Source organism: Aminobacterium thunnarium, from assembly GCF_055390565.1.
In genome coordinates this window covers 690,915-748,585 of sequence record NZ_AP042412.1, presented here as the reverse complement: position 1 = coordinate 748,585, position 57,671 = coordinate 690,915, and the positions used below count along the sequence as shown (strand labels likewise).

Annotated in this window: 49 protein-coding genes and 1 tRNA gene (2 of these 50 cut by a window edge); 3 read left to right on the top strand and 47 right to left on the bottom strand. The window is 41.3% G+C overall.

Annotated features, from left to right (window positions below; genetic code table 11):
• The 21 genes from ppsA to ACZ5GY_RS03555 all read right to left on the bottom strand — a co-directional run.
• Positions 1–1,572 carry the 5' portion of a phosphoenolpyruvate synthase gene (gene ppsA, locus ACZ5GY_RS03655; protein WP_213695637.1) on the bottom strand. The gene continues 816 nt to the left of window position 1, outside the view, so the window shows 1,572 of its 2,388 coding nt (coding positions 1–1,572); the start codon lies at positions 1,570–1,572; the stop codon falls past the left edge of the window.
• A gap of 15 nt (positions 1,573–1,587) precedes the next feature.
• Positions 1,588–4,251, bottom strand: coding sequence for a pyruvate, phosphate dikinase (gene ppdK, locus ACZ5GY_RS03650; protein ID WP_464112006.1), 2,664 nt, complete (start codon positions 4,249–4,251; stop codon positions 1,588–1,590).
• A gap of 33 nt (positions 4,252–4,284) precedes the next feature.
• Positions 4,285–5,100, bottom strand: coding sequence for a pyruvate, water dikinase regulatory protein (locus ACZ5GY_RS03645; RefSeq protein WP_464112005.1), 816 nt, complete (start codon positions 5,098–5,100; stop codon positions 4,285–4,287).
• A gap of 5 nt (positions 5,101–5,105) precedes the next feature.
• A complete protein-coding gene (locus ACZ5GY_RS03640) occupies positions 5,106–5,909 on the bottom strand; it encodes a pyruvate, water dikinase regulatory protein (RefSeq protein ID WP_213690697.1) in 804 nt (267 codons plus the stop codon).
• Positions 5,910–5,919: 10 nt separating this feature from the next.
• Positions 5,920–7,983 (bottom strand): glycine--tRNA ligase subunit beta, encoded by a 2,064-nt coding sequence (gene glyS / locus ACZ5GY_RS03635; protein WP_464112004.1) that lies wholly within the window; start codon positions 7,981–7,983, stop codon positions 5,920–5,922.
• Between the two features lie 22 nt (positions 7,984–8,005).
• The gene (glyQ, locus tag ACZ5GY_RS03630; RefSeq protein ID WP_213690695.1) at positions 8,006–8,884 is read right to left on the bottom strand and encodes a glycine--tRNA ligase subunit alpha; all 879 of its coding nucleotides are present in this window, start codon (positions 8,882–8,884) and stop codon (positions 8,006–8,008) included.
• 54 nt (positions 8,885–8,938) lie between these two features.
• A complete protein-coding gene (gene recO / locus ACZ5GY_RS03625; RefSeq protein ID WP_213690694.1) occupies positions 8,939–9,691 on the bottom strand; it encodes a DNA repair protein RecO in 753 nt (250 codons plus the stop codon).
• Complete coding sequence (gene era / locus ACZ5GY_RS03620; protein ID WP_464112003.1) at positions 9,657–10,568, bottom strand: GTPase Era; 912 nt, start codon at positions 10,566–10,568, stop codon at positions 9,657–9,659. The genes recO and era overlap by 35 nt, the downstream gene beginning before the upstream one ends.
• An 8-nt stretch (positions 10,569–10,576) precedes the next feature.
• Positions 10,577–11,026: a cytidine deaminase gene (locus ACZ5GY_RS03615; protein WP_213690692.1), complete on the bottom strand. Its 450-nt coding sequence runs from the start codon at positions 11,024–11,026 to the stop codon at positions 10,577–10,579.
• Positions 11,001–12,287 carry a hemolysin family protein gene (locus tag ACZ5GY_RS03610; protein ID WP_307879461.1) on the bottom strand — a complete coding sequence of 429 codons (1,287 nt, stop codon included), beginning with the start codon at positions 12,285–12,287 and terminating at the stop codon, positions 11,001–11,003. Before ACZ5GY_RS03610 ends, ACZ5GY_RS03615 begins: the two co-directional genes overlap by 26 nt.
• Positions 12,287–12,820 carry an rRNA maturation RNase YbeY gene (ybeY, locus tag ACZ5GY_RS03605; RefSeq protein ID WP_213690691.1) on the bottom strand — a complete coding sequence of 178 codons (534 nt, stop codon included), beginning with the start codon at positions 12,818–12,820 and terminating at the stop codon, positions 12,287–12,289. The genes ACZ5GY_RS03610 and ybeY overlap by 1 nt, the downstream gene beginning before the upstream one ends.
• A 15-nt stretch (positions 12,821–12,835) precedes the next feature.
• A complete protein-coding gene (locus tag ACZ5GY_RS03600) occupies positions 12,836–14,935 on the bottom strand; it encodes an HD family phosphohydrolase (RefSeq protein ID WP_464112002.1) in 2,100 nt (699 codons plus the stop codon).
• On the bottom strand, positions 14,916–15,914 hold the full coding sequence (locus tag ACZ5GY_RS03595; RefSeq protein ID WP_213690689.1) for a PhoH family protein: 999 nt from the start codon (positions 15,912–15,914) through the stop codon (positions 14,916–14,918). Before ACZ5GY_RS03595 ends, ACZ5GY_RS03600 begins: the two co-directional genes overlap by 20 nt.
• Positions 15,915–15,938: 24 nt before the next feature.
• Positions 15,939–17,420 (bottom strand): pyruvate carboxylase subunit B, encoded by a 1,482-nt coding sequence (locus ACZ5GY_RS03590; protein WP_464112001.1) that lies wholly within the window; start codon positions 17,418–17,420, stop codon positions 15,939–15,941.
• A 12-nt stretch (positions 17,421–17,432) separates the two neighbouring features.
• Positions 17,433–18,278 (bottom strand): nucleoside triphosphate pyrophosphohydrolase, encoded by an 846-nt coding sequence (mazG, locus tag ACZ5GY_RS03585; protein ID WP_213690688.1) that lies wholly within the window; start codon positions 18,276–18,278, stop codon positions 17,433–17,435.
• On the bottom strand, positions 18,275–21,403 hold the full coding sequence (locus tag ACZ5GY_RS03580) for a DEAD/DEAH box helicase (RefSeq protein ID WP_213699419.1): 3,129 nt from the start codon (positions 21,401–21,403) through the stop codon (positions 18,275–18,277). The genes mazG and ACZ5GY_RS03580 overlap by 4 nt, the downstream gene beginning before the upstream one ends.
• Before the next feature lie 68 nt (positions 21,404–21,471).
• On the bottom strand, positions 21,472–22,065 hold the full coding sequence (gene pth, locus ACZ5GY_RS03575; RefSeq protein WP_213690686.1) for an aminoacyl-tRNA hydrolase: 594 nt from the start codon (positions 22,063–22,065) through the stop codon (positions 21,472–21,474).
• Positions 22,066–22,071: 6 nt separating this feature from the next.
• Entirely contained in the window at positions 22,072–22,734 is a 663-nt protein-coding gene (locus ACZ5GY_RS03570) for a 50S ribosomal protein L25 (RefSeq protein WP_213690685.1), read from the bottom strand.
• 49 nt (positions 22,735–22,783) lie between these two features.
• The gene (locus ACZ5GY_RS03565) at positions 22,784–23,752 is read right to left on the bottom strand and encodes a ribose-phosphate diphosphokinase (protein WP_213690702.1); all 969 of its coding nucleotides are present in this window, start codon (positions 23,750–23,752) and stop codon (positions 22,784–22,786) included.
• Complete coding sequence (gene glmU, locus ACZ5GY_RS03560) at positions 23,752–25,188, bottom strand: bifunctional UDP-N-acetylglucosamine diphosphorylase/glucosamine-1-phosphate N-acetyltransferase GlmU (protein ID WP_464112000.1); 1,437 nt, start codon at positions 25,186–25,188, stop codon at positions 23,752–23,754. Before glmU ends, ACZ5GY_RS03565 begins: the two co-directional genes overlap by 1 nt.
• Positions 25,189–25,234: 46 nt before the next feature.
• Positions 25,235–25,309, bottom strand: a tRNA-Gln gene (locus ACZ5GY_RS03555).
• A gap of 162 nt (positions 25,310–25,471) precedes the next feature.
• On the opposite strand from ACZ5GY_RS03555, the gene ACZ5GY_RS03550 reads away from it, so the two are divergent.
• Entirely contained in the window at positions 25,472–25,732 is a 261-nt protein-coding gene (locus ACZ5GY_RS03550; protein WP_213690683.1) for a hypothetical protein, read from the top strand.
• Here the strand turns inward: ACZ5GY_RS03550 and ade are convergent.
• On the bottom strand, positions 25,700–27,436 hold the full coding sequence (ade, locus tag ACZ5GY_RS03545) for an adenine deaminase (protein WP_464111999.1): 1,737 nt from the start codon (positions 27,434–27,436) through the stop codon (positions 25,700–25,702). The genes ACZ5GY_RS03550 and ade overlap by 33 nt on opposite strands.
• A 74-nt stretch (positions 27,437–27,510) precedes the next feature.
• Here ade and ACZ5GY_RS03540 point away from each other — a divergent pair, with 74 nt between their 5' ends.
• The gene (locus tag ACZ5GY_RS03540; protein ID WP_213690681.1) at positions 27,511–28,572 is read left to right on the top strand and encodes a hypothetical protein; all 1,062 of its coding nucleotides are present in this window, start codon (positions 27,511–27,513) and stop codon (positions 28,570–28,572) included.
• A gap of 52 nt (positions 28,573–28,624) precedes the next feature.
• On the opposite strand, the gene glmS is transcribed toward ACZ5GY_RS03540, so the two are convergent.
• From glmS to ACZ5GY_RS03425, 23 genes are all read right to left on the bottom strand, one after another.
• On the bottom strand, positions 28,625–30,457 hold the full coding sequence (gene glmS, locus ACZ5GY_RS03535; protein WP_213695645.1) for a glutamine--fructose-6-phosphate transaminase (isomerizing): 1,833 nt from the start codon (positions 30,455–30,457) through the stop codon (positions 28,625–28,627).
• Between the two features lie 229 nt (positions 30,458–30,686).
• Entirely contained in the window at positions 30,687–31,568 is an 882-nt protein-coding gene (gene galU / locus ACZ5GY_RS03530; RefSeq protein WP_213690679.1) for a UTP--glucose-1-phosphate uridylyltransferase GalU, read from the bottom strand.
• A gap of 36 nt (positions 31,569–31,604) precedes the next feature.
• Positions 31,605–32,981, bottom strand: a complete 1,377-nt coding sequence (glmM, locus tag ACZ5GY_RS03525; protein WP_213690678.1) for a phosphoglucosamine mutase — start codon at positions 32,979–32,981, stop codon at positions 31,605–31,607.
• A 16-nt stretch (positions 32,982–32,997) separates the two neighbouring features.
• Positions 32,998–34,224, bottom strand: a complete 1,227-nt coding sequence (locus ACZ5GY_RS03520) for a CdaR family protein (protein WP_213690677.1) — start codon at positions 34,222–34,224, stop codon at positions 32,998–33,000.
• Between the two features lie 27 nt (positions 34,225–34,251).
• Positions 34,252–35,061 (bottom strand): diadenylate cyclase CdaA, encoded by an 810-nt coding sequence (cdaA, locus tag ACZ5GY_RS03515; RefSeq protein ID WP_213690676.1) that lies wholly within the window; start codon positions 35,059–35,061, stop codon positions 34,252–34,254.
• Positions 35,062–35,076: 15 nt separating this feature from the next.
• Positions 35,077–36,153 (bottom strand): alanine racemase, encoded by a 1,077-nt coding sequence (locus ACZ5GY_RS03510; protein WP_213690675.1) that lies wholly within the window; start codon positions 36,151–36,153, stop codon positions 35,077–35,079.
• A gap of 6 nt (positions 36,154–36,159) precedes the next feature.
• Entirely contained in the window at positions 36,160–37,002 is an 843-nt protein-coding gene (locus ACZ5GY_RS03505) for a deoxyribonuclease IV (protein WP_213690674.1), read from the bottom strand.
• Positions 36,993–37,598, bottom strand: coding sequence for an NUDIX hydrolase (locus ACZ5GY_RS03500; RefSeq protein ID WP_213690673.1), 606 nt, complete (start codon positions 37,596–37,598; stop codon positions 36,993–36,995). Before ACZ5GY_RS03500 ends, ACZ5GY_RS03505 begins: the two co-directional genes overlap by 10 nt.
• A gap of 16 nt (positions 37,599–37,614) precedes the next feature.
• On the bottom strand, positions 37,615–39,366 hold the full coding sequence (gene pyk / locus ACZ5GY_RS03495) for a pyruvate kinase (RefSeq protein ID WP_213690672.1): 1,752 nt from the start codon (positions 39,364–39,366) through the stop codon (positions 37,615–37,617).
• Positions 39,367–39,417: 51 nt separating this feature from the next.
• Positions 39,418–42,849 (bottom strand): DNA polymerase III subunit alpha, encoded by a 3,432-nt coding sequence (gene dnaE, locus ACZ5GY_RS03490; RefSeq protein ID WP_213690671.1) that lies wholly within the window; start codon positions 42,847–42,849, stop codon positions 39,418–39,420.
• A complete protein-coding gene (dnaX, locus tag ACZ5GY_RS03485; protein ID WP_464111998.1) occupies positions 42,846–44,651 on the bottom strand; it encodes a DNA polymerase III subunit gamma/tau in 1,806 nt (601 codons plus the stop codon). The genes dnaE and dnaX overlap by 4 nt, the downstream gene beginning before the upstream one ends.
• A gap of 89 nt (positions 44,652–44,740) precedes the next feature.
• Positions 44,741–45,817 carry a M48 family metalloprotease gene (locus tag ACZ5GY_RS03480; RefSeq protein ID WP_213690669.1) on the bottom strand — a complete coding sequence of 359 codons (1,077 nt, stop codon included), beginning with the start codon at positions 45,815–45,817 and terminating at the stop codon, positions 44,741–44,743.
• An 11-nt stretch (positions 45,818–45,828) separates the two neighbouring features.
• Positions 45,829–46,293: a flagellar export chaperone FlgN gene (flgN, locus tag ACZ5GY_RS03475; RefSeq protein ID WP_213690668.1), complete on the bottom strand. Its 465-nt coding sequence runs from the start codon at positions 46,291–46,293 to the stop codon at positions 45,829–45,831.
• A complete protein-coding gene (gene fliS, locus ACZ5GY_RS03470) occupies positions 46,280–46,750 on the bottom strand; it encodes a flagellar export chaperone FliS (RefSeq protein ID WP_213695652.1) in 471 nt (156 codons plus the stop codon). The genes flgN and fliS overlap by 14 nt, the downstream gene beginning before the upstream one ends.
• A 57-nt stretch (positions 46,751–46,807) precedes the next feature.
• A complete protein-coding gene (locus ACZ5GY_RS03465) occupies positions 46,808–47,260 on the bottom strand; it encodes a CBS domain-containing protein (protein WP_213695653.1) in 453 nt (150 codons plus the stop codon).
• A gap of 15 nt (positions 47,261–47,275) precedes the next feature.
• Entirely contained in the window at positions 47,276–48,208 is a 933-nt protein-coding gene (locus ACZ5GY_RS03460) for a 1-phosphofructokinase family hexose kinase (protein WP_213692183.1), read from the bottom strand.
• 69 nt (positions 48,209–48,277) lie between these two features.
• On the bottom strand, positions 48,278–49,465 hold the full coding sequence (trxB, locus tag ACZ5GY_RS03455; protein ID WP_213692182.1) for a thioredoxin-disulfide reductase: 1,188 nt from the start codon (positions 49,463–49,465) through the stop codon (positions 48,278–48,280).
• A gap of 82 nt (positions 49,466–49,547) precedes the next feature.
• On the bottom strand, positions 49,548–50,366 hold the full coding sequence (prmC, locus tag ACZ5GY_RS03450; RefSeq protein ID WP_213692181.1) for a peptide chain release factor N(5)-glutamine methyltransferase: 819 nt from the start codon (positions 50,364–50,366) through the stop codon (positions 49,548–49,550).
• 42 nt (positions 50,367–50,408) lie between these two features.
• Positions 50,409–51,485, bottom strand: a complete 1,077-nt coding sequence (gene prfA, locus ACZ5GY_RS03445) for a peptide chain release factor 1 (protein WP_213692180.1) — start codon at positions 51,483–51,485, stop codon at positions 50,409–50,411.
• Positions 51,469–52,380 carry a DUF1385 domain-containing protein gene (locus ACZ5GY_RS03440; protein ID WP_307879469.1) on the bottom strand — a complete coding sequence of 304 codons (912 nt, stop codon included), beginning with the start codon at positions 52,378–52,380 and terminating at the stop codon, positions 51,469–51,471. The genes prfA and ACZ5GY_RS03440 overlap by 17 nt, the downstream gene beginning before the upstream one ends.
• A 2-nt stretch (positions 52,381–52,382) precedes the next feature.
• A complete protein-coding gene (thyX, locus tag ACZ5GY_RS03435) occupies positions 52,383–53,078 on the bottom strand; it encodes an FAD-dependent thymidylate synthase (protein WP_213696112.1) in 696 nt (231 codons plus the stop codon).
• A gap of 63 nt (positions 53,079–53,141) precedes the next feature.
• Positions 53,142–53,381 carry a 50S ribosomal protein L31 gene (rpmE, locus tag ACZ5GY_RS03430; RefSeq protein WP_213692178.1) on the bottom strand — a complete coding sequence of 80 codons (240 nt, stop codon included), beginning with the start codon at positions 53,379–53,381 and terminating at the stop codon, positions 53,142–53,144.
• 82 nt (positions 53,382–53,463) lie between these two features.
• Entirely contained in the window at positions 53,464–53,973 is a 510-nt protein-coding gene (locus ACZ5GY_RS03425; protein ID WP_307879470.1) for a HutP family protein, read from the bottom strand.
• Between the two features lie 301 nt (positions 53,974–54,274).
• Here ACZ5GY_RS03425 and ACZ5GY_RS03420 point away from each other — a divergent pair, with 301 nt between their 5' ends.
• Positions 54,275–55,240 (top strand): TAXI family TRAP transporter solute-binding subunit, encoded by a 966-nt coding sequence (locus tag ACZ5GY_RS03420; RefSeq protein WP_213692176.1) that lies wholly within the window; start codon positions 54,275–54,277, stop codon positions 55,238–55,240.
• A gap of 63 nt (positions 55,241–55,303) precedes the next feature.
• Here ACZ5GY_RS03420 and ACZ5GY_RS03415 read toward each other — a convergent pair whose 3' ends face one another.
• Together ACZ5GY_RS03415 and ACZ5GY_RS03410 are read right to left on the bottom strand one after the other, a co-directional pair.
• The gene (locus tag ACZ5GY_RS03415) at positions 55,304–56,476 is read right to left on the bottom strand and encodes an alanine--tRNA ligase-related protein (protein WP_213692175.1); all 1,173 of its coding nucleotides are present in this window, start codon (positions 56,474–56,476) and stop codon (positions 55,304–55,306) included.
• Between the two features lie 6 nt (positions 56,477–56,482).
• Positions 56,483–57,671, bottom strand: partial view of a sodium:solute symporter family protein gene (locus ACZ5GY_RS03410; RefSeq protein WP_213692174.1) — the 3' portion only. It continues 179 nt past the right edge of the window; only the last 1,189 of its 1,368 coding nucleotides appear in the window; its start codon lies off the right edge, out of view; the stop codon is at positions 56,483–56,485.

Genomic DNA, 57,671 nt, shown 5'->3' with positions numbered 1-57,671 from the left:
AAATTCCGTACGCATCAAACCGATGCCATCAAATGGAAGCTGCTTATAGCGATCAATGATAGAGGGTTCGCCGAGGTTCATATAAATCTTCGTCCCAGTAATAGGGGCAAGCTGATATGCCAAATCTTCGATTGGGAATGCAGCCGTATCGGAATGTGATGCTGTTTCTTTTGCGGAATCTTTCTTCTCTGGTATAACGTTGCCGTTAAAGACAACTCCCCGTGTCGCATCAACAGTAACAAGCATTCCCTCACTGAGAACGGCCGTACCATTTTTAGTGCCCACTATACAAGGAATTCCCAACTCTCTTGAAACTATTGCTGCGTGACACGTACGTCCACCTTCATCTGTAACGACAGCAGCAGCCTTTCTCATCGCGGGAACCATATCAGGATTTGTCATTCCAGTTACTAAGATATCACCATCTTTAACGCGAGCAATTTCATTAAGATCATGAATGATAAGTACTTTCCCTACCGCGATGCCAGGTGAAGCTGCCAAGCCTCTCGCTAAAACATCTAATTTAACTTCTTTCTGTGCTGGAGCCGCAGTATTCTGATCCACGGACTCTTCTCCCCCTTTAAGTGTCGTTATAGGACGAGCTTGAAGTATATATAATTCTTTTGTTTCTTTATCCAGAGCCCATTCTATATCCTGCGGGCTTTTATATATGGCTTCTATAGCTTTTCCAGCCTTTCCAAGAATGATAATTTCCATATCAGAAAGACACTGCATTTTAACCTTATCCGGTCCAAGAAAATCTTTTACAGCAACTTTGACCGTTCCAATGCCACCATTTTTTTCCACAATCATTGTGTTCTTTTCAGCAATATTTTTCTCTACAACATCAAGATGATCTTTTTCTAAAATAAATTCATCAGGAGTAACAACACCAGAAACAACTGCTTCTCCCAATCCCCAGCTGGCATTGATCATAATCTGGTTAATATCGCTCGTTACGGGATTAGCAGTAAACATAACTCCCGATTTCTCGCTCCTCACCATTTTTTGCACTACAGCACTCAATGCAACTTCAAAATGGTTAAAATCCTGTTTTTCTCGATAGTATGTAGCTCTTGCCGTCCAAAGAGAAGCCCAACACTTTTGGACATGCTTTAAGACCTCTTCTGTTCCAGAAATATGAAGATACGTATCCTGTTGTCCTGCAAAAGATGCATCTGGTAAATCTTCTGCCGTTGCCGAACTCCTTACCGCAACTTGCAAATTATCAATCTTTGTTTGTGCACAAAGGCTATTGTAAGCCTCTTTTACCTCTTTAGCCATTTCTTGTGGAAAAGAAGCTCCCATAATAAGGTTTCTTATCTCTTCGCACTTTTGGGAAAGGTCATCAGTGTTTTCAAAATCGATGCTCTGAATGATATTTTCTATAGATGCCCCCAACCCAGAAACTCTGATAAAGTCTCTGTATGCTAAAGCTGTCACACAAAACCCTGGAGGCACAACCACTCCATTTTGAGTTAGCTCTCCAAGATTAGCACCTTTCCCTCCAACAAGTGGTATATCATTGCGATTTATTTCTGGAAACCACCTGATGTACGTATATGTTCCCATCTCACTGCCTCCTCGTTAATTAATGAAGCCCAGTGCAGCTTGAGCAGCGGCTAGCCTGGCTACTGGTATTCTAAAGGGCGAACAGCTAACGTAATGAAGACCAATGCTGTGACAGAATGCAATACTTTCAGGATTGCCACCATGTTCGCCACAAATGCCCAAAGATATATTTGCCTTAACTTCTCTTGCTTTCCTGACACAAAGCCGCATCATCTCACCTACTCCTTCTCGATCAAGAATATGGAAAGGATTCTCCTGAAGCAACCCTTTTTGCAGGTAGGTTCGTAAAAATTTAGATTCAGCATCGTCTCTGGAATAGGCAAAAACCGTTTGCGTTAAGTCATTAGTTCCAAAGCTAAAAAAATCTGCATATAAAGCAATTTTATCAGCTAGAAAAACCGCATGTGGAACTTCTATCATACTTCCAATTTTGTAGTCAAGTATCGTACCTGTACTCTTATAGTACTCTTCAGCTATTCTGTCTACCATTTTACGAAATATTTGCATCTCTTCAGAAATTCCCACTAATGGAATCATTATTTCAGGAGATACTTGTATTCCTTTGCTCTGAGAATTAATAGCTGCTTCGAAAATCGCCCTGATTTGCGTTTCATAAATTTCCGGATATAACACCCCCAAACGACAGCCACGAAATCCCATCATAGGATTCGTTTCTTTTAACATTTCAATTTTTTTCAAAACTTCCTCCAGATCCGCTCTTTTTTCAGAATCTGAATCTTCATCATGTCTGAGTATAGCAAGTTGTTGACGAATATGATCTTCTTTTGGGAGAAATTCATGAAGGGGCGGATCTAACAAACGTATAATAACAGGAAAACCATCCATTTCTTTAAAAATATTTTCAAAATCATTCTGTTGCATCTCTTGTAATAATTGCAAATCATGGAGCCGCACCTTCTCATCAGAAGTTATAATCATATGCTCCATTATGGGAAGACGATTTTGAGCCATGAACATATGCTCAGTGCGGCATAGACCAATTCCTTTAGCTCCAAATTCTCTAGCTCTTTTTGCGTCTTCAGGAGTATCGGCATTTGCCCAGACTTCCAAAGAAGCAACATCATCAGCCCAGTGTAAAAAAGTTGAAAATTCTTTTGTGATTTTAGCATCGAGAAGAGGTGCTTCTCCTTCATAAACACGCCCATTACTACCGTCAACTGTTATGACATCGCCTTCACGTAAAAAAACATCTTTATTATAAAATAGGCGCTTTTTCTCAATATCTATAACAATATCTTCACACCCACTTACACAAGGTTTTCCCATGCCTCGAGCAACAACAGCAGCATGACTTGTCATTCCACCGCGACTCGTAACAACACCTTCTGCTACAGCAAGCCCATGAATATCATCAGGGCTAGTCTCAGGGCGAACAAGAACAACTGTTTTTCCCGCCATATGCCATTGGACTGCATCATCTGGAGAAAAAACTATCATGCCTGTACAAGCCCCTGGGGACGCCGGTAACCCCTCTGTAATAAGAGGGACACTTGTCTCTGGATCAATTTGTTTATGTAAAAGCAGCTCAGCTTCGCGAGTTGAAACGCGAGTCAATGCTTCATTTTTCTCTATGAGTTTCTCCAATGCCATATCATGAGCTACTTTAACAGCAGCTTCAGCAGATCGTTTGCCTGTTCTCGTCTGTAAAATGTAAAGCTTACGGTTTTCGATAGTAAATTCTATATCTTGCATATCTCTATAAAAAGTCTCTAGAGATTTCGTAATATCTAAGAGCTGACCATACATATCGGACATCATATAACGAAGCTCTGAGATGGGAAGAGGTGTTCGTACACCCGCAACAACATCTTCCCCTTGTGCATTAATAAGAAACTCACCATATAACTCTGCAACTCCATTTGAAGGGTTGCGAGTAAAACAAACGCCCGTACCACATTGTTCATTGAGGTTACCAAAAACCATAGAAACTATATTTACCGCAGTTCCTAAATCATGAGGGATAGAGTGAAGATTTCTATACGTTTCAGCTCTTGGGTTATTCCAGCTTTTAAAAACAGCAACTAAAGCATTTTTCAATTGTATCCATGGATTGGAAGGGAACTTCTCATGGACGTGGGTTTCAAAAATTGATAGATACTGAGAAACCAAATCTTCAAGAAGAGAGGCAGGGATTTCATAGTCGAAAGAAAAACCATGTTCCTCTTTTATTTTTATAAGTATGTCTTCGAAGAGATTGGGATGTAATCCTTCTACCACTTCTCCATACATTTGGATAAAACGCCTATAACTATCGAGAGCAAACCTTCTATTTTGAGAGGCATGGGCTAAGAAGTCCAAAGTATTTTCATTGAGTCCAAGATTAAGGATGGTATCCATCATGCCAGGCATAGAAACTGGAGCCCCGGAACGTACAGACACGAGAAGGGGGTACGGTCCTCCATCCCATTTTTTACCAGCTTTCCGTTCCAAACGCTCGACAGCCTTCTCTACATGCGGCCAAATTGTATCTATGAAAGAATTATCTTCTGTCAGAAACTTGAGACACGCCTCTGTCGAGACGATAAAACCAGGAGGTACAGGCAGACCATTCTGTACCATTTGAGCAAGATTTGCCCCCTTACCTCCCAGTACATTTTTCATAGACGCATTGCCTTCCTCAAAATCATACACATACTTTTTGAGGTTCTCTTTTTTCATGGCGCTACCCACCTCCTAATAGATACGGAGGACTTAATGCCTGATGTACGCCAATATTTCTTGTGAAGTTTCTTCTAAAGCACGACCTGTGACATTAAAAATGCTAGCGCCAAGGGCAGTCATAATTGAATTCGCGTAGTCGAGTTCTTCATAAACCTTTTCTCGTCTAGTATAGTCCGATTCCTCAGGATCAAGTCCTAATATAGCTAAACGTTTCACTCGAATATCAATTAGATACTCTGGATCTATAGTCAAACCTATAATACGGGATGAATCGATTTTAAAAAGCTCCTCAGGAGGAGCGAGTCCTGGAACAAGAGGCACATTAGCTGTTTTTATCCCCTTATGAGCAAGATACATTGAAAGAGGGGTTTTACATGTTCTAGAAACGCCGAGAATAACAAGTTCTGCCTCTGGTAAAAGATACGTATTGCTTCCATCATCACAACTAATAGTAAATTCTACTGCTTTGACACGTTTGAAGTATTCTTCGTCCATAACATGGGAAAGCCCTGGTTTTTCTAGAGGATCCTTACCTAAAATATCAGAAAGAGTATTAAGTAAGGGACCAAATACATCTATAACATCAACATTCATAACGTTGCCATTTTCAATAACCCAATGACGTACAGCTTTATCCACAAGGGTACAGATCAGAACTGCATTCTTTGAAGCCGCCATCTCCAAAACATTTTGCGCCTTTTCAATGCTATTTACATAGCGGAAACGATGGAGTTTAACTCTAGATGGTTGAAATTGGCTCGTTGCCGCCCGGGTAACTCCCTCAACTGTTTCCCCTGTAAAATCTGATACGACAAATACTTCAAGTGGTTCTTTTACTTCTAACATACACCTTACCCCCGAAGAAGATCCATGATCTCTTGAGCATTCTCTTCAACTGCTCTCCCCGTTACATCATATATTCTGCAATTTAATTGCGACATGATGTTATGGGCATATTCAAGCTCTCGCTTAACACGTTCCCTATTAGCATAGGCTGAAGCTGCGGGATCAAGTCCCAGCAGCTTCAGCCTTTCTTCTCGAATTTGTGTCAACTTGCGAGGATCTATTATCAGACCTACCAACCGATCCTTAGACACAGAAAAAACTTCCTGAGGAGGATCTACTTCAGGTATTAAAGGAACATTTGCCACTTTAAATCCACGATTAGCAATATACATTGAAAGAGGGGTCTTTCCCGTTCTTGAAACGCCTAGTATAACAAGATCGGCCATCGGCAATGCAGACGGATTTCGACCGTCATCACACTGAATTGCAAACTCAACTGCCTTTACTCGCCTAAAATATTCTTCATCCATGCGACGATTCAGCCCAGGAGATTCCAAAGCAGCTTCTCCCAATCGCATTTCAAGAAGATCAAGAATAGGACCAAGGAGATCAACAAAGGGTACTCCCAATTTTTGAGCTCTCATAGCCATAGATCGTCTTATGCTTTTATTGACCAAAGTACAGACAAGCACAGGACGAGCTAAAGCTGCTTTCTGAAGAATATCTTTTACCTTATCCTCAGAATCAACGTACCTGAAACGAGTAACCTGGCTAAAAGATGATTCAAACTGACTCATCGCAGCATGTGCAACATGTTCTGCGGTTTCCCCAGTAGAATCTGAAACAATAAATAACGACAGAGAGCTCACGTTTTCCCTCCTAATTTTTCAAAACACCTAAATCCCCAACTTCTCGGAAAATACCATTACAACGAGAAAGCAAAGCTAATCTGTTTTGTCTGACATCAAGATCTTTATCCATAATCATAACATCATCAAAGAAAACAGTAATACGAGGAGAAAGTCTCGTGAGAAGTGACATTAACTCATCCCAATCATACTTTTGCAATGCTTCCTCTACGAGTGGCTGCATTTCGTTCATTTCATCAAAGAGAGCCTTTTCCACGTCTTTCTGGAAAAGAGACGTGTTAACATCAGAAGAAACATCCTCAGCCTTTGACAATATATTTCTCACGCGAACAGCTGCTGTTACAAGATCCACGAACCATTCTTCGCTTTTTACTTTGTTTACAACGTTCAAGAAACGTAGAACCTGTAAAGGTCTTCTTCCAGTCACTGAAATAGCAAGAGACACAAGATCGTGTTCGAATCCCTTTTCTTTCAGCTGTACATGCAAACGTTGCTCAAAGAAAGTCCAAACCTGCTCCATAATTTCAGAAGATACGTCAGCATCTTTTCCAGCCTGCTCCATAATATTCAAAAGATCAATATCAAGATTAAGTCCCCATATAATTTCATTGATGCATCTAGCAGCACGCCTGAGGGCGTAAGGATCTTGAGATCCTGTAGGCTGTAATCCAACCTTATGGCAGTTTACTATCACGTAAACACGTTCGGCTATTCCAAGGAGAGCACCTACAGTATCAGAAGGGACAACATCGCCTGCAAATTTAGGTAAATACTGTTCATAAATAGCTTTGGCAACCCTTTCCGGTTCCCCATTACGTAAAGCATATTCTCTTCCCATAACCCCCTGAAGTTCAGGGAACTCATAGACCATATTCGTCAACAAATCACACTTAGAAAGCCATGCAGCACGATCTACCAATTTTGCAACGTCAGAATATCCCTGAGTTTCACAAATATATTTTGCCAATTTTTGAGTTGCCATCATCTTATCGTAAAGAGTTCCTAATTTTTCCTGATAGAGAATATCCTTCAATTCTTCTACTCGGCTTGCCAAAGATTTCTTCTGATCTTCGGTCCAGAAGAACGAAGCATCCTCTAATCTAGCTCTAAGAACCCGTTCATTCCCTTCACGCACAACACCCATATTGGTGGCTCTATTGTTACTTACTCCTACAAAATATGGCATCAATTTTCCCGATTCGTTTCTGACTGGGAAATATTTCTGATGTTTTTTCATACTTGTAGTAAGAACCTCTTCTGGAATTTCAAGGAATTTTTTGTCAAAAGACCCATAAAAAGGAACCGGAAACTCCACAAGATACAGGTTTTCTTCCACTAATTCAGGATCTAATTCGACCTTTCCACCTATCTCTTTTTCAAGAGCATTGATACCAGAGATCATTTTCTGTTTTCTCTTCTCTTGGTCTACGATAACGTAATTATCGTAAAGTTTTTCCATAAATTCAGCTGCATCATTGATCTCTATATTTCTAGCACCCATAAAGCGATGGCCCCGAGTAACATTACCGTTCTGTATACCACCATAATTAAATGGAATGACTGTACTATCAAGCAAAGAAACAATCCATCTGATAGGTCGTGCAAACTTAACAGTCGAATCAGACCAATACATATTTTTGGGAAAGACAAGCTGATTTATAACTGAAGGCAATATTTCAGGAAGTAACTCCTGAACAGGATTCCCTTGCTCGGAAATAACAGCAAAAGCATATCGCACTCCATCAACTTCTTTGGGGAGCAGATTTTCATACTCGACTCCCTTGCTTTTTGCAAAGCCCAAAGCTGCTTTTGTCGGATTCCCATTTGCATCAAAAGCAGAATCCCATGTAGGACCTTTATAGTTCATAACCTTATCGTCCTGCTTTTCTTCTATATCACGCACAACTAAAGCCATACGACGAGGTGTTCCATAAGCAGCTACCCGCCCATATTTGATACGTGCAGCATCAAACTCTTTTTCTACGTTGTTCACAAGTGTATCTAACGCATTGGGAAGAAAGCGAGAAGGGATTTCTTCTGTTCCTATTTCCAATAAAAGATTTTTATATGCCATGAGTCTTCACCTCTTCCTAAACCTAACGAGAGAATTTATTCATAAAGGGATAGTTCATTTCTTCCCGTTTTGCTGCGTACTCTTCACAGCAACGACTTGCCAATGTCCGTATACGAGAAATATAGCCGGTACGCTCTGTTACACTGATGGCATTTCGCGCATCAAGAAGGTTGAAGGTATGAGAACATTTCAAGACATAGTCATAAGCAGGGAGAATGTATCCTTTAGCAAGAATATGATTCGCTTCAGCCTCATACATAGCGAAAAGTTTAAAAAGCATATCTGTATCAGCTATTTCGAAATTATAATGGGAAAATTCCACTTCATCCCAGTGGTGGATATCTCCATACGTTACATCGTTGACCCAGGCAAGGTCATATACATTCTCAACTTTTTGAACAAACATGGCGATCCGCTCAATTCCATAAGTCAATTCTGCCGGAACAAGAGCCATGTCTACGCCACCAACTTGCTGGAAATAGGTGAACTGAGTAACTTCCATTCCATCAAGCCATACTTCCCATCCTAGTCCCCATGCACCAACTGTCGGGGATTCCCAGTCATCTTCAACAAAGCGTATATCATGTTCCTCAGGCTCTATACCTAAAGCACCAAGACTGGCAAGATATATCTCCTGTATATTATCTGGCGCCGGCTGAACAATAACCTGATACTGATAATAATGTTGTAACCTGTTCGGATTTTCTCCATAACGTCCATCTGTCGGTCTTCTTGAAGGCTCGACATATGCTACTTTCCACGGTTCTGGGCCAAGCACCCGTAAAGCAGTTGCAGGGTTCATAGTACCTGCACCTACCTCTATATCATACGGTTGCTGAATGACACATCCCTGTTCAGCCCAAAAACGCTCAAGGCGAAAAATAATTTCTTGAAAGTTCACACCAAAGACCTCCCTTTCAACGAACCCTGCATTTCTTCCTGTATATTTAATTTTCTAATTATTTTTTTCTAAAAGAAATTTCAACCGCTCTATTTGAGCCTTTAAAAAAACGCCCTCCATTGAAAATTCCTGAGCAGGCAGACTTTTACGAGAAATCAACGCCGCCACCTGGAGAGCTTTCAAATCATTATAAGGAACAACTCCACCCACTTTATTGGAACAACGAGAACAAAGTAACCCTGTTTCTGACCAAAAAGCTTCGGATGTAAGTTCTTTACCACATTGCTCACAAGAAAACAAATCTGGAGCTTCCCCACGAATATGCAGCCATCTCCATAAAAGACGCCACGAAAGCAAAAGGGGATCTACTCCATCACTCAAAGAACGCATCGTCCAATATAGTAAGGCAAGCAAACTATCTTCTGCAATTCCAGAACATGTATAACGAGCAATCAGCCTATTCCATTGCAATCCAACAGAAAGTTTTTGCGCATCAAGACGCAATTTCCACATATCGTCTTTAATATCAATAGATTTGACATAAAAACGCTTAGGCCCCTTATAAAGGTTAAAAGAACCCCATGTGAGAGGTTCTGTGGCGCCGCCAAATCGAACTCGTCCTCGAGCCGAACCTGGTGCTTGAGCCCAAACTGGCCCTATCTTTTTTAAAAAAAGTTGTAAAGACATATCGCCTTCAGCACTTATTGTGCGACGCAAAACTATTCCAGAACTAGAAAAAAGGCCTTGCGTTAAAAAATCCACAGCGATAGTATCACCTTCCTGTATATCCCATCCTCCGAAGTTCACTTTCTGACTGCCGCCATCCTGGGCGAACTTTAACCCAGAGATCAAGAAAAACCTTATGGCCTGTCATTTTCTCCAGATCAGCACGGGCATAGCTTCCTATTTCTTTTATTTTACGTCCCTTTTTTCCTATAATGATCGTCTTTTGACCATCTCTCTCTACAACAAGATTCGCACGTATATAAAGGACATCTCTCTCCGGGTATTCATCAGGACTCTTATACTCTTCTATCTCTACAGCCAAACTATGTGGAACCTCTTCATGAGTCAGGCGTAAAACCTTTTCTCTGATTATCTCTCCAGCTAAAAAACGCTCAGGACTATCAGTAAGAACCTCTTCGTCATACCACGGGAAGCCTTCAGGTAGCCTTTTTTTAATAGTTTGTACAAGACGTTCTATATTATACCCTTTTTTTGCTGAGACTCCCAAGACCTCTGCAAAAGGCAACATTTCTTGAAAGATAGATATCACCTTGTTAAGCCTTTTTTTACTTTCTTGTACCCTGTCAGCTTTGTTGATGACAAGTAAAATAGGCGTAGTAACTTCTTTAAGAATATCTACAATTCGTTCGTCTTCTGGGGAAAGTTTGCTATCCTCTGCCTCTACTACATAGAGGATCAAATCAGCATTTTCGAGAGAACGTATAGCTGCGGTTACTAAGGCTTCGCCTAATTTATGCCTTGGCTTATGAATCCCAGGAGTATCTGTAAAAACAATTTGAAGTCCAGGTTCATTATAAATTCCATGTATGGCATTTCTCGTTGTTTGAGGTTTCTCTGAAACAATAGATACCTTATACGTAAGAATAGCATTTAATAGAGAAGATTTTCCTACGTTAGGACGCCCTACAATAGGTACTATCCCAAATTTAAAATCCATTTCTTCCATTAGTCTTGTAAGTCCTCTCTGCCAAAAGGATAAGGGAAAAGTTCGCGTAACGAAACTATCTGCAGCTTGTTTTCTCCATTTTCAAACACCAGAATCATTTCAGGATTAAACTCCCACAACACTTGACGGCACGCTCCACATGGATAACAAGGTTTTCCCTTTGTCCCTACAACGGCAAGCGCAAGGGGGGATTTTTCTCCGCGAGCAACCATCTGTACAATTGTGCTTCTTTCTGCGCAAAGAGTAAGGCTGTAAGAAGAATTTTCTACATTACATCCAGTGATTATGTTATCGTCACTTAAAAGCAAAGCTGCTCCCACAGCAAAATGTGAGTAGGGAGAATATGAAAAAAACTGGACCTCCCTCGCCGCCCCCATAAGAAGCTCAGGAGTAACGGCAAGAGAAGGCCAGGGAGAATTTATATTATTCGTCATCTTCTTGGATGTCATCTTTTAATACCTCATGAAACCTCAAAAGTTTTATGCGGTGATCTTCCACATCAAGAACCTCTATCTCCCATTTCCCATATTGAAGAATGGCACCTTTTTCAGGGAAGCCTCCGGTTAAAGCGAGAATAAGACCACCGACACTTTCTGCATCTTCTGATTCAAACGAGTAATTCAATATTTCACTAAGATCTTCTAAACTTACATTTGCCTGGACAAGATAGTTGCCACCCGTCTCTTTTAATACGGGCGCAGTTTCTGAATCGTATTCGTCTTGTATTTCACCAACTATCTCTTCAAGAAGATCTTCCAGCGTAACGAGACCTGCTGTTCCCCCATATTCATCGACAACTATGGCCATATGGACATGTCTATTTTTCATAATATTAAACACATCTACAATTTTCATTGTTTCAGGCACGAAGAGAGCATCTCTCTTAAGTTTGGAAACAGGCTCTTCACTCATTCCTGAATAAAGATACGGGATGGTATCTTTCACATAGAGAATTCCTTCAATATCATCGAGGCTTTCTCCGTATACGGGAACTCTGGAATGTCCGAACTCCTGAAAAATGCTAACTGATTCTCCTATTGTTGCGTTACTGGCAATAGCGTTCATGTCTGTCCTTGGAATCATAATCTCATAGACACGAGTCTCTTCGAAAGAGATAATACCATGAATCATCTTGCGCTCCACTGCTTCGAGAGCACCAGATGCTTCTCCAATATTAACCATTTGTTCTATTTCTTCTCTTGTCACAAAGGGATGTTGCGTCTTTAAATCCACTCCAAAAAGAAGGCCTATCATCCGCACAAAATGATTCATGATCCATATGAAAGGTGCGAAGATCAGACCAAGGAAACGCAATATAGGAAGAGTGACAAGCAGAATTGATTCTGATTTTATAATAGCTATACTTTTTGGCAAAATTTCACCAAAAATGACAATGACCACAGTCATAATGATAACTGCACCAAAAACACCTTTATGACCGAACAAGATAATTGCCAATGAAGTTGCTACAGCACTCGCTGCTATATTAACAAGGTTGTTTGAAACAAGAGTAATAGTAAGAGCACGTTGTGTATCTCCCACTAACCATTGGAAAAAACGACGTTGAAATGGATGGCGTTCTTGCAACGCAAGCAACTTTCCCCTTCCCGCTGCTGTTATCGCTGTTTCTGCACTACTAAAAAACGCAGAAAGGAGTAGCAAAAACAGAAGAAAGAAACCATATCTCATGGCAGACAGAGGAATATCCACTAGAGAATCAGTCCTCCTTCTATAGGGGAAACACCCTGTCTCTGTTCAGAACACCAATTTTCGCGAATTCTAAATTGAAGGTTCCACATTGCTTCTTTTTTTTCTTCCGTGTCATGATCCAATCCTAAAAGGTGAAGGAATCCATGTGCCACCATTAAATAAAGTTCTTCAATAAACGACACATTGTTTTGGCTGGCATTTTCCCTAACAATTTCTTCACAAATGAGGATATCCCCTAATGGCAGAATATCCCATCCTTGAGGAGGGAGAAACTCTCCATTTTCTTCCCACATAGGGAAAGAAAGGACATCTGTTGGTTCGTCTATTTCGCGATATTCCCTGTTCTTTTCTTGCATTTCTGATGGGGAAACAATAGAAATAGAAACTTCAGCCTCTTGGTCATCATACTTTTCCGGGAAGAGATGGTTGACAACCCTCTCCAATATTTCCTCGCGGCCCTCTAATTTTCTAAGGGCCTTACTACTTTCAGATTCTCCTTCATCAATATTGTCAAGACATAAATGAACCTTCACGTGTTACGCCTCCTGTTAATTTTCATTTTTTAGATTCTCCTGAGTCAGCTCAGAAGTGGTATCCTTTTTATCCTCTTCTTCTGAGGATTGAATTTCTTTTACTTTACGACCATGATAAACTGATTGCAATGCATAAATCAAGGCTTCCTTAATCTCCGATAAATCTTTTAAAGTAAAATCTACGTTATCAAGCTGGCCTTCCGCAACCTTGGAATCAATAACTCCTGATATCACTTTTTCCAAGTCTTGTATTCCAGATATATTTTTTCTATCTGCGCGAACAGCAGCTTCAACTGAATCCGCTAGCATTAATAGTGCCGTCTCTCTGCATGAGGGACGAGGGCCTGGATAACAAAACTGCTCTCGTGGTAATTTTTCACCTTGCGAATTTGATTTACGGTAAAAATAAGAAAGACACGTTGTACCATGGTGTTCAGCTATAAATTGACGTAATTTCGCGGGCAAATGATATTCATTGGCTATTTCAAGACCTTCCCTTACGTGTGCAATAATAACTAGCGCAGAAAGGGATGGGGTCAGCTCGTCATGAATATTTTCCCCTTCCATCTGGTTTTCCACAAAGAAATGAGGTCGACGTAATTTCCCTATATCATGGTAATAAGCACCAGCCCTTATAAGATACGCATTCATACCCAACCTATCAGCCGCAGTTTCTGCTAAAGTCCCAACCATAAGCGAGTGATGATATGTTCCAGGGGCCTCTATTTGAAGTTTTTTGAGTAAAGGCTGAGTGGGATACGAAAGCTCCATAAGACGCAAAGGAGACATGATATCAAAGAAATTTTCCCATATAGGAAGAAAGGCAATAACCACCGTTCCCCACAAGGCTTCTGCCAAGCATGAGATCAAAAAGACCTGCCACGTTAATTCCAATGAAATCGCCCATCGTGCAAATATTCCCGCAAAAACAGGAAGAAGGCCTGCAATAAAAAGTTGCCTCCATAAGTGACTTCTCGAATGCACATCTCTAAAGAAGAAGCGTCCTGTCATAGCTGCAGTAAGCCCCATAAAACTGACAAGCACAATTTCAGAGGTAGAAAAAGCTGACATGAGTATTGACGCAATAATAGAGGCACCAAAGATAACCTGAAATCCTAAAGAAAAGGGCAGTACAAGATAGGCCCATCCCGTAAGGGTAACGATAGCAACTCCTCGCGCCCCTAAAAGGCCTGAAATATACTCAGCAAACCAATAAGCACCAACAACACACGCTATATAGATTTCATTGAGGTCATAGTTTTGCCCTCCTGAAGCAAAAGCAGGCAAGCGAATCCAAAAAGGCCAACACAGTATAAGAAGAAAAGAAAGAGTAAAAATTTTCCATGGGAAATGCTGTTGTAAATATCCTTGCGAAAGAAGGATGCGAGCAAGCTGGGGAGTAATAATTTCTCCCTTCTCAACAATAACATCGCCTACTTTTAGATATTGTTCGATAGGCTTCAAACTAGAAGCAAGGTCACTTCGTAGATTCTGCGTTAATTCCTCGTCTACTTTTACGGCAGGTCGAAGCACATCTTCTAGAAGTTGATATATTAAATTATTTAAGTCCATAGGCAAATCGAGGGATTCAATTTCCAACCAAAGAGCTTCAGGCGTCGGATTGCTAAAAGTATCCGCATTGTTTTCTTTTAAAAGGATGTTAAACCCTATTTTCGCAACCGCGTTTAATGCCGTCTCCTTTTTTGTTTTGGGCAACTGATTTAGAAGGGTTATAAGATCTTTGGAAATCATAGCCCCTTCAAGATCACCGGCCTCCAACATTTTAAATTGCGTTGTCATTGAATTAAGCGCGTCAGAATCACGAACAAGAACACCGGATATGGTGTTCTGAACACGATCACGCAACAATTTCGTTTTATCTTCATCAACATATTTCATGGGAGAAATGGTAAGATAAGAACGAGGGGCAGGATGTCCTTCTACAAAACCATATCTTCCTTCATCAAAAAACCATCTAACAGAAAGAAGCATTACAGCAAAAAGGACAAGCAAAATAACAGAATAGAGACGTACAGTTCCTTCTCCTTCCATTAACCGTGATTTCAAACGCTTCAATTTTTTAAGAAATTTAAAACTACTTATTCCGTTGCTCATACTCTTCATATGCTCTGACAACACGCTGAACTATCTCATGACGCACTACATCATGATTAGTAAGTTCTAAAAAGGCTATTCCTTCAACACCTTCTAATATATCTCTCACCTGAATCAATCCTGACTTTTTTCCCGAAGGAAGATCTATCTGAGTAATATCTCCAGTAATAACAGCTTTAGAGCCAAAACCAAGGCGTGTTAAAAACATCTTCATTTGTTCGGGTGTCGTATTTTGTGCTTCGTCGAGAATGATAAAACTATCATTAAGAGTTCGCCCCCGCATATAAGCCAAAGGAGCTATCTCTATAACACTTTTATCAATATAACGTAAAAAACGTTCCGGCGAAAAAAGATCGTAAAAAGCATCATAAAGAGGACGAACATAAGGCGCAACCTTTTCTCTTAAATCTCCTGGCAAATAACCGAGACTTTCTCCTGCTTCTACAGCTGGCCTAACTAAAACGATACGACTTATCGTTCCCGCTTTCAACATGGCAACTGCCTGACAAACAGCAAGATAGGTTTTCCCCGTTCCAGCCGGTCCGATAGAAAAAACTATATCATGGGTACGCATTGCCTCAATATATGCTTTTTGCCCGCCGGTTTTTGGACGAACAGGTTTTCCTCTCGCCGTTGTGCATATAATATCATTATAGAGGGGGGCAAGATTTGCCTTCCCCTCTATTGCGATCATATCCATACCATATCTCACATCAGCTGCGAGAATCTGATGACCATGTTTTGCTACTTTAAAAAGCTCTTCAAGGTACCCATATACGGTCTCTATAACATCTTTATCTGGGCCTTGAATAGTTATTTGTTCTCCTCGTACAACAAGGCGTACAGGAAAGCGTTCTTCAATAGCTTGAAAATTCTCGTCATTATTTCCTGCAAGACGGGCCATTACGTCTTGGTCAGAAATAGTTAGCATTTTAGAAAAAGAATTTTCTTCCGTTGCTCTTAAATGATTCTCACTCATATATTTGTAATACCTCGTATTTCTTTAGACTGGGTATCCAGCTCCATCAACCAACGTTTCAAGACCTATGTCTCTTTTCGTTTTTTTTGCGTATTTTTTCATGAGAAAATCCTTGGCCACTGCCGGGAATAAGACATAAGAAAGGGCATCTTCCGGTTGTAGAGCCCAAGGTTCCACAGCTTTTTTAGCCGCTTCCATTTCAGGAGCTATTTTCTCTCCTGGACGGCAGGTAATGGGCTCTTCATCCCCTACAGCCTTTTTCTTAATGTCTGAATCCACTTCTGCTGGCGGTTTACCATAGAACCCAAGGAAGTAATTACGAACTTCTTTAGGAATAATCTTCCATCGCTCACCAACCAGAACATTTAGAGTAGCCTGTGTTCCTACTATCTGACTTGTCGGAGTAACAAGGGGAGGATATCCCATCTCTTTTCTCACGCGAGGAACTTCCTGCAAAACTTCTTCTAACCTGTTCAATGCATTCTGTTCCCGCAACTGATTGACAAGATTAGAATACATTCCGCCTGGGATCTGATATATAAGTACATTAATATCTACGCCTGCCAATTTTACAAAGATGTCCTTATATTTTTCACGAACTTCTTTAAAGTGGGTGGCAATAGGTACAAGTTTTTCTAATTTAAGGCCAGTGTCATACTCTCCGCCGGCAAGTGCCGCAACAAGAGACTCTGTAGGAGGCTGACTCGTTCCCATCGAAAATGGAGATATAGCACAATCTACAACATCCGCTCCCGCTTCAATAGCAGCAAGATAAGACATGGAAGCCATTCCACTCGTATAGTGTGAGTGAACCTGCACAGGAAGACCTGCTTTTTTCTTAATAGCTTTCACCAATTTAGCCGCATCTACAGGGCTTAAAAGGCCTGCCATATCTTTGATACAAATGGAATCAGCACCCATTCCCTTCATCTTAGCAGCAAGATCTGCAAAGGCAGAAAGCGTGTGGACAGGCGAGAGAGTATAAGAAATTGTAAGCTGCAAATGAGCACCCTCTTTTTTCACCTGATCAGCGGCAACTTCCATGTTACGCAAATCGTTGAGAGCATCAAAAATACGTATAATATCAAGGCCATTACCAACGGCTCTTTTCACAAATTCTCTTACGGTATCGTCAGCATAGTGCCTATACCCTACAACGTTCTGGCCTCGAAGAAGCATTTGAAGTTTCGTCTTTTTAAACATTTTACGAAGTACGCGCAATCTTTCCCAAGGGTCTTCGTCGAGAAACCGCATACAAGAATCAAAGGTCGCCCCACCCCAAACTTCTAGGGAATGGTAGCCAATTTCATCCATCATTTCTGCAACAGGAAGCATATCCTCAATACGCATCCTCGTCGCCATGAGAGATTGGTGAGCATCTCGCAAAGCAGTCTCAGTAATGCCAACTTTTGCCACGTTCAAATTCTCAATTTTGGCAATCCTGGACGTTTTTTCCTTCTTATCACTTTTGACAGCGTTCTTATTATTTCCTTCTTTCATGATCATTCACAGCCTCCATTACTGTAATGATGAGTCGCAAGTTTTTTTCGACTGTCCAAAGGAAGACTCAGATCGTTTTGCTTCATTCCAAAAACAATCAAGGTCTTTTAGTTGATAATCTTCCCACTCTCTTCCCTCTTGATGAACCATTTTTTCTACCTGGCGAAACCTCTCTTCGAATTTTTTATTGGCTCTTTGAAGCGCAATATCAGGATTGACTCCCAAATGTCGAGAAAGGTTTACTACAGCAAAAAATAAATCCCCTAACTCTTCTTCCACTCTCTCTTGTTCCTCTTGGTTCACAGCTGCCTCTACTTCGCTTAGCTCTTCTTTTATTTTATCTGTAACTGGCTTTATATCTCCTTTTTCCCAATCAAAACCTACATGAGAAACTTTTGCCTGAATACGATATGCCTTCAGAAGTGGGGGCAAACTTTCTGGGATGCCAGCGAGAACAGACTTATCTTCTCGCTTCTTTAAGGATTTTTCTTTAACCTTAATCTTTTCCCAATTAGCAAGAACATCAGCACTCCCATTTACTTCCACTTCACCAAAAACATGCGGATGCCTTCGTATGAGCTTATCACAAATTTCGGATATTACATCTTTTATATCAAAAAAACCCTGTTCTCTCGCCAATTGTGCTACAAAAACAATTTGAAGCAAAACGTCTCCCGCTTCTTCCTTCATTTCGTCTATATCTTGCTGAGAAATAGCATCTACAAGTTCGTATGCTTCTTCAATTATGTGACTTCTAAGAGTTTCGAAAGTCTGCTCTCTATCCCACGGACATCCTTCTGGAGCTCGAAGTCGGGCCATTATAGATACAAGCCGTTCAAGGTCGGCATTTACTGTTGTACTCATTTTTTACCCTCCATATCCAGCTTTGTCGATAAAAGCGATTGAATAGCGTTAGCCGCATTACTCATACCTTTATAGCCGCCTGGACCTACTATACGATCAATCGTTTTTATCCATCCCTTTATATTTTTCAGTTTAGAATATAAATCCTCTTTTTTAAACATAATCACAGTTTGATCTAATCCAGAAACTATAGACGTTATTCCAACAAACGATCCACAATTTCGCACAATTGCTGTATTAATAAGATAGGCAAGTGCATCTGGTAATGGGCCAAACCTATCGCGAATTTCCTTCCGCAACTCTTCTAATTCCTGCCAGGTACTATTTTTCAACAATCGTCTATACAATGTAATACGAATATTTTCCTGAGGAATATAACTAGACGGAATCGCTCCTGTAAGTTCACTATCAACTGGAGTCTCAAGGAAAAGTTCGCCTCTTACTCTAGCAATTTCTTCTTCAAGCATTTTGTAATATAAATGGTAGCCCATATGTTCTCCTTGTCCATGCTGAGTCACACCGACAAGATCTCCACTACCTCTTATTTTCAAATCCTGGAGGGCCAAATTATAGCCTGAGCCAATGTCGGAAAAAGCCGAAATCGCTTCAAAACGCTCGGCGGTTTCTTTTTGAAGAGGAACATTTTCCGGATAAAGGAAAAAAGCGTATGCTCCCTCTTCTCGGCGTCCTACTCTGCCTCGAAGTTGATACATTTGTGCCAAACCTAATTCTTGCGCATTATCCACTATCAAAGTATTGGCTCGTGGAATATCAAGTCCACTTTCAACTATTGTCGTACAGACTAAAATATCCAAGTTTCCATTGTAAAAATCCAACATCGTTATTTCAAGATCGCGCTCAGCCAATTGACCGTGTGCGATTCCAATTTTTGCATCGGGAAACATATGTTTTAGTTCTACAAATATATTTTTCAAACGGTTAATTCGATTAGAGACAAAAAACACCTGACCGCCTCTATTTAATTCTCGTAAAACAGCTCTCTCCATAACATCTTTCCGTCTTGGACCCACCATAGTCAATACAGGAAGTCTATTATAAGGCGGGGTCGAGATAACAGAGAAGCTTCTCAAACCACGTAACGACAAAGAGAGGGTTCTTGGGATAGGTGTAGCTGAAAGAGTTAAAACGTCAATTCCTTCTCTTGTCTCTTTTAGCTTTTCTTTATGCATAACTCCAAATCGATGTTCTTCATCAACAATGAGAAGGCCTAGATCAGCAAATTCTATATCTTTTTGAAGAAGCCGCTGTGTTCCGATAAGTATATCTACACGTCCATTTTTCGTATCTTCCAAAATCTTTTTCTGCTTCGAAGAAGATATAAAACGGGATAAAACCTCAATTCGCAAGGGGAAACCAGCCATACGACTTCGAAATGTATGGTAGTGTTGTTGAGCTAATATAGTTGTTGGAACAAGCACAACCACTTGTTTACCAGCTTCAGCTGCTTTAAAAGCAGCACGCATGGCTACTTCTGTTTTACCAAAACCCACATCCCCAACTAACAACCTATCCATAGGATACGGACTTTCCATATCCTCACAAATGTCTTTTTCAGCTTGCAACTGATCAGAAGTCTCAACATATGTGAAAGCCTCCACAAAATGCCTATACATTTCTGTGTTTGGTGGGAAGGCGTATCCTTTTAGCAACTCTCTTCGAGCATAGAGGCGAATAAGAGTCTTAACCTCTTCCTGAATTCGCTCTTTCGTTCTTTCCAGGCTCTTTTTCCATCGCGTTCCGCGTAAGGAATCGAGAACAGCATCTGCCGTTGCTTCTTCGTGCAAAGGAGAAATTTTATGAACCTGCACAAATGGAACAAGTAGTCTTTGCTTATTTGCAAATTCAAGAACAAGAGAATCAAGCTTCTCTTCCCCTGAAATTATCTCCTCAACACCTCTATAAACAGCAACTCCATAATCTTCGTGGATAACTAATTGGTTCTCTATTAATCTCTCTTTCCAATCAAGTGGGAGGGCTCGCCAGGGTTTAGCGCTTCTTGATACTGTAACACCCGCTATCTCATAATCTGATATCCATACCTCTTTACGAGATACATCTATAAAACCTTTAGAGAGAGCTCCTTTATGAAAGATGACATGCGATTGTATTTCTTTATCATTTTGTAGCGATGTCCCAGAAGAAACAAGATGGATAGAATATGACTCTTTACGCCAATATGTACATGTCCACTTAAACTTTTCTATATCCCCTCTAAAGTGAGGACATTCTTGTATATCAAACGACTCTTCAGAACGAGCAATAGTCGTACTAATTCTAACTTTAGATTTTGCAGATAAAGTAGAAATGACAAAATCAGGCCATGATGGCAAAGATGGGATATCCCCTTCATGTCGAAGATCTTCCCACAACCATCGATATGATTCAGCTTTATTTTCTATGAGAGAAGGCTCGAAAAGAATAACTTTGCACGAGGAGGGGAGGATATCTTCCAACACCTTTTTTCTAGCTGTCTTTATACTATGAATTTCAATCTCTTCAAGTTCAGAAACGCTTGTTTGACTCTGAGGGTGGAAAGAGCGAATACTCTCTATTTCCTCATCGAAAAACTCAACCCGGATGGGCAAAGCATATGCCGGATCATAAATATCAACGATAAATCCCCTCACGACATACTGTCCTGGACTCCAGACAAGATCAACTCGCTCATATCCAGCATTTTCCAACCATGAAAGAAGGCGGCTACGAATATAATTCGAATTTCGTTTCAAATGGAATAGTCCGTCTCCTATAAGGAAAGGAGAGAGCAAGCCACCAGGAGTTGTGGCCAGTATTCCGCCCTTTTTCTCCCACGAAGATAAAACCTCTCCCCGTTGAAGATAGAGAGGTTTATTGCGTATCCCCTCTACTGTCAATGGCAATTCATATAAAAGTTCTGCACTTTCGCCTTGCCAAAGGTTTTCGTAATCTGAGATAAAATCTTCAGCCTGTCTTTGATCAGGCAGCACAACAAGAAGAGGTGGCGTATTACGACCAACAACCCATGCACGAGAAGCTCCATCTATAGGAAGATGGATATGTCCACCCTTTTTCCAAAGATATTCTTTAATATTCCAAAGTAATCCTTCTGGTTCTTTTTTCTCCATATTTGATAATTTTATAAGTATCAATCCTTGTTATCATAATAAAAATGGCGAGACATCGGTCTCGCCATTTAATTATCATCTTTCCCTGTCCGTTCCTTCTTAGCATTAATCAGGCTCATAGCTGATTGAATTTCTTCTTTAAGCCACAGCTCTACTGCATTTACAGCCTCATCCAAAACGTCAGGAAGTAAAGATCGCTCTTCTGACGGGAAGGTTCCGATTACCCAGGATATCATGTCTCTCCCCATGGGAACAGCACCGACTCCTACCCTAAGACGCGGAACGTTCAATGTTTGAAGAGCTCCTAAAATCGATGCAAGGCCATTATGTCCACCCGCAGAACCTTTTGTTCTCAATCGCAATTTTCCAAAAGGAAGCGCAACATCATCACTTACCACGAGTACATCTTCAGGCTCAATTTTGTAAAATCTACAAACCTGCCCAACAGATTTACCACTAAGATTCATGTAGGTAAGAGGTTTCAAGAAAATACATTTTTCGCCACAGATGAACTCAGGGCCCCATACCATACCATCAAATTTCAAAGAAGGAGCACCTAGCGAATGAGAATCAATAAAACGATCGAGAATCATCCAGCCTACGTTATGACGAGTTAAAGCGTATTCAACGCCAGGATTACCAAGACCTACAATAAGTCGCAAGAGAAACTACTCCTCTTCTTCCTCCTTGGCCTTTCCTTTCGCCACGACCTCTACTTCTCCAGCTGCGGTTTCCTCTTCTTCTTCCTCAGTCTCAGTTTCAATCTGAGGTAATGCGACAGAAACTACCATCTCTTCCGGATCAATAACAATCTCAGCACTCTCAGGAAGTGAAAGGTCTTTGACTAAGAAACTATCGCCAACTTTCAAGCCAGAAACATTAAGAACCACAGAATCTGGAATCTCTATTGGCAATACGTCCATTTCAATTTCATACAATGTCTGTTCAAGAACAGCTCCCTGTTTAAGAGCAGCGCAAGCCTCTTTACCTTCAAGCAAGACAGGAACATTAACAGCAACCTTACGTCCCTTAACAAGCTGGATAAAATCAATGTGCATTACATCTTGGGTAATAATATTCTTCTGCACTTCTCTCATGAGGCACATTTCTTCCTTACCGTCGGGAAGGGTTGCAAGAATACGAATAGTCTCCCAGTGACCGGAACGAATCAATGGTGCCACTTCTGAAACCTTCACTTTTGCAGTAATAGAATCCTTATATTCGGGACCATAAAATACTGCTGGGACATAGCCGGTGGGTCTCAGCTTCTTGACGGCTTCTTTCCCCTTCTCACTTCTCTCTTCAAGAGCTATCTTTACGAACTCAGCCATCTACAAACATCCTCCTTTTAGAAAAACAAATGCTACCGAAAGCACATTATTAACTGAATAAACTGCTAACGGATCTGTCACTGTGCACTCGAGCTATTGCTTCCGCAAATAACGGAGCAATAGATAGCTGTGTAATTTTATCCAACTTTTTGTTTTCAGGCAATGGAATTGTGTCAGCTAAAATAACACTATCTATATCAGCTTTTTCCAGCCTCTCAATAGCTGGCCCGGAAAGAACTCCATGAGTTGCACAAGCATAAACTTTCTGAGCTCCACGCTCTTTTAAAGCAGCAGCTGCATTACAGATAGTTCCTGCAGTATCTATGATATCGTCAATGAGTATGGCTACTTTACCTTCTACATCTCCTATAATTTCCATTACTTCGCAAAGATTAGCCACGTCATGGGAACGACGTTTATCTACTATAGCAAGATCAGCATTTAAAGTTACAGCAAAACGACGTGCGCGAACAACTCCACCTACATCAGGAGCGACTACGACCACTTCGTCTCTTTTTATCTCACTGGGGAAGTTTTCCTTGAAATAATTCGCCAAAAGAGGAACCCCTGTCAAATGATCAACGGGAATATCGAAAAAGCCCTGAATCTGTCCTGCATGTAAATCTGCAGTTATCAGACGAGAAGCTCCACTATGTTCCATAAGATTTGCTACAAGTTTGGCAGATATTGGATCTCTTGCCTTTGTCTTTCGATCTTGCCGAGCATATCCAAAATACGGAGTTACGACATTGATTCGATAGGCAGATGCACGCTTTAAAGCATCAAGCATAATAAAAAGCTGCATAAGATGCTCATTAACGGGATTACATGTAGGTTGCACCACATAAACATCTGCTCCGCGTACACTTTCTTCAATAGAAAGCCCTAGCTCTCCATCGGAAAAGCGAAAATGTTTAGCACGGGATAATTCCACACCCAGTTCCGCGCAAATTCTTTTGGCGAATTCCGGATGGGCTGTTCCCGAAAAAATCTTCAGTTCCCTGGAACTGGAACCCATCACTCCTTACCCCCTTCTTGATTGCTGCCTTTGCGGCGCAAAACCCAGCCCTCTATATTTTTCTGTCTGGCTCGAGCAATGGCAAGGGCCCCTTCAGGAACGTCATCGGTTATAACAGATCCTGCTGCTGTAAAGGAGTCATCACCAAGAGACACTGGCGCAACAAGCATGGTATCGCTTCCTACAAAGCACCTATCACCAATGTGTGTTGGATTTTTCGCAACACCATCGTAATTACAAGTTATTGTTCCTGCACCTATGTTCACATGGTTGCCAATGGTTGCATCTCCTATATAAGACAGATGCGGAACCTTGCTTCCTGAACCAATTGAGCTTTTTTTAATTTCCACAAATTTACCAACAAAGGCTCCCTCTCCTATATGAGCATTATCTCTTATAAAGGAGAATGGACCAATTGTAGCATGGTCTTCTATTTCACTTGCAATTATAGAAACAAAATTAATAATATCAACACTTTTACCTATTACAGTATTGCGAACAAGAGAATGACTCCCTATGTGAGTACCGTCACCTATTTCAGTATTCCCATAAAGTTGAACGAAAGGATCAAGCCATATATCTCCCTCTAGCCTGACCCGAGGTCCGATGAAAACAGAAGAAGGATCAGCACATTTTACACCCTGGCTCATCCAATGATTTAAAATTCTTTGCTTCAAAATAGAAGTAGCTTCAGCAAGCTGAAGAGGGTTGTTAACCCCTTGAAAATCTGTACCGTTATCAAAACAAAGAGCCTCTACGCTCTTGCCCTGCTCATACATAAGCCCAACAACATCAGGCAAATAATACTCCCCCTGCACATTATCGTTAGCAAGAGAGTCAATATTTGAAAGGAGATCGGGAGTTCTGAAAATATATATGCCGCTATTCACTTCCCGTATTTTTTTCTGTTCTTCTGAGGCATCTTTTTCTTCCACGATAGAAAGTGCGTTTGAATCTCTTACTACTCGACCATACCCTGCAGGAGTCTCTGTAATAAAACTAGCGAAAGTACAAGAAGCTGGGGAATCTATATGCGCTTTGACCAAATCAATAAGAATTTCACTCTTTAGGAGAGGTGCATCACCAGGAATAACAAGAATATCTGAAAAAGAGTTCCACCATTCCTTCGATATTTGCACAGCATGCCCTGTTCCTAACTGGTCATGCTGCCATATCACCCGAACTTCAGGACTCATGGCACTTATATAAGTCTGCACAGCATCTCCGCCATGACCAATAACTACTGCTCTATTCTCCAAACCAGCCGCTAGAGCTGCCTGAAGAGGATAAAAAAGGAGGGGCTCTTCAAGAACAGGCTGAAGAACTTTTGGGAGGTTACTTTTCATTCTCGTTCCCTTACCTGCAGCGAGAATCAAAACGCCTACCGTTCGACGATCAAACACTTTCCCCATCACCTTCATTCTATCTATAATCAAACACAAAAGAGGGGGAACCTAAGGTCCCCCTTCTTGTAATATCAGATGGCTGGGGTGGCTGGATTCGAACCAGCGATCACGGATCCAAAGTCCGCCGCCTTGCCGACTTGGCTACACCCCAGTATGAATGCCGGTAAATATACTAGCAGAGGATTCCGACATGTCAAGAAGAGAGTTGATTATTTTTTAAAATCTTATTCAGGAAACCATCTCTTAAAGAGAATGTCAATAGATAAAAAAAGCTATATACTCAAGAAGAAAACTTTTTAGGGGGTTTTTATTCATGTTCGACTCTTTCAGTTTTGCATTGATTCAAGCCAAAGTTCTTCTCATTATGGTAGTAGCAATGCTTATTCTTACCATCCCCTTTGGAGCCATTGCATTCAGAACAGGGAAAAAAGGTTTCATTATTCTTACATGGGCCTTTTTTGCCGCGGGACTTCTCTGTATGGCTCTATATCTTTTACTCTACGTGGGATGGTGGATTGCATGGGCCCCCTTGCTTCCTATCTTAGTTATAGTGCTCATCTTCCACAAAAAGTGACATACAGCCCCCTCTGTTCAAGTCCACATATCCCTGATCTGTAATTTTAAGTTCTGGGATAACGCTAAGAGAAAGGAAACTCATAGCCATAAAAGGATGTGTAATTGAAGTCCCCAAAGTTTCTGCTGCTTTTTCTACATCTTCAATAGCAAGTATAACATCGGAAGCTGTTGAATCGCTCATAAGTCCCCCTACTGGCAAAGGAAGTGAAGCCAAAATCTGATCCCCTGACGCCACGACTAAACCTCCGCCTAAATTTCGAAGCTCTCTCAAGGCCGTTATTATAGATATATCGTCCATTCCAGCAGCAATAAAATTATGAGCGTCATGAGCAACTGAAGAGGCAAGTGCTCCTTTTTTAAGATCAAATCCCTTCACGAAACCGGTAAAGAAACGTCGACTATCGCTATTTTTATCGACAACAACTATTTTTGCAATATCCCTCTTCTTATCCGCAGTAACTTTTCCATTTGTGATTGTAGGATTTTCAATTAGATGTGTAGTAACAACTTGTCCCCTTCTAAAACCAATAAGCCTGATCTTTTTATTACCGGAAGGTTCTATGGAAATATCTTCCACTGTAGGGATATGGAAGACTTCGCTACTTTGAGGATAATTATGTTCACGTTTAAAGGGCGCTCCAAGTAATTCTCTGTTTTCAACCACTTTTTTCCCCTTTTTCCAAACATTGATAACATTACATGTTTCAAGAGAATCTAATAACACGAGATCGGCAATATAGCCAGGAGCAACTGCCCCTCGGTCAAAAAGTCTAAAATAACGGGCAGGAGAAAGTGTTACCATCCGAAGAGCAACAAGAGGGGAAAGACCCTTTTTTATAGAAAGACGAAGTGTTTCGTCTAAATGTCCTTTTGTCTGAAGATGATTTGCAGTTAAGTCATCGCTCACAAACATAGCGCATGAAGAGCGTGCTTCATTTTCCTTAATAAGAGGTAGTAACTCTTCTAAGTTATGTTCTGTTGCACCTTGGCGGATCATGAGCCACATTCCGCGTCTAAGTTTTTCCAACCCCTCTTCTTTCGTCGAACTTTCATGATCACTGGAGCACCCACTTAACAAATAAGCGCACAACTCCTTCCCTGTTACTCCTGGAGCATGACCACTTCGCACTACATCCCAAGATGCAAATATTTTTCCCCACATTTCTGCATCACCATGTATAACAGCAGGATAGTTCATCACTTCTCCAAGAGTAGTACACCAACCCTCTTCGTAAGTCCTTTTTATAGCCAAAGCGTCAAGTTCCTCGCGAGGAGTTTCAAAGGGTGAGGCGGGAACACACGAAGGTGCCGTCAAAAAAATGTCTAGGGGTAAATGAAGTGACTCCTCATACATAAATGAAAGTCCCTCCATGCCACATGTATTGGCTATTTCATGGGGATCAGCAATAACGGTTGTTGTTCCCCGAGGTAAAACCATTTCAGCAAAGCCTGCGGGAGTAAGCATGGTACTCTCTATATGACAATGACCTTCAATAAAACCGGGAGCAAGCACGGCATTCTTCGCGTCGACTTCCTCTTTTCCATAATATCCTGTACCAATACCAACAATATAACCATCGTAAATGGCTACATCCTTTTTCTCAAATTCAAGAGAAAAGACATTTGCTACTTTCGCATTCTTGATAACTACGTCAGCTGCTAATTCTCCCCTTGCTACTGCTAACATCTTTTTTATATTCACAATATAATCCTCCCAAAGGCCAAGAAAGACCCTTATAATAAGAACCTATAACGATCAAGAAAGAAGGGATACAGATGCAATCTTCCCATAGAATTCAAAATTTAATTATAATTCTTTTATTAGGGATTATGTTTCCTTTTACAGCACAAGCATCTTCCATATACAGCATTTATATTCCATGCGAAATTGGAGCTTCTGCCTATGCATTGCTTCCTGATGGATCTCGCTACGATCTCGGCACAATTTTATCTTTACCTCAAACAAGCCGTTGGCCTAGTTATACTGCAAGCCAATGGGGACAAGCAGGTTCAGTTTGCGCATCCGCAGTTAATGCCGTACATTTACTTTGTTCTGTAGAAAAAGGTAAAGGTCGTACTATCAGTATTTTACCAGAAAAGACTATCGCCCCAGCCGCTGGAAAAAAGACATACTTTTCTATTCAAAAAGATGCAGGAACTGGACTTTTTGGGGGATGGGCACCTCCTGTAGGCACACCTGTTTATATTATTAAAAAAGGTAGTTCACAAAGTCGCCTCTCTTCTGAGAACTTTCCAGAAGAAGGTGATGTTCTTTTTATGCCTGTAGAAGAAAAAGAACATCCCTTCCTAATAGATATCGAAAACAGACCTGGTGGCCGTGTTATAGCATGGAATTCTCGGGGAGTTAACGTTATTGCTAGAGTTATTCGACCTGTTTATGGAGTCGGGCGTTTTGGTGGCACTCTTTTTCAAACAGATAGTCGAATACGTGCCAATCACACTGGAGTTATCGATATAAGCACATCTCCAGTGGGAGAAATAGGGGGATTTCAAATACTGCCACTTTTTCATGCCGGATCTAAAGAAATGGCTTCTGCATGGACATTAACACAATGGATGATTATAGGAACTGAAAATGGTCATCGACTTATAGGCTCAACACCTCTATTCTCTGATGGTCTTGTACCAGGAGGACAACTCTCAGATCACTTATGGGATATATGGTCTACGTATGGACGAAGACCTCTCGTTTTATGCCGAATAGACGGGGGATCGTGGCAGGCTTTACCTAAACATTCAGGCAAAGATGACAAGGCTTTGTTCAATGTTACTCATATTCGTTTATATTATCCTTTCACCGCAGAACCCAATAGATAGAAAGAAAAAAGGCTTGCGAGGTTTATAAGCTTTAAACCTGCAAGCCCTTTATTTACTCTACTGTAACGCTTTTAGCTAAATTTCGCGGTTGATCGATATCGCACCCTCTGATTCGTGCAACATAGTAGGCAAAAATTTGCAATGGAAGAACCGCTAAAAACGGATAGAGTTCTGCCTCTGTTGGGGGAACATAAAAAACATCTTCCGAAACATCTTCTATATCTCTATCTCCACGAGTGGCTATAGCAAATATTGGAGATTTTCGAGCTTTTGCCTCTAAAATGTTTGAGTATAGTTTTTCATATAGACCATCTTGCGGTGCTATAACAACAACGGGGACCTCACTTTCCAGTAAAGCAATAGGACCGTGCTTCATTTCCCCAGCTGCATAAGCCTCTGCATGGACATAAGATATTTCCTTTAGTTTGAGTGCCCCTTCCAATGCAATTGGGAAAGAACGCCCTCGTCCAAGGTACAAGAAATCTCGTAAAGAGGCGTATTTCTCCGCAATGTGATGTAATGATTCCTGCCGCTCAAGAATTTCTTCCAGCTGATAAGGTAAATTTAGAAGTCCCTTGATTATTCTCTCTTCTTCACTAGATGAAAGAGTTCCCCATAATTTGGCGATATAAAGGCCTAAAAGATAAAGAACTCCCAGCTGTCCTGTAAAGGTTTTTGTCGCAGCCACACCTATTTCCGGGCCTGCTTTCAGAAGAAGAACGTGATCCACTTCTCGAGCGAGTGTTGATCCCTGCCCATTTGTAATGGCAACGCACATTGCCCCTTTTCCCCTAGCCAATCGCTCTGCAGCAAGAGTATCAGCCGTTTCTCCAGACTGAGAAACAAAAATTGATAATGTGTCCTCACCTAAAGGCATGGGCCTATAACGATACTCAGATGCAACATCAACACGAATGTCAACAGGCAAAAGTTCTTCCATTAATCGCTCTGCGACTAAGGCTGCGTAGTAAGAAGTGCCACAAGCTACAATATGAATCCTTTTAATATGAGCAAGTGTATCTTTCGTCCAAGCAAGCTCTTTAGATAGATCTACTGAATTTTCAGATATTCTGTCTTTCAGAGTATTTCGTAGCACTGCACCTTGCTCGTTAATTTCCTTCATCATGAAGTGAGAATATCCGCCTTTATCGACCATGGATATATCCCAGTCAATCGTCTGAGCTTTTTTAGTAAGGGATTGCCCCGACTCGTCCCAAAATTTAATCCCTTGAGGAGATAGGAATGCAATATCACCGTCGTTCATATAGAAAACACTTTGGGTGTAAGGGAGCAAAGCCGGAACGTCAGAGGCACAAAAAGACTCTTTTTCTCCCTGGCCTACAACAAGAGGAGATCCTTTTCTTACACAGTAAATTGAATCTGGCTGATTCTTCACAAGAATGGCAAGGGCAAAGGAACCTCGAAGCCTTTTATAAAGAGAAACAAGAGAAGGGATAATATCCTTCTTCACTCCGTATAATTGAGAAAGAAGCTTGGCCACTACTTCCGTATCTGTTTCTGTCGTAAATTCTATTCCCTGATGTAAGAGTTCGTCTCTAATTTCTCTATAATTTTCAATTATCCCATTATGAACAAGAACAATCTGTTTATCACCATCCCAATGAGGGTGAGCGTTAACCACTGTTACTCCTCCATGAGTGGCCCATCTGGTATGCCCAATACCTAAATGTCCCAGCACATTTTGAGAAGACATTAATTTTTCTAGTTGCTGGACTTTCCCAACTTCTTTAATAACACGAATATCATCGCCATCATTTACGGCTATACCTGCAGAATCGTAACCGCGGTATTCGAGGCGCTTCATTCCATCTAGCAAAACATCAGTAGCATTTCGCCATCCTACATAGCCAACAATTCCGCACACGAGAATATTACACCGCCTTTCACTAAGGCACACGAAAATCTATTGCTCTTTTTGTCTCAGAAATTGCTTTCTGGTTTTGTAGAGCAAATTCAGGGTTTGATTTTCAAAACCCCGGGGGTATCCGCCGAAAATTTCGATATTCCCCCGACCTCGTCAACTGACATTCGTCAGTTCAGGCGCTTACACTCTTTCCGCTATAAGTTTTTATAGAAGCGATATTAGCTGTTCTTCATTTATCATCCTCCCTAAAGGCACTCACAGTTTGCAGTACTATATCACGTAAAGAAGAATCTTTCAGAGCCAATTCAATATTTGCATGCAGCCAACCCTTTTGAGTTCCACAATCGAGGCGTTGCCCCTTATAAACAACTCCCCACAATGGCTCCTCTCTTAACAATTGTTTCAAAGCGTCCGTCAACTGTATCTCTCCGCCAGCACCTGGCTGAACATCTTTCAAAATAGCAAAAATTCTTGGTGAAAGAACGTAGCGCCCCATTACCGCTAAATTACTCGGTGCTGTTCCTTTTGCCGGTTTTTCAACTAAATTTTCTATTCTGAAGATACCTTCCTGAACCATATCAGCTTCAACAATCCCATAACGAGAAGTTTCTTCTTCCGGCACTTCTTCGAGAGCAATAACACTTCCTCCTAATTGCTCTTGAACAGAAATAAGTTGCGCAAGAACAGAAGGACGAGCAATCATTACATCGTCAGGTAGAATAACACCAAAATATTGGCCCTCACAAAAAGCCTCTCCACAAAGGACAGCATGACCCAGCCCTAAAGGCTCCGCTTGTCGTGTATAGGCAAAACGCGCCACTTGAGGAATTTTTTGCACAAGTTCAAGATATTCCTTTTTTCCACGTTCTGCGAGAATTTTCTCTAATTCCCATGTCCGATCAAAATAATCTTCAATGCAACGTTTTGATCGGCTTGTAACAATGACCATATCGGTACAACCTGCCGCTATGGCTTCCTCTACTCCGTAGGAGATAATCGGTCTATCCACGAGAGGAAGCATCTCTTTAGGAATATCTTTGGTTGCAGGTAGAAAACGAGTGCCTAGCCCCGCTGCAGGGAATAGGCACTTTGTTATTATCTTTTTTGACATAATTTTCGACATCCTTTCGGCATCACATACAAATAACTAACAACACTTCATCTGTATCTGACCGACCAGATCCTTTGAAATATCTTCCATCAACTTATGATCTTTTGCCTCTACAAGAACCCTCATAAGGGGTTCTGTTCCAGATGCACGAATAAGAACTCTCCCCTGGCCCATCAGTTTTCTATTCGCCTCTTGAGAGATATCGGTAATAAAAGCCGGATCAACATCTTTACCTTTACAAATTTCAACATTTCTTAAAAGCTGAGGGTAACGATCAAAACGATCAACAAGAGTATTAATATCTTCTCCTAAATCGGAACAAGCCCTCAGGAAGGTGAATCCTGTACAGATACCATCGCCTGTAGATGTAAATTCCTTAATAATAATATGTCCCGATTGCTCTCCACCCAAAGAAGCTCCACGGAATTTCATCATCTCTAAAACATAACGGTCGCCAACAGGGCATCTAAATACGTCAATATTTTCCCTTCGCAGGTGTTCCTCCAAGGCAAGATTACTCATTACTGTTGCAACAAGACCGTTTCCGAGTTTTTCTCTTTTCGTAAGCCAGCGGGCAAGAACCCAAAGAATAATATCGCCATCAAGAACGCGTCCTCGCGAATCTGTCAAAAGAACTCTATCTGCATCTCCATCATAGGCAATGCCAACTTCTGTTCCGTTACTTTTTACCTGAGAAGCGAGATGAGCCATATTCATAACTCCTACGCCTTCGTTAATATTAAGGCCGTCAGGAGCATCTCCAGATATAAACCAATGAGAATGATCTACTACTTTATTGATAGCATGAATAATAGGAACGGCTGCACCGTGAGCACAATCGAAAGATATGGAACGATCAAGTACCTTCGATTCTGAAATAAGAGTTGCTAGCCACTGCGCATAGGCCTGAACTATATCTTCTCTTTCAGTAACTTCACCAATGGATGCCCCGGTAGGACGCCAATCATCAATAAGATTATCTCCCAAGTATTCTTCTATAGATGCCTCTGCATCATCATTCAGTTTATGCCCTTCATGATTCAGAAATTTGATGCCATTATATTCTGCAGGATTATGAGAAGCGCTAATAACCACTCCACCCTGAGCCTGAATATGCTTTATCGCGAAACTGACCCCCGGCGTAGGAATAACCCCCAAAGTTAAAACTTTTGCACCGGCTGAAAGCATCCCTGCCACTAAAGCATTTTCTAACATTTTACCTGAACGACGAGTGTCTCTTCCGATAAGAATTCTTGGACGAGGGATTCCTCTTTCTGTCAGGTACAGCACATACGACCGCCCAAGACGCAACGCCATTTCAGGAGTCATAGCTCCTCGATTTGCCACATCTCTTACGCCATCAGTGCCGAAAAGACAACGTACTTTTTTTTCGCTTTCCTCCAAAACCTTCACCTTCCCCCGCTCCTTTTTACTCCACTTCCGCACGCACAGTAACTCGTGAAGGGTCCACCTTGACAACTCGTATACTTGACGATGTATTTCGTATTTGCACAGGAACCATAAGCTTTCTCGAAACTATGTTTGTTACGTTAACATACGGTTGTATAGGAAAATCGGTTTCACTTATTTTTTCTATTTCCGATGGAATTCCTTCTATAGTGATATTAACAGTGTTTGGTTCGACGCTCCAACCTGGATATATGCTATTACCTTCAACTTCCACCCCTACATTTGTAAGAAGTTTCGACACGGTGTATGGTTTTAAAAGAATATTAACTCTTACAGATGAAGCTCCCGTGTATTTCAACAATGAATCGTCTAATGGTTTTAAAGGAACGATCATACTCTGCTCTTGAGCAAGACCTGTAATATCGATGGTTTCGGTCTCAAGACGAGTCACTTTGCCTAATCGTGGATATGGTCCTTCTACTTCAACTTCAGACGGCTCCACGACTATAGCTTTCACAGAATAATCAGAATCAGGCTCTCCAATAACCTGTACATTCACTGGAACTTTCTTTTTAGGTAACCCTTGAGCTAACACAGCGGTAACTTTGACTTGGCCCGGATCAATCGTTACTTCATCCTCAAAAGGTTGAGATTTCACGATTTCTACGGGAAGCGTTATTTCCTCACCACTTTTTAACTGTTCGAGAGTTGGAGATATTCGTACACTTTCTATACGTGCAAGGTCTTTTTCAATTCCTTTGACAGTGACATCTTTAGGCATAATATGCACAGACTCAAGATAAATCCCTGAGGGTAACCCCTCTTTTACCACTACTTCTACAGGAACAAGACGATCTACATATCGTATCATTTCTAAAGCAATTTGTGATGGATTTATACCTACGACTTTAACATCTTTAGGTACAATAGCGCGCACTGCCAATCTATATTTACCCAGAGAAAGCCCCTTAGTATCGACTTCACACAAGATACTACCCTGTTGTAGACTATCTAAAACCCTTCGGCTTCCAGAAACACTAACCTCTACCGTCTTTGTCTCTGGTTTTAATATAGTTTGCGAAGGAACATTTAAAAAATCGACCTGACATCTGAAGGTTTTTACAATCTCATTAGCCCTGTCTCCCGAGACATAAAACCAGAGAAGGACTGCAATGACGATAGATATTATCCTCAAAAAGTGAGGAGAAGACAAAAGTACATCTATTTTTCTATTTCCAGGTGTCATTGTAATGTAACTCCCTTCTTGAAGGCTCTATTGCCACAGCGACCGTATATCTTCGTGTATTCTATCAAGAAATGAGCGTTTCTCTTTTTCTTCAGCCCCAAAATAGTGCAAGAGAAGCTTATATACTTGATTTTCCTTTAAATTTCTAGATAAATGCCCATTAATAGCTAAGGAAATTTCTCCTCGTTCCTCTGAAACAATGAGCGCAATAGCATCAGAAACCTCAGTTACACCAAGAGCTGCTCGATGACGAGTACCAATCCATCTTGAAAGATCTGTATTTTCCGTCAAAGGCAGATACGTTCCGGCAGAAATAATCATATCTCTATCAATAATGACAGCTCCATCATGAAGGGGATTGTCAGGCCAAAAAATAGCGATAATGAGCTCCTGCGATATTTCTGCATTCAACTTAACTGCAGTACTCCAAAAATCTCTCAAGCCAGTCTCTCTTTGTAACACCATAAGGGCTCCAATTTTCTGGCCTTTCAAATATCCCAAAGCCCTTGTAATCTCCTGACTGAGTGCTTCCGCTTTTTTTTGGGCACGTTTCCTTCTCCAAATATTGCCACGTCCAAGTTCCTCAAGCATACGTCTGAGTTCTGGTTGAAAAACGATAGGAATAGCAATGATCAAAACTCCAAGGACTTTCCCTAAGAACCATGACAACGTTCGAAGCTCAAAAAACCTGGCCAGAGATGCAACAACACCAAGAATCAGCAACCCTTTCACAAGTTGCATTGCACGCGTTCCGACAAGCAAAAGTAATAAACGATGGATAATAACAGCTATGATGACAATATCAAGAATGTCATGCCATCGAAATAAATCTAGCATATTGACCCTCCCATGCTATTCAGTAACATGGATAGAAACATACGGAGATGTTGTTAACGCAAGTAAAGCCCCATATTTTACTGAAAATCGTATTTTATCTCCTACACATAGTTTTCTGTCACACTCTTCCACATCAAGAACCATATGATCACTTGACGCACCTAAAATTTCAATTCCTTTATCACAAGGCAAAAGAGCATCTATTCTTGCATCTTGCTTGCCAATGGCTGCGAGAGCACGCAATCGAACTCCTTTATCAACAAAAACGGGGATGTCGCCAAAAGCATCTGCAGCAATTGTTCCTAAAGGAACGCTAGGTTTTCTCTTTACTTCTATCACTTCTGCTTCTAAAAATATAGTGTTCCGTAGTAAATATGGGAACGTTTTGCCTCCTGACGAGTCCGTTCCAAGCAAAATAGCCTCTCCTATTCTCAACGAATTGATGCAAGAAGGCATAGTACCATCGTCAAGAAGAGACAAAGATGATGTGGCACCTCCTGAACACAAGGGGACACTACACTCCAAGTATTCTTCTAACTTTTTTTTAAGGGAACCTAATGTTTCCAATTTTTTTCGAGAAGGAAGCACTCCTCCAAAACATCCAAAATTCACACCGACGCCTAGACAATCTATGAAGCGACACTTCTTCAGGACAGAGGCTATCTGTTCTAATTCGTCTGGCCATATGCCCTCTCGTAAATCACCCAAATCGATCATGAGTAACACGTTATGCCTTTTCTTTTGTAAGCTGCACTCTGCATCAATTGCTTGTATTGTCTCAATCATCGAAACAACAGATGAGTCACAAAGTTCCACAACTTCAGGAATTTCACTCATCATAGGAGGCCGCAGCATCATTATGGGAACAGGAAGGCACATTTCTTTACGTAGTCGATATAAATTTTCTATACGACTATCAGCTATTCCTTCACACCCATTCTCAACCATAATACGGACAATATCTTCATTGGCACAGGCTCCTTTTGCTACACCGTAAACGCCTATATTCCATTGACGACACAATGAAACAACGTGGGCAGCATTGTAGGCAATTTTCTCACGTTGAACTATGAGACGAGGCCAAAGACTCATACTCTCTTACCCTCCTCTTAATTTACGAAGTACAGTAAGATTTCCTTTATTTCCCAGTCCATTTTGTGGTGTTTCCAGTAATGCCGGTATCCCGTTCCATCTACTGTCATTGACTATGAAAGAAAAGGGCAAAACCCCTAACTCTCCTTCTCCAATATGTTGATGTCTGTCAAGATGACTATTACGAGCATGAGCACTGTCATTTAAATGCCAACATCCAACTCGTTCAAGTCCTATTTTACCCATAAGAGACGAGACAAAACGCTCATAAGCTTCAAAAGTTCGCAATTCGTATCCTGCAGCAAAGAGATGACACGTATCGAGACACAATCCTAAACGTTCATTTTGAGGAAAATGATCAAGCACAGACTTCAATTCGTCGAGAGAACTTCCTAATATACTTCCTTGCCCTGCCATAGTTTCAATAAGAATCCGAACTCTTGTCACAGATGTGCGTTGTAACACCTGCCCTAAACTGTTAACAAGCTTTCCTATTCCTTCATCACGAGGTCGCCCCCGAGATGATCCTGGATGAACAACAATTTCATCAATACCAAGCATATCGCAACGTTCTACCTCTTCAGTAAGAGCAACTATACTTTTTTCTCGAGTTTCATCTGGTGATGCAAGGTTGATAAGATATGAAGCATGAACAACAACTTGTTGTATACCACTCCGCCGCCATGCATGTAAAAAACGTTCTGCCCGAGACATAGAGATAGGAGTACTATGCCATTGTAACTGATTTTTGGTAAACATCTGTATAGCTTCACATTCAAGATCCTCGCCACGTTCTATTGCTCGTTCAAGACCACCTGCAATGGAAACGTGAGCGCCGATTAAAGGCATAAATTAATTTCTCCCTTACGTAACATAGTTATAAATCGATACAATATGAAGGCAGTGACACCCCATATTATCCTTCCATCAGGAAGATCATAGCGCGGGGTCTCAAACTGTATTCCTTCATGTTCAATCTTATATATTTCAGGAATAACTGGGATAGAATCCAGTTGCATAAATGCTATGCCGGCAACCTCTTCATGAGAAAGCTTAAGTCTCGACATGAGAGTCTCATCTGAAATCACGCCTACAACAGGATAGACGGCAAAACCGCTTGTCACTGCTTTTTGGGGTTCCATAAGATATATAGGCTCTATATACTCTCGTTCTAAACCAATCTCTTCCTCTGTTTCCCGCAACGCTGTTTCAAGAGGGCCTCTGTCAAAATCATCCCGTTCTCCTCCTGGGAAACACATTTCGCCGCCATGACGCTTCATAAAGTAGGGACGTTCTAAAAAAAGAACTTTATACCCCTTTTCTGATCGGAAAAGAGGTACAAGGACAGCACTAAGCCGTTTCCCATCTAATGTAAGTAAGTAATTCCATGGAGGAAAAGAGGTTTGCATATTGCATCTTTTCCCTGAAAAATCATCTATTGCCATCTACATCGTCAGCTCCTCATGCTCTAAGACGAACGCTTCCTGCATAGACAACACCACGGAATCCATCGACCGTAACCATCATCCCGTCTTCAAGAACTGAAAGTGCATTGCTTGCACTAACAACACATGGTATTCCCAATTCTAAAGCAACTATAGCCGCGTGACACGTCAATCCACCATGTTCTGTAATAATAGCTGCAGCTTTTCTCATAGCAGGAACAAAATCTTTATCTGTCTGGGAAACGACTAAAATGTTGCCTCTTTCCATTTTCTCAAGAGCCTCTTCTGGCGTATTCGCCTTTTTCACTACACCAAAAGCTTCTTTTTTCAAAAGAGAAAGGCCTTTGACTAAAATTCGACCCACTGTATGAACTTGCAACATATTAGTTGTTCCTGGAATACCCATAGGGACACCTGCCGTAACAACAACTATATCCCCTTCCTTCAAAAGCTTGTTTTCCAAACATAATGAAAAGACATTATCAATGGCCTGTTCCTGATTGGAAATATTTTCAACTCTAAGAGGTTCTACTCCCCAATATAAAGCCAATTCTCGCCATGTTCTCAAGACAGGAGTGGCTCCAATAATCTTACATGGGGGACGATGCTTGCTAATCATTTGGGCTGTACTGCCACTTCGAGTAAGGGAGATAATTGCAGCAGCACCCATTTCTCGCGCGACTTCAACAGAAGCTCCGCTTACTGCATCTGGCACTCCCGTACTTAACTGCTTTCTATGAAGGGGATGTTGCCAAAGCTCTATATCCTTCTCAACTCTCTCCACTATGCGGCGCATCGTTTCTACAGACCTGAGAGGATACGTTCCTTTCGCCGTTTCTCCCGAAAGCATTACGGCATCAGCTCCATCAAGAACAGCATTTGCAACGTCACTTGCTTCTGCTCGTGTAGGACGGGGATTTCTAATCATAGAGTCTAGCATCTGGGTCGCAACTATAACAGCTTTCCCCTTAGAACGACAAAGATCTATAATCTCTTTTTGTACTAGAGGAACCTCCTCCGTGGGAATTTCGACACCCAAGTCTCCACGGGCAATCATCACCCCATCAACTACATCTAGAATTTCATCTATACCATCGACAGCTTGTCGTGTCTCTATTTTCGCTATAATTTTCATAGTTCCGCCAGCTTCTTCGATTACTTTTCTAACATCCATGATGTCTTTTTGATTTTTGACAAAAGAAACGGCGATATACTCCATGTCATTTTTCAAACCCCAACAGATATCAGAACGATCTTTTTCCGAAAGAGCTGGAAGGGAAATGGAAGCTCCCGGTATATTGACTCCTTTTCGCTCTCCTAGTTCTCCACCAACGATAACTGTGCAATGTACATCATTCTCACTAATTTCTGTAACTTTGAGGTGAAGAGTTCCATCGTCAATATAAATATCTTGATCCACGCTGCTTTCTATTGGTAAGTTAGCATAATTAACAAAAACTTCTTTATCATTACCAACAACATCTCGTGTTGTTAAAACGAAATCTTGTCCTTTTTTCAAAAAAACAGCGCCTTCCTGTAACGTTCCAGTTCTAATTTCTGGCCCCTTTGTATCAAGAAGAGTGGCAATAGGAGATCCCATTTTTCTTTCGACTTCTCGAACGAGGTCAAGACGAGCCTTATGTTCCTCATAAGAACCATGACTAAAATTAAAACGAGCTACATTCATTCCTTCCTCTGCCATAGAACAGAGCATCTCAAAAGTTGAACATGCCGGGCCAATCGTGCAAACTATTTTCACTTTCTTCATTATTTCTGACCCCTTCCGTCTATCAAATATGGATTACGTTTATTCATTACATCAACAGCAGATTTCGTAAGATTCCTCTGGAATCACAGAGGATAGTCCTTTCATCTTTATAGTAGGACCATCTACTTTTATGCCTGCCAGAAGAATAGTAACACTGCCTATCCCGTTTCGAATCTCTAATAACACCTGAGATCGGCCAGGAAAATCTTTGAGAGAACGAATAAAGTTTTTCACACATTCTTGCGGTAATAAAGTTCCGTCAAGTACAATTTTCACATACGGAAAATTTCTCTCTTGAAGAGACTGAAAAGAGACAATCTCCCTGGCAATAATATTTCCAGAGCCTCTATCATCTAAAGTGCCCCTGACTACACAAATTTGCCCAGGTTCTACTTGTTCCTTTACAGATGACCATGTTTTCGGGAAACAAATAACCTCCACTTTTGACTCTGCATCTTCAACCTCAAGAATCCCCATTGGGTCTCCTCGTTTCGTGTATTTCTCCTTTGCAGAAAGCACCATACCTCCAATCTGCGGAGGCATATTTTTACTCTTCCAATATTTGAGGTCTGAAATACGACACGTACAATAACGACCAACTTCATCTTCATGTTGAGCAAAGGGATGACCGCTGATATATAAACCTACAACATCTTTTTCGAAATCAAGACGTTCATAAATATTATAATCATCGATATCAGGAAGTTCTGGTTCAAGATCCCCCTCTTCCCCATCTCCATCAAGAAGCGACAAAAGAGAACATTGGTTTTTTTCCTCGCTTTTCTTCTGAGCCAGGGCTATAAAATCAGGAAGCGCTGTTACTAGTTGACATCTATTTGTCGTTAAGCCATCAAAAGCCCCTGCTTTTATAAGATTTTCGATAACTGATTTATTTACAACCCTTAAATCTACACGGCACAAGAAATTCCAAAGGGAGATGAAGGGCCCCCCGCATTCTCTAGCTTTTATAATGGCTTCCACAGCACCATGTCCAGCCTTTGACACTGCACCTAAACCAAAACGTACAACATCTTTTACAGCTGTGAAAGACTCCATGGAAGAATTAACATCTGGAGGAAGCACTTCAATACCAGAATTTCTGACTTCTCGCACATATCGTGCCATTACATCTTTTTTTGAACCTATCTGACTTGTTAAATATGCGGCCATAAATTCCGACTGGAAATTAGCCTTAAGATAAGCCGTCTGATAACTAATCAGAGCATATGCAGCACTATGTGATTTATTAAAACCATACCCTGCAAATTCCTGAATAATATCAAAAATCTCTTCAGCTTTCTGAGCTGGAACATTATGCTGTGCACAGCCCTCAGCAAACTTCTTTCGCTGTTGTTGCATAACTTCCACTTTTTTCTTACCCATAGCTCGTCTCAGCAAATCGGCTTCTCCAAGAGAATATCCAGCAAGACGCGCAGCACATTGCATAACCTGCTCCTGATAGAGAATAACTCCATAGGTTTCTTTTAGCACTTCAGACAATTCTGGATGGAGGTATACGACAGGTTCACGCCCATGCTTACGTTCAATATACTGATCTACCATTCCACTTCCTAACGGCCCGGGACGATAAAGAGCCAGAATGGCGATTAAGTCTTCAAAACAATCTGGTCTAATTTTTCTAAGTAATTGCCTCATTCCAGTAGATTCAAGCTGGAATACACCAAGAGTATCCCCTTTCTGCAACATTGTATATGTTGCCTCATCATCCAAAGGAATACTATTAAGGTCAGGAGCTTTTTCCCCATTGATTTCAATATTAGAAAGAGCTTCCTCAAGTACTGAAAGTGTTTTAAGCCCCAGGAAGTCCATCTTGACAAGACCAAGTTTTTCAACAGGTTCCATAGGATACTGTGTAACAATCTGATTTTCTCCGATTCTGCGAACAGGCACCAGATCTGTTATGGGCATTGGTGTGATAACAACTCCAGCCGCATGTTGAGAACAATGGCGAGCAATTCCTTCTATCTTCGAAGCACTATCCAAAAGCCGTTTGACCGCTAGGTCTTTAGTCTCTAGACTACTAAGGTCTTCACTCTGTTCCAATGCTTCTGGAATCGACTTAACACCCTCTGGAATAAGTTTGGCAACGACGTCGACATCACCATAAGGCATCCCCAACGCACGACCTACATCTCTTATGGCCGCCTTACTTTTCATTCGGTCAAAAGTTATGATCTGAGAAACTCTATCTACACCATATTTTTGAGCTATATATTGTAATAATTCCTCTCGTCCTTTGTCGGAAACGTCCGTATCAATATCGGGCATACTTATACGTTCAGGATTAAGAAAACGTTCAAAAAGAAGATTGTATTTTAAAGGATCCAATTCCGTAATACGGAGACTATAGGCAACAAGAGAGCCTGCAGCAGAGCCTCGACCTGGCCCAATGGGAATATGAAGCCCCTTTGCCGCCTGAATAATGCTGGAAACAATGAGGAAATAACCGGCAAACCCCATTTTTTTGATGACCGAAAGCTCGTAAGAAAGACGTTTAGCATAATCATCTGGAATATTTTCGCTTCCCAGACGTCGTTTAAGACCTGCCCATGCTTGCTTTTCAAGGTTTGTTTCAAGAGTTTCTCCTTCAGGGAGATCAAAACGTGGTAATTTATAATCTCGCGTTCCCAAATCAAATTTAATCGAACAACGCTCTGCTATAGCTACCGTGTTGTCAAGAGCATCCGGTAATTCTGTTCCGAGTAAATGATCCATTTCTTCAGGAGAACGAAGGTAAAAATCATTACATGAAAAAGACATTCTATCTGGATCGTTCATAGTTGTTCCTGTCTGTACACACAACAGGATTTCATGCCAATTGTAGTCTTCTTCGTTCAGGTAATGCGCATCATTTGTAGCTATGAGATTAAAATCATTTGCTCTTGCCATCTTAACAATTGCCTTGTTAACAATAGCTTGTTCCGGAATTGAGTTGTACATTATTTCAAGAAAAAAGTTATCCTTACCCATAATATCTCTATACATTTGGGCGCGAGCTAATGCTTCTTCCTCTTTCCCTTGCAAGATTAAAGAAGGAATCTCTCCTGCAAGGCACGCAGATGACGCAATAATTCCCTCGCTATATCGAGCGAGAAGATCGTGGTCAATTCTCGGCTTGTAATAAAATCCTTCTGTATTCGCAATAGAAACAAGCTTTATTAAATTGTGGTAGCCCTGCTGGTTTTCAGCAAGAAGAAGTAAATGAAAATTTTTGCCCTTCTTTTCCCTTGAAGTGTGCCCATCGGGATCAACATACACTTCGCAACCTATAATCGGTTTAATTCCTGCAGTTAAACATTTATCATAGAATTCTATAGCACCATACATTGCCCCATGGTCAGTGAGAGCCACCGCTGGCATTCCCCACGACGCAACTTTTTCAGCAAGCTCTCCACAACGTATAGCGCCATCAAGCAAACTATATTCACTGTGAACGTGTAAATGAACAAAAGGACGAGTCATTCTTCTGTGATTCCCCCATCTATTTCTTCTACATTTTCTTTCTTATGGAGAAGCACTTCTCCGCCTCCCCAGCGAAGTACCGCATCAACAAGACCTGAAAAAACTGCTTGTTCCTGTTCCTGTTCTTGCTCTTGATCTTCTTCCTGTTCATTTTCTGTTTTAGATGCAGATTTTCCCGGCTTCGCTGAGGGGATGTCATCAAAAGGCAAAACCTTCGTTGGTTCGTCTTGAATTTCAAAAACAGCCTCTTCAGATTCAGAAATTTTTTTCGATGATGAAAAATCATATTCTAAAGTTTTATCATTACATATGTACTGAAGAGTTAGCTTTTCATTGAAAACTTCCTCTATTTTCTGTTGCAAAATGAAAGCATTTCTTTCTACCGAAAGAAGCTCTAAGGAATACTTACAGTATTCTGGAAATTCCAATGTGAGCAGTCCATTTTCAAAAGAAACAGAGGCGTAAAGTAGGGCACTATACATATGGATGTCACCATGAATAAATGATGTTAAAAGTTCTTCCCATTTTTCTTTCAAGGTGACGTTCTGCACATAAGATTCTTTTGGCTTACTTGGCTCTTGAGGCTCTTGAGGCTCTTGAGGCTCTTGAGGCTCTTGAGGCTCCTGAAACACTTCGATCACTTTGGGCTCTGCAACTACTTCTAGCTTTTTTTTCGAAGTCTTTTTTTCTACATTATCACTATGTTGAGTCAAAATTTCATCTTCGATTAACTTATTCAAAAAAAGGCCAGAGAGAACGTCTGTTTTCATCCCCATACGCACGTGAGGAAGTATTTTCGCACAAAAATCCATGAGCGATAATAGATGATGGGATTTCCAAAAAGGAGACTCCTGAAGCAAAAAATTCTTCTCGGAAGAAGAACCTTCCAATAGAGAAACTGAATCTTTTCCCCAAGATTTCGTTATCCAAAGATCTCGAAAAATAACGAAAAGATCTTCTACAACTTTTTGAGGAGAAGCTCCTCGTCTAAACATGTTTTGTAATTCAGTAAAGACAGACATATCTGCTGAGCGAACAGATGCAACCCATCGTTCAAGCTCTGGACGACTTCCCCCTCCTAAAAGACGATTAACATCCTCTATTTCCAATCGTTTTCCAGCCAGAGCCATAACCTGCTCCAAGAGAGACTGGGCATCACGCATTGCTCCATCTGCCTGTCTGGCAATTTCCCATAGGGCATCTTCCTCTGCCTCTCTATTTTCTTTCTGAATAATATCTTTTAAACATGTAACAATACTCAGAGCGTCTATTTTCCTAAAAGGTATATGTTGACAACGAGATCGGATTGTTACTGGTACCTTGTGAGGTTCCGTTGTTGCCAAAATAAATATAACGTGGGAAGGAGGCTCCTCCAATGTTTTAAGTAGAGCGTTAAAGGCTGAAATAGAAAGCATATGTACCTCGTCTATGATGTACACTTTGTATAAAGAAGCAAAAGGTGATAGCGATACGTGAGACTTAAGTTCGCGAACCTCGTCTACACTATTATTTGAAGCACCATCTATTTCAATAACATCCAAACTTTCGCCTCTATTTATAGCCGTGCAATTAACACACTTATTACATGGTTCAACACCATCTTTATCACCAACGCAATTTAAAGCTTTGGCTAAAAGACGGGCTAACGTTGTTTTTCCACAGCCGCGCGGTCCTGAAAACAAATAGGCATGACTTACCCTATTATCTTCAAGAGCCTTCGTAATAACCTGTACGGCAGCCTCCTGAGCTATAACCTGACTAAATTGAGCAGGTCGATATCGACGATAAAGAGACACTGTCATCAACAAAATCCCCCTTTGAGGGCATTAAAAAGTTTCTTATGATATTCTAACATCTTTAATTGTTGGGAAACGAGGGAACGCTCATTAAATTAATTGAGATAATCTGCTATAGGGTGAGTCGTTTTTGCCTGAAGCAAGCTATCTACTAAAGTTTGTCTCAAAGACGCCAAAGAATCAACAGCAGCAGGCAAAGGCTCCTTTACAATAAGAGTTGATCCGACTCGCAAAGCACGCACTTGATCTATTTCTACAACTTCAATTTCATAAGGTGGTAATTCCATCTGATAGGCTCTATCTAATTTATCTTTAACAGAAGAGAATAAAGCTGCTACATCGCTACTGTTTGGTCCTTCCCAAACCGGAGCATCATCAACATACATAACAAGGGATGCGTCTTTTGGCTCTATACGAATCACCAACAAACGTAAAGCTTTTTTTCGTTCAAGAGGCCATCCTTTTTCCTTAATAATCCGTGTTAGATAATCAACACGCTCTTCCACATAGGGGTGATCCATAAAAATACCTGGGTCAACGTAAGGATGACGAAGCTGTTCTGCTGCAAGACCTTCCATAACCGTTAACATAGCCGCAGGTGGATAACCAGCCTCTTCAAGAGCAAAAAGCCCCTCAACATCAGCTTCTCTTTCCAAGTCTTTACTATAGGAATTTGTAATAGCTATCTGTGCCATATTTGTTAAAATCATTGGGGCAGCCTGTCCCCCACTAGCAATAATAAGTGCTAGGGAAATAACTGATATCCGTTGGGAACGGGCTATTTGTTTTACAACATGTCCTCGGTCAGCGTGGATCATTTCATGAGAAATAATAGCAGCAAGTTCTGCATCGCTATGGAGGAAATTAAGAATGCCAGTCGTCATATAGATAATGCCCCCCGGCAAACTGAAAGCATTTACAGCTTCCTCTCGTATAATACGTATCTCAAAGGGAAGAGAACGAGTCATTTGTGGTTTTAATTTTTCACAGATCATGGAAAGATGAGCTATCTGCACAGGATCTGAAATTCGCTCCCAATGCTGCTCTACTTCTTCAGAAACCTTTTTCCCAATACGTATTTCTCGCTGCACAGTGTCTTCTGCTTGCGCTACTAAACAAAAGCAGAAAAAAAACAGCGAGATCAAAATTCCAATATTACATTTTTTTTTCATACAAACCGTCCTTATAAAACTCCCCCAGACTTCATATATCCTTTAAACGCGGTCTTCCCCTTATTAAGTTGAGCCATTTGTTCTCGTAATTCAGAAATATGTTGTTCAAGCAGCGCCTGCACATGCTCTTCTTTGGTCAAAAGAGCTGTAACCTGTTCTTTTATCTCATTTACTATTTTAGAAAGGGAATAAAACCCTTGAGACTCGACATGTTGTTCCACAGCCGACCAAAATAAAGGGCCATCGCGCCCTTCAACAAGACCAAATTTCATCGCTATTTGGCCCCACTCTTCCTGGAGAAGCTCTTGACGTGAAATAACGCCTTGTTTTTGCTGCAATACTTCTAGCAATTTTTCCATATCTTTATTGTTAACACACTCGAGTTCATCGTCTACATAATGTTCAAGTTCAGTATAAAGAGCTATTTCAGAAGACAAGAGATCCCTGATCTTAGACTCAAGGTTATCCTGCAACATTAAAACCCCCACCTGTCACCCCAGAACTCATTTCGTTTTCAGTCACCCCAACGGCTTTACTCCGCTCTTCGGCTAATTTCTCAATGGCTTCTTCCCAAGTAGTGCGCAACTCTTCAAGCATACCCCGTGCCTGTGCAACAAGGTCTGGACTCTTTTGAACATTAGCTTCAACAAGCTGGCGGTAAATATAGTCATAAAGAGCCATTAGGCTAGATGCAACATCCCCTCCTGCCTCCATATTCAGAGTAATCATAAGCTCTCGAACCACATTTTGGGCTTTGAGAATATTTTCATTTGCTTGCTCTAAATCTTTATTCAAGAGAGATTGTTCAGCTAATCTGCATTTTTTAATACCTATATCATAGGTTATGAGAAGAAGCTGTTCTTTTGACGCCGTCTGTATTTGCGTAGTTATATACTTATTTACCTGATCATTTTGACTATTCCCTAAAACCATTGATCCAAATCCCCCCTATCATATAGTTCTCGGCTACCAAGGGGAATATATTTATATTTAATTTTCTTTTTCTTCACACATTATATGTTCGATCAAATGTGCCCTACTTACAATTCCGATAAATACGCCGTCTTTACCTACAACAGGAGCCATTTTCAACCCTTTTTGAATTAAAGAGAGCGCAACATGAAGGTCAGAATCATCTTCAGAAAAATATATAACTTCACGCGTCATATACTTCCCTACTGGTTCTTGTCCTTTTTTCCTGAGCTTTTCTGACAATTGATCGAAATCTGGAATAAATGCCGCCCCTACCAAATAATCGCAGTAGCCAGGCAATGAAGCTTGAATAATATCCTTTTCACTGATAAATCCAACAAGAGCGCCTAACTCATCAACAACAGGTAATCCCGTCAAATTATGCTGAGAAAGAATCTCTATGGCCTCTTTCAATGTGGTATTTTCTGTTATTGAGGTCAAATCCTTATCCATAAGATCTCCAATTCGCATAATTAGATGCCTCCTTTAATCAAAACGCTCTAGCTGTACGCGAGGCATAAGAGCTTCAATGGCATCTCGGCTTGAAAAACCTTTTTCTACGTGCATTGCGTCTTCCCATGCACATGCCATTGCAAAACGAATTCGATCTTCTACATCCATTCCTTCTTCCGCACCGACAATGAGCCCTGTTATAAGAGCATCGGCCGTTGCAAATAAAGAAACGACTGAACGTCGATCAGCAAGAGCAAGATAGATTCCCTTAGGAGTGAAAAACACATCACCGTATACATGATAGGAAGTGATAGCCCATTCAACCCCTTGATCGTGCAACTTTGAAACGACCTTAATAATATTATCGAGAGAAGTTAACGATATACCGGAAACACGCGACATAAAACGATGGTCAATTTTAGCGATTGTAGGCCCAGCTTCCAACGCAGATTGAAGAGGTAGCCCCGCAGCGTCAACAATTGTAGGGATATTATGCTCTTTTGCCATTCGGATCAATTCCCCATAAATATCCTGAGGCACTCCAGGAGGTAGAGATCCACCTAAGACGAGTAATCGTGTACGTTGCAACATTCTTTGATAGTTACGAAGAAAGCGGTCGTAAGCCTCTTCAGAAACATACGGGCCAGGTTCTGAAAGCCCTGTCTCAACATGACCTGTTTCGTCTATTATATAGACATTAGTGCGTGTCTCACCTTTGACATGAACGAAATTTGTAGTAATTCTCTCTCTGCGCAGAACGTCACGAATATAAGCTCCATTAAAACCAGCGAGAAATCCCATAGCGGCTGACTCATATCCCAATTGAGACAGCATCATAGAGACGTTAATGCCCTTCCCGCCGGGGGTTCGGATGGCATTTCTGGAACGGAACCAGCCACCCGGCCGAAATTCCGGAACGACAAACTCCTCATCGACAGCGGGATTTAATGTAACCGTGACAATCATCAAGCTCCCCCCTATGAGATAAAAGGAAAGGTGGGATACCCCACCTTCCCTCAATTAAGTTTTATTTTACTATTTAAGAAACTCAGAAAGCTCTGATGCAGAAGATATAGTCTTCTTAGAAACAATTTCACCTTTTTTAAGCTCTACAACGACAGGCATCTCACCCAATTTAAGCTTTTCAACCATGCGAGCGTTACGATAACCATCAATAATGGCAACCTTCTGCCCCGTCTCTTTGCTCATTTCTTCAACAGCGTTAGAAAGCTGAACCTGAGATTCAACGATGCTGGAATAGAAGAAAGCCACAACTCGCTCTGGATCTAAGAGTGTAGAACGAAGATGTACCTGCTCGTTAATATAGGCAGATGCAGACATTGCTGCAACAGCACCATCACCAGCAGCAGTTACAACCTGACGAAGATGTTTGTCGCGTACGTCTCCTGCGGCAAAAATGCCTTCCACGGATGTTTCCATATCCTCATTAGTGACGATCCATCCGCCTTTTTTAGCATCTACAAGGCCACGGATACATTCATCATGTGGAGCCTGTCCGACAAAAATGAACACACCTGCTACAGGAAGGTTGGAAATTTCGCCCGTTTTTACATTTTTCAATACAAGGTTCTCAACCATCCCGTCGCCTTCGATTTTTTCTACTACGCTATTCCAAATAGGAACGATTTTAGGGTTGGAAAGAGTTCTTTCCGTAGCAGCTCTATCAGCTCTGAAAGCATCTCTACGGTGAATGATAGATACTTTAGAAGCAAAGTTGGTAAGATAGCATGCTTCTTCTACGGCTGTGTTTCCACCACCGACAACTGCTATCTCCTGATCTTCAAAAAAGGCTCCGTCACAAACAGCACAATAGCTCACGCCACCACCAATGTGCTCGGCTTCACCTTCACAACCAAGTCTTCTAAAGTAAGCTCCTGTCGCAAGAATAATCGCCTCTGCTTCGATTTCGCCTTTGTCTGTGACGACTATTTTGCTACCATCACGAACCTCGATTTTCTGAACATCTGCATCACGAAATTCAGTATTGAATTTCTCTGCATGCTCTCTAAACATTACTCCTAATTCCTGACCGGAAGCATGTGCTACACCAGGCCAGTTTTCAATTTCGGCAGTAATATTAATCTGACCACCGGCTACTCCTTTTTCAATAAGAAGTACGTCAAGTCCAGCCCTACGACCATAAATAGCCGAGGTTAGACCAGCGGGCCCAGCTCCGATGATCACGAGCTCTCTCTTTTCCATTCCAACATCTCCTCCTCGTTCGTTGTAACTCTATCCAAAAACGGAATAATATATATTTGATCTTAATAGATCACTTGCGTCATTATACACGACACCAAACGCCTATGCGATAAAATCCTTGCAAATCTTTAACCAGTCGTACAAAACGCAACGCTATCGTTTCGTATGCAGCCAAATAACGTGCTTGGTCGTCATCTCCCATTTCCATAACTAAATGTCCACCAGAAGAAAGCCATAGAGGACTTTTTTCCATGAGCTTCTTATAAAAAAACAAGCCATCATGCCCTCCATCAAGAGCTATTTGAGGTTCATATAAAGCAACTTCGTCCATAAGCCCCTTAATTGCAGATGTAGGAATATACGGAGGATTGCTAATTACAAGTCCTAAGCTCTTTTCTGGCACAGGAACATCCTCTATATCACGGGAATGCCACAAAAGACAACGTTGCAATAAACCATATTTTTTTAAATTCTTCCACGCCCATTTTAAGGCTTTAGGAGAGGCATCTACAGCAATACCATTCGCCAAAGGCCTTTCTAATAGAAGAGTGGATGCAATACAACCACTGCCAGTTCCCCAATCCAGAAAGGTACCTCCACTAAAATATCGAAGAGCTTCTTCCACTAGAAGCTCTGTCTCTGGACGAGGGACAAGACAACCTTGACCAACGGAAAAATCCCTTCCCCAAAAGCTCTCGTACCCTATTATATACTGCAAAGGTTCTCTTTTTATACGTCTTTCCACCATTTTTTCCAGACAGAATATTTCTTCTTCAGAGAGAGATGTCCTCCAAAGATTAAGCCAAAGCTGAGAACGAGCTATGCCTTTCAGAGAACATAACAACCATTCGGCTTCGTTTTCTGCTCCTTCTATGCCTGCATCTCTTAAGCGCGTTGCCACATTCTGTCTAGTCTGGTAAAGCAATTCTTGATTATGTATTGTCTATACCCTCTCTAATTTTTGTAATCTTTCAGTCTGGTCTGCCATTGTTATGGCATCGATCATCTCGTATAAATCACCATCAAGATATTGATCAAGTTTGTAAAGGGTTACCCCTATCCGATGATCTGTAATTCTGTTTTGCGGGTAATTATATGTCCTAATGCGTTCTGAGCGGTCACCAGAGCCAATTTGCCCTCGGCGTTCTTCCGCCAGTTCTTCTGCTTTCTTTCCACTCTCAAGATCATAGAGCTTCGCTCGAAGATACATCATGGCTTTAGCTCTATTCTTTATCTGCGATCTCTCATCTTGGCATGTTACAACAATACCTGTGGGAAGGTGTGTAATTCGAACAGCAGAATCTGTCATATTAACATGCTGCCCCCCGGCTCCGCTTGAACGATATGTATCTATTTTCAAGTCTTCAGAGCGAATCTCCACATCAACAGCTTCTACCTCTGGCAAAACTGCCACTGTCGCTGTTGAAGTATGGATACGACCACCAGCTTCTGTTACGGGAACTCGCTGAACACGATGGACTCCACTTTCAAATTTCAATTTACTGAAAGCACCATTCCCATCGATTTTAAAGACAATTTCTTTCAAACCGCCAATCCCCGTTTCGTTTGATTGAATGACTTCTATTTTCCATCCCTCTCGTTCACAAAAACGACTGTACATACGATACAGGTCAGCACCAAAGAGAGCAGCTTCTTCTCCTCCCGCTCCGCCACGTATCTCCATAATGACACTTTTTTCATCATTCGGATCAACAGGCAATAACAGAACATGAAGTTCTTTACGAATCTCCTCCAAGAGAGGCTCTTTCTCTTTAACCTCTTCTCGTGCAAGTTCCTGCATCTCTTCATCCCCAGAATGGAAAAGGGATTTTGCTTCATCAATATCGTTCTTTATTTTTTTATATTCTCTATATTTTGCTACTGTAGCCTCTATTCGTGAGTGCCTTTTTGCAAGTTTCTGCATTTCCTTAGGATTACTGGCAATAGCCAAGTCAGACATTTTCTTTTCTAAATCGACAAACGACTGTTCTATTTCGTCAAGTTTACTCTCTAGATTCATTCAATTCTTCACCTCCGGAATAATCAGACAAAGGCCTACCTAACGCTTCTTCAAGAGCAGCTATTGCAACTTCTATCTGCTCTACACTAGGTTCTCTTGTCGTTAGATATTGAAAAGATAAAGCAGGCCAAAGTATAATTGTTCCCAACTTTTTTATAGACGATGCTGCCCGTATGACTTCATACGATAACCCTATAACCAATGGGAGCAGCAATACTCTCATCATTATTTTCCACAATAAACCACCGTGCCCTGCAACAGAAAAAACTATAATGCTCACTATGACAACAATCAAGAGGAAAGATGTACCACAACGAGGATGGATTCGAGAGTAGGTTAAAACCTGCTCTGGGGTCATGTCTGCTCCAGCTTCAAAAGCATTAATAGTCTTATGCTCTGCTCCATGATACCGAAAAACTTGCCTTATGTCTTTCCACAAGCCAATTCCTGCAACGTAGACAACAAAGAAAGCTCCTCGCAGCAATCCCTCTAATATATTCTTAGAAAAAGCAGAAAGATTCCAAAAATCCCCTCCCTGTTGTGCAAGCCAAACAGGGAGAGCCACAAAAACGCCTACGACAGCAATAAGAGCGACGGCTACAGACCCAGCAAACTCTAATGGCGTAATTGCTTCTTCCTCGCCCAAGGCCAATTGGGCAGAACGATTCAAAGCCCGTATTCCAATTTTCAACATTTCAAACATGGTGATAAGACCGCGGATTATCGGACATTTCCACCAAAAGGAGGCAGATCGTAAGACAGCATCCCAATGTTCCTTGTATATTTCGCCATCCTGTTGGCGTACGGCAAGCCCCCATCTTTGAGGACCACGCATTAAAACACCCTCTATAACGGCTTGTCCTCCCACAGGCATACGTTTATTTTCAGAACTCAAAATTACTCCTCCTTGAGAAGTTCCTCCATGGAGTGAAAGGGATGTCCGCAAGGACGGGCTTCGTTACATTTACCATTCACAACACAGGAAGGACCTGCAAGATTAAAAATAACAGGGGCTACTTTTTGAACTTCCCGGAGCATTCCACGAGCAACATCCTGTATTTCCCATTGGGCCCGTCGACAAAGCCTTAAAGCAAAGAAATGATGAAGTTCTCTCGCGTTCATAGTCATTACAAGACTCGTTGTCCATCCATGAGGCAAAATATATCGAGCGTCTTCCTTGGGAATTCCCCGTTTAACGAGATCAAGGTAGGTACAGTGGGAGGCCCTTACCTGATCAAGAAACATTTGTTCAGCCTCTTTGTCAGCAGCTATCGTTGGCGGCACAACTACATTTGGTTGTGTCATGGATACATAACGCTGGCTTCTCTGACTATAACTCGCAATTCGATGACGCACGAGCTGATGACTAGTAACCCTGCTCATTCCATCAAGAGAAAATGTGAAAGACGCATGTTCAAAAGGAGAGTTATGTCCACTTTTTCGCAGGTGTAAAAGTAACGATTCTACAGAAGAGGAATCTTGCTCTTTCATTATCGATCCCGCTGGAATATCACTATAACAAAGACGGGCTGCAGCAGCCACAATTCTGTCAGGATCTGGAGTATACCCCAACAACGTTACATGACATTTCACGAACGCATCAGCTCCTATCCATAACTAAAGAACATGTAAAAAAGGGGAGCCTCGCTCCCCTTCTTACTCTTCGCCTTCTGTGTCGCGCTGTCCGTAATTGATTCCTTCGTACTTTTTACGGAATTTCTCAAGGCGACCAGCTTCACTTGCCACCCTACTTCCCTTCTTACCTGTGTAAAAAGGGTGGCACTCAGAACAAACACCCACGCGGATTTCAGAAGAAGTAGAACGGGTAGTAAACGTATTGCCACACGCACACGTTACAACACATTCTTTATAATCGGGATGTATCCCTTTTTTCATCTATGTTGCACCTCCAAAAGACATTTCTTTACTGAACAAATATGCACTTTACCATATGAAATAAAGACATGCAAGCAAATATTTAGATATGCATAACGCCAAGACCGCACCTCTCGTGATGCGCCACTGCATGATAAGCAGTATCCCCCATAACTGCAACGGCAATCCAACGTTCATTGCGAACTATTGCTATTTTAGCACCTACACTTGCTTCAAGCATCCCTACAGTCAAAAAACCTTCAAGAGCCTCTACTGCAGCATGCATTAGAGCATGCATTTCATTTCTTGTTTTATCAACTACACCAGCATTCAAAGACGCACCGACAAGAGCACGGGTTACCTTTTGAGGAAGATCTCCGGCAAGCCCCCCGACTTCTGTTGCTACAGATCTCCAACCATATTGTGCTAACTCGCGTTTAAGTGCATTTTCTGCATCTGATGTAGTTGTAGACGCCAAAAGCAAGGCTGCACGACCCACTTGATTCTCGTCATTCAAATGAACCTGAATGGTGAGCTCAAGATCAATACCTCCGCGTAAAGTTTCAATGTCATCATCCACTTTTTCTTCTTCCTCCGCGACCCCCTCCGCCATAAGAAGTTCCTCCTGGTTGTTAAATATTTTTTTCCACAGCATCTTAGGACATCTCCCCTCTCAGATACTCATTTTACTATAGCATATTTAATGAAAAACCAGACTTCTGTTTAAGTCGTCTTAATAATTCTCGAAAAAATCTTGAAAAACCTTACTATTCTTGATACTCTTCCAAAAGAGCTTTATACTAATATGAAATATAATCTGGAAAGGGGGTGCCCCGTAAGAATTTTTCCTTATTTCTAAAGAGAATATCGTTTCAAAAAGGAGCCAAAAAACTTTTTGAGGGGGAATGGGAAATATGATGAAGAAAACAATGGTTTTCGCAACTGTGTTGTGTCTTTTGTTCGCTGTCTTTGCCGGAGCCGCCTCTGCAAAGACATTCGTTTCTATCGCTACTGGTGGTACTGGTGGTACCTACTATCCTCTAGGCGGCGGTATTGCTGACATTTTGACTCGGCATCTTGAAGATGTACAGGTAACATCAGAAACGGGAAATGCCTCTGTCGCAAATATCAACCTTCTCGGAACCCATCAGATTGAAATGGTTTTCGCGCAAAACGATATCACTTATTGGGCCGCAAAAGGAATGGGCCCTTTCAAAAAAGGCGCCTATGACAACATTCGAGTAATGGCTTCTCTTTACCCAGAACACGTCCATTGTATTACCCTTAAAGGGCACGGAGTAAACGACATTATGGATATTAAAGGTAAGAGAGTTTCTGTTGGTGCACCAGGTTCCGGAGTACAGGGCGATGTTTCCGCAATACTTAACGCAGCTAATATTAAGTACAGCGATATGAAAACAGACTTCCTCGACTTCAACAATACGACTCAGCGTTTTAAAGACGGCCAGCTTGATGTCGGTTTTGTCGTAGCGGGATATCCAACTTCTTCCATTATGGATCTCGCAACAATGCATGATGTCGACCTCGTTGAGTTCAATGACGATTTCCTTAATAAACTTGTTACAGAGTACCCATATTTTGTAAAGAGTGTTATTCCCGCAGGGACATATCAGGGAGTAGACCGTGACGTTAAGACCCCTGCCGTAATGGCCCTTCTTGTCTGCGATGCAGATCTTCCAGAAGATCTCGTTTATCGCATGACAAAAGCTCTTTGGGATAACATTGAAGAACTTCGCCCAATCCATGCTAAAGCTCAACTTATTACTCTTGAAACAGCTCTTGATGGTGTCTCTGTACCTCTTCATAACGGTGCAGCACGATTTTATAAAGAAAAGGGAATGACTATCCCTAAGTTCTAAGAAAAGAATAGACAATAAAAAACTGGAGCTTTATGAAAAGCTCCAGTTTTTTTATTTTATATTTCAAGCTTCGAAATAAAGCTGAAGCTCCTTTACCCATAAATCCAGATTATCTTTTTGGGTTCTGCCACTTACCCAATCTTTCCTTCCTCCACCCCTAATCCCAAGAATCTTATTATTTCTCACAAAAGCTGCAACATCAAGAGAAACACTCTCCCCAGCACCAAGGAAAAATTGAGAACCTCCATCTGCAGATGTAATAAAAAGACAAAGGGATGTGTCCATTTCTTTAATTTTACGACTTACCGATGCAGAAGCCACTTCCACTGGAATGTTAGCACCGTGATAAAAGAATAAGGGAAATTCTTTTACAGCTGCCTCTTCCCATGGGAAAGCAACGAACTCACGTAAAGAGTCTATACCTTTTAACAGAGTTTTGTTTTCTTGTTGTAGCCGTTTAAAAACAGATTCTAACTTTTCTATGGGGCATCCTATCTCTCGTAACAGTTTTCTAATTGCATAACTCTCTTCTTTTAATTTCTGATTTCTATGTACAGTAAATCGAAATTCCCATTCAGGATATCTTCCCTTAAATCCCTCAACATGAACTCCACCTATTTCCGAAGTTCGGTATACGTGGGTTCCTGAACAGGCAATGATATCAAAATCTGGAATACTGACGATTCTAACAGCGTCATTTTCTCCTATTCGATCCCAATTCGCCTTTAACCCCTTAATTTCACGCGCTTCTTCATAGGACTTTACGCAAACAGACACGGGAAGGTCAGCCTCTATAACCTTATTCCCTTCTTCTTCTGCATGAAAAAGAATCTCCCATGTTAATTCGTTCGGATAATGTAGATATACAGTTGTCGAATCTGTTTCTACGGCCACTTTATAAATATGAAGACCAGGATGAGAGTTCTCCAATATTTTTGAAAGGACGTGCTCTCCCGAATGCATTCTAGATAAAAGCCACTGTCGCTCTAAGTTGACTTCTGCCTCGACAACTAACTCTTCAACGAGTTCCCCCTTATTAACTTTTATATAGAGGAAATTTTTGCCATTCTCTGTTTGGCAATCTGTAACATCCGCATAAAAATCAGCTGACTTGAGGATCCCCGTATCTCCAGGTTGCCCTCCTCCTGCCGGGTGAAACGGATTAGGATCTGTTACAATAACGGCTTTTTTCCCTGAAATTTTAACTATTTCCTTAATAACTATTTTATTTTCCACAAAAACTCACCTCCTATACAAAAGTCCGAAAAGAGTGAATCCTGCTGAAAAGATAAGACCAACAAAAAGAGGCTGAACAGATGGAATAATGGCAGGTGCAAGAAGAACAGCGGCAAGACCAGCAACAGCTGCTCCTAGAGCCCAAAAAGGAGAAAGCCTGGATGGAAATAGTAGAGCAACAATAAGGGGGAAAAATGTTCCCGCGCCTCTTAAACTCATACTCAAATAGCTCCACTGCAAAATCATATCTCCACTGAAAAGAACCCCTATATACGCAGCACTCACAACTATAACAAGAACAGCTACTCTGCTTGCCAGGAGCGTTCTTCTCTCGTCCATTTTAGTAGAAAAAAACGGTAAAAATTTAAACAAATCTTGCACAATATTGGTAGCAATTCCAAAGGATAATCCAGCTGCTGCGCCTATAACTGTAATAAGAATTCCTGCCCAAAAAAATCCCCCAACCAAAGGGGGAAAATATAATCGGATGAACATCGGAAGAGCTTGCGAAGGAGATATAGCTATTCCCGTAGTTCGCATAAATAATCCCACATAAACTCCCATTAATCCGAGAGGTGGAATAAGAATTCCCGCCAATAAAGCACCTTTCCGAGCCGTAGCTGGACTAGATGCTGCAAAAATACCTTGTATATATATTTGAGTGCAAAAAACTCCTACAATCATAGAAAAAAAGGCCCCAAACCCTTTTGCTACACCTGTTCCGAATAGATCAAAAAAAGGCGTCACAGAAAGAGTATGGTATAAAGCCAGTGGAGTCATGCCCTTTCCAAGTCCAAGTAGCACAGAAGCTCCTAATGCCAGAAAAAGCATCGCTATTTTGGCTTTCCCGATAACACTATAACTTTTTAAACCTCCGAGATATAAAAAACCAAGGACAAGACATGCGATACCCATCGAAGCCTGAATGGAGGAAAGGGGGAAAATTGTCTGAAGTAATGCAACGCCAGAAAGAAATTGTGCAACTACCGATATATATGTTCCCAGAGAAGAAGCGATCATGGAAACCATACTCACACCGCTGCCATAATTTCTCTTTAAAAACTCTGGAATTGTCACCACTCCCGAATTTCGTAAAGTAGCTGCAAAACCAATACCTAAGATTAGGCAACCAATGCCTCCTCCAAGGGTAAACCACCAAGCCGATAACCCATATTGATATGCCATCTGAGCTGTA

Coding starts and splice junctions, on each gene's coding strand:
- ACZ5GY_RS03590 (WP_464112001.1), bottom strand. CDS start 17,420: ATGATCATGAAAGAAGGAAATAATAAGAACGCTGTCAAAAGTGATAAG.
- ACZ5GY_RS03580 (WP_213699419.1), bottom strand. CDS start 21,403: ATGGAGAAAAAAGAACCAGAAGGATTACTTTGGAATATTAAAGAATAT.
- ACZ5GY_RS03595 (WP_213690689.1), bottom strand. CDS start 15,914: ATGAGTGAGAATCATTTAAGAGCAACGGAAGAAAATTCTTTTTCTAAA.
- ACZ5GY_RS03505 (WP_213690674.1), bottom strand. CDS start 37,002: ATGCCTTTAATCGGCGCTCACGTTTCCATTGCAGGTGGTCTTGAACGA.
- flgN (WP_213690668.1), bottom strand. CDS start 46,293: ATGTTGCAGGATAACCTTGAGTCTAAGATCAGGGATCTCTTGTCTTCT.
- trxB (WP_213692182.1), bottom strand. CDS start 49,465: ATGGAAAAGAGAGAGCTCGTGATCATCGGAGCTGGGCCCGCTGGTCTA.
- mazG (WP_213690688.1), bottom strand. CDS start 18,278: ATGAGTACAACAGTAAATGCCGACCTTGAACGGCTTGTATCTATAATG.
- dnaX (WP_464111998.1), bottom strand. CDS start 44,651: ATGACAGTGTCTCTTTATCGTCGATATCGACCTGCTCAATTTAGTCAG.
- rpmE (WP_213692178.1), bottom strand. CDS start 53,381: ATGAAAAAAGGGATACATCCCGATTATAAAGAATGTGTTGTAACGTGT.
- glyS (WP_464112004.1), bottom strand. CDS start 7,983: ATGGCATATAAAAATCTTTTATTGGAAATAGGAACAGAAGAAATCCCT.
- era (WP_464112003.1), bottom strand. CDS start 10,568: ATGGATTTTAAATTTGGGATAGTACCTATTGTAGGGCGTCCTAACGTA.
- prfA (WP_213692180.1), bottom strand. CDS start 51,485: ATGAATCTAGAGAGTAAACTTGACGAAATAGAACAGTCGTTTGTCGAT.
- ACZ5GY_RS03520 (WP_213690677.1), bottom strand. CDS start 34,224: ATGACACCTGGAAATAGAAAAATAGATGTACTTTTGTCTTCTCCTCAC.
- ACZ5GY_RS03615 (WP_213690692.1), bottom strand. CDS start 11,026: ATGACATCCAAGAAGATGACGAATAATATAAATTCTCCCTGGCCTTCT.
- ACZ5GY_RS03540 (WP_213690681.1), top strand. CDS start 27,511: ATGCAATCTTCCCATAGAATTCAAAATTTAATTATAATTCTTTTATTA.
- ACZ5GY_RS03510 (WP_213690675.1), bottom strand. CDS start 36,153: ATGAGTCTTTGGCCTCGTCTCATAGTTCAACGTGAGAAAATTGCCTAC.
- galU (WP_213690679.1), bottom strand. CDS start 31,568: ATGTCAAAAAAGATAATAACAAAGTGCCTATTCCCTGCAGCGGGGCTA.
- cdaA (WP_213690676.1), bottom strand. CDS start 35,061: ATGCTAGATTTATTTCGATGGCATGACATTCTTGATATTGTCATCATA.
- ACZ5GY_RS03425 (WP_307879470.1), bottom strand. CDS start 53,973: ATGGCGGAGGGGGTCGCGGAGGAAGAAGAAAAAGTGGATGATGACATT.
- ACZ5GY_RS03550 (WP_213690683.1), top strand. CDS start 25,472: ATGTTCGACTCTTTCAGTTTTGCATTGATTCAAGCCAAAGTTCTTCTC.
- dnaE (WP_213690671.1), bottom strand. CDS start 42,849: ATGACTCGTCCTTTTGTTCATTTACACGTTCACAGTGAATATAGTTTG.
- ACZ5GY_RS03480 (WP_213690669.1), bottom strand. CDS start 45,817: ATGAAAAAAAAATGTAATATTGGAATTTTGATCTCGCTGTTTTTTTTC.
- ACZ5GY_RS03565 (WP_213690702.1), bottom strand. CDS start 23,752: ATGGGTTCCAGTTCCAGGGAACTGAAGATTTTTTCGGGAACAGCCCAT.
- ACZ5GY_RS03460 (WP_213692183.1), bottom strand. CDS start 48,208: ATGATTGTCACGGTTACATTAAATCCCGCTGTCGATGAGGAGTTTGTC.
- ACZ5GY_RS03500 (WP_213690673.1), bottom strand. CDS start 37,598: ATGGCAATAGATGATTTTTCAGGGAAAAGATGCAATATGCAAACCTCT.
- ACZ5GY_RS03570 (WP_213690685.1), bottom strand. CDS start 22,734: ATGGCTGAGTTCGTAAAGATAGCTCTTGAAGAGAGAAGTGAGAAGGGG.
- pyk (WP_213690672.1), bottom strand. CDS start 39,366: ATGAAGAAAGTGAAAATAGTTTGCACGATTGGCCCGGCATGTTCAACT.
- ACZ5GY_RS03600 (WP_464112002.1), bottom strand. CDS start 14,935: ATGAGCAACGGAATAAGTAGTTTTAAATTTCTTAAAAAATTGAAGCGT.
- ACZ5GY_RS03420 (WP_213692176.1), top strand. CDS start 54,275: ATGATGAAGAAAACAATGGTTTTCGCAACTGTGTTGTGTCTTTTGTTC.
- ACZ5GY_RS03645 (WP_464112005.1), bottom strand. CDS start 5,100: ATGTTAGAAGTAAAAGAACCACTTGAAGTATTTGTCGTATCAGATTTT.
- ACZ5GY_RS03465 (WP_213695653.1), bottom strand. CDS start 47,260: ATGCGAATTGGAGATCTTATGGATAAGGATTTGACCTCAATAACAGAA.
- fliS (WP_213695652.1), bottom strand. CDS start 46,750: ATGGTTTTAGGGAATAGTCAAAATGATCAGGTAAATAAGTATATAACT.
- ppdK (WP_464112006.1), bottom strand. CDS start 4,251: ATGAAAAAAGAGAACCTCAAAAAGTATGTGTATGATTTTGAGGAAGGC.